Source organism: Bilophila sp. 4_1_30 (assembly GCF_000224655.1).
In the GTDB taxonomy this organism is placed as follows: domain Bacteria; phylum Desulfobacterota; class Desulfovibrionia; order Desulfovibrionales; family Desulfovibrionaceae; genus Bilophila; species Bilophila wadsworthia.
The window spans coordinates 616,197-673,867 of the sequence record NZ_JH114233.1 but is presented as its reverse complement, the minus strand read 5'-3'; the positions used below and the strand labels follow the sequence as shown (position 1 = coordinate 673,867).

50 protein-coding genes and 2 pseudogenes (1 of these 52 only partly in view) are annotated in these 57,671 nt (G+C 59.1%); 29 read left to right on the top strand and 23 right to left on the bottom strand.

Annotation, left to right across the window (positions count from 1 at the left end; genetic code table 11):
* A protein-coding gene (locus HMPREF0178_RS14885) for an aldose epimerase family protein (RefSeq protein WP_009368855.1) crosses the window boundary here: on the bottom strand, positions 1-804 show its 5' portion. It extends 237 nt beyond the left edge of the window; the window shows 804 of its 1,041 coding nt (coding positions 1-804); the start codon lies at positions 802-804; the stop codon falls past the left edge of the window.
* Between the two features lie 970 nt (positions 805-1,774).
* On the opposite strand from HMPREF0178_RS14885, the gene HMPREF0178_RS14880 reads away from it, so the two are divergent.
* The 11 genes from HMPREF0178_RS14880 to HMPREF0178_RS14830 all read left to right on the top strand — a co-directional run bounded on the left by HMPREF0178_RS14880 (position 1,775) and on the right by HMPREF0178_RS14830 (position 11,868).
* The gene (locus tag HMPREF0178_RS14880) at positions 1,775-2,050 is read left to right on the top strand and encodes a UxaA family hydrolase (protein WP_009368853.1); all 276 of its coding nucleotides are present in this window, start codon (positions 1,775-1,777) and stop codon (positions 2,048-2,050) included.
* 11 nt (positions 2,051-2,061) lie between these two features.
* Complete coding sequence (locus HMPREF0178_RS14875) at positions 2,062-3,219, top strand: UxaA family hydrolase (RefSeq protein WP_009368852.1); 1,158 nt, start codon at positions 2,062-2,064, stop codon at positions 3,217-3,219.
* Between the two features lie 13 nt (positions 3,220-3,232).
* Positions 3,233-4,102: an NAD(P)-dependent oxidoreductase gene (locus HMPREF0178_RS14870; RefSeq protein ID WP_009368851.1), complete on the top strand. Its 870-nt coding sequence runs from the start codon at positions 3,233-3,235 to the stop codon at positions 4,100-4,102.
* 44 nt (positions 4,103-4,146) lie between these two features.
* The gene (locus tag HMPREF0178_RS14865; RefSeq protein WP_009368850.1) at positions 4,147-5,001 is read left to right on the top strand and encodes an NAD(P)-dependent oxidoreductase; all 855 of its coding nucleotides are present in this window, start codon (positions 4,147-4,149) and stop codon (positions 4,999-5,001) included.
* A gap of 108 nt (positions 5,002-5,109) precedes the next feature.
* Positions 5,110-5,865: an SDR family NAD(P)-dependent oxidoreductase gene (locus tag HMPREF0178_RS14860; RefSeq protein ID WP_009368849.1), complete on the top strand. Its 756-nt coding sequence runs from the start codon at positions 5,110-5,112 to the stop codon at positions 5,863-5,865.
* 95 nt (positions 5,866-5,960) lie between these two features.
* Positions 5,961-7,421, top strand: a complete 1,461-nt coding sequence (locus tag HMPREF0178_RS14855; protein ID WP_009368848.1) for a 4-hydroxyphenylacetate 3-hydroxylase family protein — start codon at positions 5,961-5,963, stop codon at positions 7,419-7,421.
* Positions 7,422-7,488: 67 nt separating this feature from the next.
* Entirely contained in the window at positions 7,489-8,250 is a 762-nt protein-coding gene (locus tag HMPREF0178_RS14850) for an enoyl-CoA hydratase-related protein (RefSeq protein ID WP_009368847.1), read from the top strand.
* 37 nt (positions 8,251-8,287) lie between these two features.
* Complete coding sequence (locus HMPREF0178_RS14845) at positions 8,288-9,403, top strand: acyl-CoA dehydrogenase family protein (RefSeq protein WP_009368846.1); 1,116 nt, start codon at positions 8,288-8,290, stop codon at positions 9,401-9,403.
* A gap of 43 nt (positions 9,404-9,446) precedes the next feature.
* The gene (locus tag HMPREF0178_RS14840; protein ID WP_369737457.1) at positions 9,447-10,295 is read left to right on the top strand and encodes a 3-hydroxybutyryl-CoA dehydrogenase; all 849 of its coding nucleotides are present in this window, start codon (positions 9,447-9,449) and stop codon (positions 10,293-10,295) included.
* Positions 10,296-10,383: 88 nt separating this feature from the next.
* Positions 10,384-11,562 (top strand): acetyl-CoA C-acetyltransferase, encoded by a 1,179-nt coding sequence (locus HMPREF0178_RS14835; protein ID WP_009368844.1) that lies wholly within the window; start codon positions 10,384-10,386, stop codon positions 11,560-11,562.
* A 6-nt stretch (positions 11,563-11,568) separates the two neighbouring features.
* A complete protein-coding gene (locus tag HMPREF0178_RS14830; protein WP_009368843.1) occupies positions 11,569-11,868 on the top strand; it encodes a hypothetical protein in 300 nt (99 codons plus the stop codon).
* Between the two features lie 208 nt (positions 11,869-12,076).
* Here the strand turns inward: HMPREF0178_RS14830 and HMPREF0178_RS14825 are convergent, their stop codons facing one another.
* The 3 genes and pseudogenes from HMPREF0178_RS14825 to HMPREF0178_RS23075 all read right to left on the bottom strand — a co-directional run.
* Positions 12,077-13,480, bottom strand: coding sequence for a sensor domain-containing diguanylate cyclase (locus HMPREF0178_RS14825; RefSeq protein ID WP_009368842.1), 1,404 nt, complete (start codon positions 13,478-13,480; stop codon positions 12,077-12,079).
* A 201-nt stretch (positions 13,481-13,681) separates the two neighbouring features.
* Positions 13,682-15,379 (bottom strand): annotated as a pseudogene (locus HMPREF0178_RS23080) (putative bifunctional diguanylate cyclase/phosphodiesterase); the annotation flags it as partial.
* A gap of 4,143 nt (positions 15,380-19,522) precedes the next feature.
* A pseudogene (locus HMPREF0178_RS23075) lies at positions 19,523-20,398 on the bottom strand (GGDEF domain-containing protein); the annotation flags it as partial.
* A gap of 1,199 nt (positions 20,399-21,597) precedes the next feature.
* On the opposite strand from HMPREF0178_RS23075, the gene HMPREF0178_RS14815 reads away from it, so the two are divergent.
* The 5 genes from HMPREF0178_RS14815 to HMPREF0178_RS14795 all read left to right on the top strand — a co-directional run bounded on the left by HMPREF0178_RS14815 (position 21,598) and on the right by HMPREF0178_RS14795 (position 27,171).
* Positions 21,598-23,115: a sulfatase gene (locus HMPREF0178_RS14815; RefSeq protein ID WP_005024049.1), complete on the top strand. Its 1,518-nt coding sequence runs from the start codon at positions 21,598-21,600 to the stop codon at positions 23,113-23,115.
* Positions 23,116-23,309: 194 nt separating this feature from the next.
* Positions 23,310-24,713 carry an SLC13 family permease gene (locus HMPREF0178_RS14810; RefSeq protein WP_005024051.1) on the top strand — a complete coding sequence of 468 codons (1,404 nt, stop codon included), beginning with the start codon at positions 23,310-23,312 and terminating at the stop codon, positions 24,711-24,713.
* Between the two features lie 22 nt (positions 24,714-24,735).
* Positions 24,736-25,434 carry a Crp/Fnr family transcriptional regulator gene (locus HMPREF0178_RS14805; RefSeq protein WP_009368840.1) on the top strand — a complete coding sequence of 233 codons (699 nt, stop codon included), beginning with the start codon at positions 24,736-24,738 and terminating at the stop codon, positions 25,432-25,434.
* A 157-nt stretch (positions 25,435-25,591) separates the two neighbouring features.
* Positions 25,592-25,900: a co-chaperone YbbN gene (locus HMPREF0178_RS14800; RefSeq protein ID WP_039959218.1), complete on the top strand. Its 309-nt coding sequence runs from the start codon at positions 25,592-25,594 to the stop codon at positions 25,898-25,900.
* Between the two features lie 347 nt (positions 25,901-26,247).
* On the top strand, positions 26,248-27,171 hold the full coding sequence (locus tag HMPREF0178_RS14795; protein ID WP_009368838.1) for an NAD(P)/FAD-dependent oxidoreductase: 924 nt from the start codon (positions 26,248-26,250) through the stop codon (positions 27,169-27,171).
* 299 nt (positions 27,172-27,470) lie between these two features.
* Here the strand turns inward: HMPREF0178_RS14795 and yedF are convergent, their stop codons facing one another.
* From yedF to HMPREF0178_RS14780, 3 genes are all read right to left on the bottom strand, one after another.
* Positions 27,471-28,070: a sulfurtransferase-like selenium metabolism protein YedF gene (yedF, locus tag HMPREF0178_RS14790; RefSeq protein ID WP_009368837.1), complete on the bottom strand. Its 600-nt coding sequence runs from the start codon at positions 28,068-28,070 to the stop codon at positions 27,471-27,473.
* A gap of 81 nt (positions 28,071-28,151) precedes the next feature.
* Positions 28,152-29,285 (bottom strand): double-cubane-cluster-containing anaerobic reductase, encoded by a 1,134-nt coding sequence (locus HMPREF0178_RS14785; RefSeq protein WP_009368836.1) that lies wholly within the window; start codon positions 29,283-29,285, stop codon positions 28,152-28,154.
* Between the two features lie 35 nt (positions 29,286-29,320).
* Positions 29,321-30,085 (bottom strand): acyl-CoA dehydratase activase, encoded by a 765-nt coding sequence (locus HMPREF0178_RS14780; protein WP_009368835.1) that lies wholly within the window; start codon positions 30,083-30,085, stop codon positions 29,321-29,323.
* A 956-nt stretch (positions 30,086-31,041) separates the two neighbouring features.
* Here HMPREF0178_RS14780 and HMPREF0178_RS14770 point away from each other — a divergent pair.
* Entirely contained in the window at positions 31,042-31,737 is a 696-nt protein-coding gene (locus HMPREF0178_RS14770) for a DUF421 domain-containing protein (protein ID WP_009368834.1), read from the top strand.
* A 190-nt stretch (positions 31,738-31,927) separates the two neighbouring features.
* Here HMPREF0178_RS14770 and HMPREF0178_RS14765 read toward each other — a convergent pair whose 3' ends face one another.
* From HMPREF0178_RS14765 to HMPREF0178_RS14740, 6 genes are all read right to left on the bottom strand, one after another.
* Positions 31,928-32,824, bottom strand: a complete 897-nt coding sequence (locus HMPREF0178_RS14765) for an ATP-binding cassette domain-containing protein (RefSeq protein ID WP_009368833.1) — start codon at positions 32,822-32,824, stop codon at positions 31,928-31,930.
* Complete coding sequence (locus HMPREF0178_RS14760) at positions 32,821-33,837, bottom strand: ABC transporter ATP-binding protein (protein ID WP_009368832.1); 1,017 nt, start codon at positions 33,835-33,837, stop codon at positions 32,821-32,823. Before HMPREF0178_RS14760 ends, HMPREF0178_RS14765 begins: the two co-directional genes overlap by 4 nt.
* A gap of 69 nt (positions 33,838-33,906) precedes the next feature.
* Complete coding sequence (locus HMPREF0178_RS14755) at positions 33,907-35,478, bottom strand: ABC transporter substrate-binding protein (protein WP_009368831.1); 1,572 nt, start codon at positions 35,476-35,478, stop codon at positions 33,907-33,909.
* Positions 35,479-35,535: 57 nt separating this feature from the next.
* Entirely contained in the window at positions 35,536-36,441 is a 906-nt protein-coding gene (locus HMPREF0178_RS14750; RefSeq protein WP_009368830.1) for an ABC transporter permease, read from the bottom strand.
* A complete protein-coding gene (locus HMPREF0178_RS14745; protein ID WP_009368829.1) occupies positions 36,441-37,430 on the bottom strand; it encodes an ABC transporter permease in 990 nt (329 codons plus the stop codon). The genes HMPREF0178_RS14750 and HMPREF0178_RS14745 overlap by 1 nt, the downstream gene beginning before the upstream one ends.
* 568 nt (positions 37,431-37,998) lie before the next feature.
* Positions 37,999-38,697, bottom strand: a complete 699-nt coding sequence (locus HMPREF0178_RS14740; protein WP_009368828.1) for a DUF554 domain-containing protein — start codon at positions 38,695-38,697, stop codon at positions 37,999-38,001.
* Between the two features lie 316 nt (positions 38,698-39,013).
* On the opposite strand from HMPREF0178_RS14740, the gene HMPREF0178_RS14735 reads away from it, so the two are divergent.
* The 12 genes from HMPREF0178_RS14735 to deoC all read left to right on the top strand — a co-directional run bounded on the left by HMPREF0178_RS14735 (position 39,014) and on the right by deoC (position 51,425).
* Positions 39,014-39,772 (top strand): GntR family transcriptional regulator, encoded by a 759-nt coding sequence (locus HMPREF0178_RS14735; RefSeq protein WP_009368827.1) that lies wholly within the window; start codon positions 39,014-39,016, stop codon positions 39,770-39,772.
* Positions 39,773-39,837: 65 nt separating this feature from the next.
* Positions 39,838-40,815, top strand: a complete 978-nt coding sequence (locus HMPREF0178_RS14730) for a tripartite tricarboxylate transporter substrate binding protein (RefSeq protein ID WP_009368826.1) — start codon at positions 39,838-39,840, stop codon at positions 40,813-40,815.
* 254 nt (positions 40,816-41,069) lie between these two features.
* Complete coding sequence (locus HMPREF0178_RS14725; RefSeq protein ID WP_009368825.1) at positions 41,070-41,771, top strand: HAD family hydrolase; 702 nt, start codon at positions 41,070-41,072, stop codon at positions 41,769-41,771.
* Positions 41,768-42,529, top strand: a complete 762-nt coding sequence (locus tag HMPREF0178_RS14720) for a DeoR/GlpR family DNA-binding transcription regulator (RefSeq protein ID WP_005024096.1) — start codon at positions 41,768-41,770, stop codon at positions 42,527-42,529. Before HMPREF0178_RS14725 ends, HMPREF0178_RS14720 begins: the two co-directional genes overlap by 4 nt.
* Before the next feature lie 293 nt (positions 42,530-42,822).
* A complete protein-coding gene (locus HMPREF0178_RS14715; RefSeq protein WP_009368824.1) occupies positions 42,823-43,845 on the top strand; it encodes a TRAP transporter substrate-binding protein in 1,023 nt (340 codons plus the stop codon).
* Between the two features lie 53 nt (positions 43,846-43,898).
* Positions 43,899-44,402: a TRAP transporter small permease gene (locus HMPREF0178_RS14710; RefSeq protein ID WP_009368823.1), complete on the top strand. Its 504-nt coding sequence runs from the start codon at positions 43,899-43,901 to the stop codon at positions 44,400-44,402.
* Between the two features lies 1 nt (position 44,403).
* Positions 44,404-45,690, top strand: coding sequence for a TRAP transporter large permease (locus tag HMPREF0178_RS14705; protein ID WP_009368822.1), 1,287 nt, complete (start codon positions 44,404-44,406; stop codon positions 45,688-45,690).
* A 20-nt stretch (positions 45,691-45,710) separates the two neighbouring features.
* Entirely contained in the window at positions 45,711-47,633 is a 1,923-nt protein-coding gene (gene iolC / locus HMPREF0178_RS14700; RefSeq protein ID WP_009368821.1) for a 5-dehydro-2-deoxygluconokinase, read from the top strand.
* A gap of 244 nt (positions 47,634-47,877) precedes the next feature.
* A complete protein-coding gene (locus tag HMPREF0178_RS14695; RefSeq protein ID WP_009368820.1) occupies positions 47,878-48,912 on the top strand; it encodes an L-idonate 5-dehydrogenase in 1,035 nt (344 codons plus the stop codon).
* 7 nt (positions 48,913-48,919) lie between these two features.
* Positions 48,920-49,717 carry a sugar phosphate isomerase/epimerase family protein gene (locus HMPREF0178_RS14690; RefSeq protein WP_009368819.1) on the top strand — a complete coding sequence of 266 codons (798 nt, stop codon included), beginning with the start codon at positions 48,920-48,922 and terminating at the stop codon, positions 49,715-49,717.
* Positions 49,718-49,820: 103 nt separating this feature from the next.
* Entirely contained in the window at positions 49,821-50,579 is a 759-nt protein-coding gene (locus tag HMPREF0178_RS14685; RefSeq protein ID WP_009368818.1) for an SDR family oxidoreductase, read from the top strand.
* Between the two features lie 114 nt (positions 50,580-50,693).
* Positions 50,694-51,425: a deoxyribose-phosphate aldolase gene (gene deoC / locus HMPREF0178_RS14680; protein ID WP_009368817.1), complete on the top strand. Its 732-nt coding sequence runs from the start codon at positions 50,694-50,696 to the stop codon at positions 51,423-51,425.
* A gap of 497 nt (positions 51,426-51,922) precedes the next feature.
* On the opposite strand, the gene HMPREF0178_RS20585 is transcribed toward deoC, so the two are convergent.
* From HMPREF0178_RS20585 to HMPREF0178_RS22635, 10 genes are all read right to left on the bottom strand, one after another.
* Positions 51,923-53,020 (bottom strand): site-specific integrase, encoded by a 1,098-nt coding sequence (locus tag HMPREF0178_RS20585; RefSeq protein WP_009368815.1) that lies wholly within the window; start codon positions 53,018-53,020, stop codon positions 51,923-51,925.
* Positions 53,021-53,058: 38 nt separating this feature from the next.
* Positions 53,059-53,361, bottom strand: a complete 303-nt coding sequence (locus HMPREF0178_RS14670; protein WP_005024116.1) for a hypothetical protein — start codon at positions 53,359-53,361, stop codon at positions 53,059-53,061.
* Between the two features lie 9 nt (positions 53,362-53,370).
* Positions 53,371-53,607: a hypothetical protein gene (locus HMPREF0178_RS14665; protein ID WP_009368814.1), complete on the bottom strand. Its 237-nt coding sequence runs from the start codon at positions 53,605-53,607 to the stop codon at positions 53,371-53,373.
* A gap of 213 nt (positions 53,608-53,820) precedes the next feature.
* A complete protein-coding gene (locus HMPREF0178_RS14660) occupies positions 53,821-54,003 on the bottom strand; it encodes a hypothetical protein (protein WP_009368812.1) in 183 nt (60 codons plus the stop codon).
* The gene (locus tag HMPREF0178_RS14655; protein ID WP_009368811.1) at positions 54,003-54,962 is read right to left on the bottom strand and encodes a hypothetical protein; all 960 of its coding nucleotides are present in this window, start codon (positions 54,960-54,962) and stop codon (positions 54,003-54,005) included. Before HMPREF0178_RS14655 ends, HMPREF0178_RS14660 begins: the two co-directional genes overlap by 1 nt.
* Positions 54,963-55,047: 85 nt before the next feature.
* On the bottom strand, positions 55,048-55,866 hold the full coding sequence (locus HMPREF0178_RS14650; protein ID WP_232281287.1) for a hypothetical protein: 819 nt from the start codon (positions 55,864-55,866) through the stop codon (positions 55,048-55,050).
* Positions 55,867-56,103: 237 nt separating this feature from the next.
* Positions 56,104-56,907 carry a PD-(D/E)XK nuclease family protein gene (locus HMPREF0178_RS14645; protein WP_009368809.1) on the bottom strand — a complete coding sequence of 268 codons (804 nt, stop codon included), beginning with the start codon at positions 56,905-56,907 and terminating at the stop codon, positions 56,104-56,106.
* Positions 56,904-57,044: a hypothetical protein gene (locus HMPREF0178_RS22080; protein ID WP_009368808.1), complete on the bottom strand. Its 141-nt coding sequence runs from the start codon at positions 57,042-57,044 to the stop codon at positions 56,904-56,906. The genes HMPREF0178_RS14645 and HMPREF0178_RS22080 overlap by 4 nt, the downstream gene beginning before the upstream one ends.
* Positions 57,041-57,334, bottom strand: coding sequence for a hypothetical protein (locus HMPREF0178_RS14640; protein ID WP_009368807.1), 294 nt, complete (start codon positions 57,332-57,334; stop codon positions 57,041-57,043). Before HMPREF0178_RS14640 ends, HMPREF0178_RS22080 begins: the two co-directional genes overlap by 4 nt.
* A 103-nt stretch (positions 57,335-57,437) precedes the next feature.
* The coding region (locus HMPREF0178_RS22635; protein ID WP_232281286.1) for a hypothetical protein at positions 57,438-57,671 on the bottom strand (234 nt) is incomplete at its 5' end.

The window sequence follows — 57,671 nt, the reverse complement described above, 5'->3', positions numbered from 1 at the left end:
TTCCGGGATGCTCACTTCGGCCACTTCGCGCAGGGTGCCGCCTTCGCCGTCCAGAGCCATGATGGGATTGTACACAGCGCCCTGAGAGAGTTCTTCCATCAGCTTGGGGGTACGCAGGTCGAACACGGAGCCTTCCACGGGGATGAAGTTGCCGGTGGGGGTGCCTGTGGCATCTTTTTCCAGATAATACGATGCGTTGACCTTTAGGTACTCGTTCATGATGTCACGGTTCTTGAAGCCGTTGAGGTTCAGATACACGTGAGAGGACATGTCGATGATGGTGGTGGCGTCGGTGGTGGCTTCCCAGTTCATGTGGAAGCGGTTGTCGTCGTCGAGGCGGTAGGTGACGGTCACGGAAGCGTTACCGGGATAGCCTTCTTCACCATCGGGCGAGAGATACGTGAGCTTCAGCGTGGCACCGTTGGCGTCGCTGTCGGCTTCGCCGGCCCACACACGGCTGTCGAAGCCCACGAAGCCGCCGTGCATGTTGCTGCCGGCGGGGCCGTTGGCGGACAGATTATAGGTCTTGCCGTCGATCTGGAATTGCGCGCCGGTGACGCGGCTGGCGGTGCGGCCGAGGAGGGCGCCGAGCCAGGGATTGAAGCGGGCATGGTAGGGCTCGAAGGTGTCGTACCCCACGCTCATGTTGTCCAGGCCGCCCTGGCCGTCGGGGATGCACAGGGCCTTGATGCGGCCGCCGAATTCGAGGAGCTCGGCCATCATGCCGTTGGCGTTGGCCAGACGGAACAGGTGGATCGGTTTACCGTTGAGTTCACCAAAAACGCTTCTTTCAACTCGCTGCATGACAACCTCCAGAGTTCGTATGTTCGGGACGAGGAAAGGTCTGGTTCGACAGTCGGAACGCCGCTTGTGTTTTTCTTCTTGCAAATTCTGTGTCAACGGGCGCAGGCCCGGAGTATGGCCGCAGAGGAAGGGCCTTGCACGTGGTATCGTGAGAAGGCAGGGCTTTTGAAGTGGTTCGGATATGCGATCGGGAAGGATTTCAGGCGGAGGAATGGTTTGTGATTTCAAAATAAAATATTCAAAATTGAAAATATCAAAAATAATAGGGGTGGAAAGCGGTTTGCCTGCTACACGTTTCAAGGTTACACGATATGTTTTTTTTGCATATAAAAGGAAATTTTTTATCAAGAAGCAATATGATTTTAGAACACGATAATAAATAAGGTGTTCATATCGATGTTGAATCATCGATTCATAGTGCCAAAAGATGCAATGAACCATAAAGAATAAAGGCTCTGCCATAGAATGAGACTGATACGGTTTTACAGAATGGCAAATATATAATGTTTTTTAATTCTTTTTGTTGGTCGACCACCTCAGCAAAGGGATGGACTTTGTACTATACATATGAAATTTCATAAAATGAAATTCCAATCGCTTACTGTGACAGATTCGGAATAAAAAAACAATGGAACTATCTGGTGTTATATATACAGAAAGCTTTTTTTAAAAAAGGAAAGATATGGATAGCGTTTTTTGGGGTGCCGGGAGAAGCCTTTTGGAAGGCTGGTTCTTTCATTATCTCAAAATGAAATGGTTCAAAATGAAATGCATCGAACTGAAATGAAAGATGCCTACGCAGGGCTTTCGGCGGGGCGAACAGTGATGCTTGCGACTTTTCCAGAGGATTGGCGAGGCCTGACTGAAGGTTTTTCGGCAGAAAGGGGATTTTGGCAAACCTTTTGCACAAAGTGCTGGAAAAGAGAAATCGAAAAACCGATCCGCATACACTTAACGAAAAGGTTGCCTAATGGAACACGTTATTATGATGCACGCCAAAGATAACATCGCCATTGTCATGGCCCCTTCCTTGGCTGTGGGAAGCGAATTTACGGTGGGAGGCAAGACGGTCTGTGCCAAAAACGAACTCCCCTTTGCCCATAAGGTCGCCATCAAGGCTATCCCCAAGGGTGGTCAGATCGTTAAATATGGAGAGCCTGTGGGGATAGCGACCGCCGATATCGCCCCCGGTGAACACGTTCACGTGCATAACGTCATCAGCGGTCGCCACACTGTAAAAGAATAAGGAACGCTGTCATGCTGCCAGAAATCATGGGTTACAGGCGTCCCGATGGCCGTTTCGGCATCCGCAACCATATCGCTGTCATCGCTACGATGGACAACGCCAATCCTACGGTGCGGCGCATATGCTCTCTGGTGAAGGGGTGCGTGCCTTTCTGCCCCGGGTTCGGCCGCGGCGAAATGAACGAAGACCTTGCCCTGCACAACCTCCTCTCCATCAATACCGCTCTGCATCCCAACGTGTACGGCGTCATCGTCGTGGCTTTGGAAGATCAGACCGCCGAATACATCACCGGCGAGATCGCGAAGGGCGGCAAGCCTGTGGTGGGCTTTTCCATCGAAGATCAGGGCGGCACCGTGGAAGTGGCGTACCGCGCCGCTCAGGCCGCCATCCAGATGCTTCACGATGCGGGCCGCCTGCGCCCCGAACCCATGCCTTGGAGCGAATTCGTCCTCGGCGTGGAATGCGGCGGTTCCGATGGTTCTTCCGGCATCGTCTCCAATCCGGTGACCGGACGTCTGGCCGACCGCGTCATCGACGCCGGAGGCACCGTCATCATGTCGGAAACGCTGGAACTGCTGGGCGGCGAGGAGATGCTCGGCCGCCGTGCCGTCACCCCCGAAGTGGCCGCCAAGGTGAAGGGCATCATCCAGCGCACCCTCGACTATGCCGCTGAGCACAATCTCGACATCATGGGTGCCAACCCCGCTCCCGACAACATTGCCGGCGGCCTGACCACCATTGAGGAAAAGGCTCTCGGTGCTATCAAGAAGGGTGGAACCAAGCCTCTGGTCGAAGTCCTCGAAGAGGGCGAACGTCCCACGAAGAAAGGCTTCGTCATCATGGACGCTCCCGCCCCCGGCGTGGAGAACCTCACCGCCATCGTGTCGGGCGGCTGCCACGCCGTCATCTTCTCCACCGGCAAGGGCAACTGCATCGGCCATCCCGTGGCCCCCGTCATCAAGATTTCCGGCAATCCCATGACCGTGAAGTCCATGCGCGACAATATTGACGTCGACGTGTCCGGTGTCATCAATCAGGGGCTCACCCTCGATCAGGCCACCGATATCGTGCAGGACAAGCTGGTGGACGTGTGCTGGGGCGCCATGACCAGCTCCGACATGCTGGGCGAGATCGAAACGGCCGCCAGCCGCCTTTTGAGAACCCTGTAAGCCAGAGGATGCCATGAAGGTCTGTTTTCTGGGGCTTGGAAGCATGGGGAGCGGCGTGTGCCGCAACCTGCTGAACAAGGGATATGCCCTGCAGGTATGGAACCGCAGCCCTGAAAAGGCGGCCAAGGTCGCCGGATGGGGCGCGGAAGCCTTTGCCACGCCTCAGGAGGCTGCCCGCGGCGCCGGCGTGGTGATGAGCTGCCTGTCTTCCGTGGCTGCACTCAAGGCCGTGGCGGGCGGCGCAAACGGCGTGCTCTCCTGCATGGGGAAGGGCATGGCCTTTTACGATATGGGCACGTGGGACATCAAGTCCGTCCTCGCTCTGGAGGCGGAAGCCGAGAGGCGCGGCGTCCGCTACGTGTACATGCCTATGGGCAAGGGGCCCGAAGCGGCCGAGGCCGGCGAGTCCCCCTTGTTCTTCGGCGGCTCAAAGGATGTGTATGAGCGGGATAAGGCGTTCCTCTCCGAGATGGGCGAAGTGTTCTACCTCGGCGACGTGAAGGCGGCCTGCGCCTTCAAGCTCATCACCAACCTCATCGGGCTTTCCAACAACGTCATCCTTACCGAAGGCGTGTTCCTCGCGAAGAGGATGGGCCTCTCCGAAGAGGCCTTCCTCAATGGGGCAAAGTCCACTGGTGCGTGGTCCTACCAGATGCGGAACTCGGGGCATAAGCTGTTCAATGAAGCCTTCCTGCCCATGCGCGGCACGCTCGACAACGCCTGGAAAGATATGAAGTTCGGCGTGGAGATGGCGGAAGAGGCGGGAGTTTCCTGCCCCGCCTTCGCCATGCTGAGGGATCGTTATAAGGCCGCATCGGAAGCCGGTTACGGAGAGGAAGACTACATCTCTGTGTACCGCCTTCTTATGGATGCTGAAAAATGACGACGCGACTGCTGCGGAACCATGTAATTGACTAGGAGTTTGTCATGAAAGTTGGTTTTATCGGTCTCGGCAAGATGGGTGCCGGCATCTGTTCCAACATCGTCAAGAACGGCATCGATGTGGTGGTGTACGACATCAACCCCGCCAACGTTCAGAAGTTCGTGGATATGGGTGCCTCTTCCGCCGCTACCGTGAAGGAACTGGCTGCCCAGGTTGAAGTGTGCATCACCTGTGTGCCTATGCCCAAAGACGCCAAGGGCGTTCTGCTCGGGCCCGACGGCGTGTTTGAAAACCTCCCCGAAGGCGGCGTGCATTTCGACCTGTCCACCTTGGACATCGAAACGGTGGTGATGCTCGAAGCCGAAGCCGCCAAGCGGGGCAAGAAGTACCTCGTCATCCCCATGGGCAAGGGCCCCGCCTTTGCCGCGGACGGCACCTGCCCCCTGTTCGGCGGCGGCGACAAGGCCACCTACGACAAGTATGAGGAATGCCTGCTCAAGAAGATGGGCAAGCCCGCCTACATCGGCGATGTGAAGGCCGGCTGCGCTCTGAAGCTCATCCAGAACCTCATGGGCATGAGCATCAACGCCGTCTGTTCCGAAAGCATCAAGCTTGCCAAGCTTACCAACATCCCCAAGGAACAGTTCATCGAACAGATCTCCAACTCCGGCGCCTTCTCCTTCCAGTTCAAGAACACCGCTTCCGGCACCTTCGACGAAGACTTCGAGCATCCGGTGTTTACTGTGAATCTTGCCTTCAAGGACGTGCGCCTGGGCATCGAGATGTGCGAATCCCTCGGACAGCGTGTGCCCATGATGTCCCGCGCCCGCGAAGTGTTTGCGGCCACCGCTGAAAAGTACGGCGAAGAAAATTTCACCGCGACCTTCAAGATGCTGTAAGCAATGCCCTTCCCCCATCCCCGGAAGCCGCTGCCGCCCGGAGCGGTTTTCGGGCCCCCTCCTCAATGTTGCAGCATACTCACTTCTAATCTTTCTGAGGAGTCAGACATGTCCAAGAAAATCATCTTTATCACTGGTGTTACCTCCGGTGTTGGCCGCGAAACCGCCCGCCGCTTCATCAAGGAAGGCTGGAAGGTCATCGGTACCGGTCGCCGTCAGTCCCGCCTCGACGAACTCGCCGCTGAACTGGGCGGAGATTTCCTCCCCCTCTGTTTCGACGTCGCCAAGCGTGATGTCGTGGTGGAAATGTTCGCCAACCTTCCCGAAGGGTTCAAGGACATCGACGTGCTGCTGAACAACGCCGGCAGTTCCATCGGCCAGAATCCCGCCCAGTCGGGCAACATGGACGACTGGGACGAAATGATCGCCACCAACATCAACGGCCTGCTGTACTGCACCCGCTGCGTTCTGCCCGGTATGATCGAACGCGGTACCGGTCACATCGTCAACATCGGCTCCGTCGCCGGCAACCGCGCCTTCAAGTGCGGCAACGTGTACGGTGCTACCAAGGCTTTCGTGAACCATTTTAGCAGGATGCTCCGCTGCGACCTTCTGGGTACTCCCGTCCGCGTGACCAACATCAAGCCCGGTCATCTGCACACTGAATTTCTGGCCGTGCGTTTCAAGGGTGACCTGAAGACTTCGGAAGCCGCTTACGAAAACCTGGATCCCCTGACCCCTGAAAACATCGCCGAATCCGTGTGGTGGTCTGTGAATCTGCCCGCCCACATGGACGTGTGCGACATGGAGCTCATGCCCATGTGCCAGTCCGACGGTGGCTGGGGCTTCTGCCATAAGAGCTGACTGAGCGTATGCGGGCTCCTTTCGCGGGAGCCCGTTTTTATAGACCTGCCGCCGCTGTTCCGAAAGCGGTCGCGAAGACCATCAGGATATGCGTTATGATGACCGCCGAGGAGTACATCCAGTCCCTCCGTGATCTGCGCCCCCGCAGAGTTTATGCCTTTGGCGAGAAGATCGAGGATTGCGTCGGCCACCCCTTGATCCGTCCTTCCATCAACTGCTGCGCCATGACCTACAAGCTGGCCGAGATGCCTGAATACCGCGAGTTGATGGTGACCGCCTCCAGCTTCACCGGCAAGCCCGTGAACCGCTTCTGCCATCTGCACCAGTCCACGGCCGATCTGGTGAACAAGGTGAAGATGCAGCGGCTTTGCGGGAGCATGACCGGTGCCTGCTTCCAGCGCTGCGTGGGCATGGACGCCCTCAACGCCGTGTTCAGCACTACCTACGAGATCGATGCCTGCCACGGCACCGAATACCACCGGCGTTTCGTGGAATTCGTCAAAGAATGGCAGGAAAAGGACTGGACTGTGGACGGTGCCATGACCGACCCCAAGGGCAACCGTGGCCTCGCGCCCCACGCCCAGAAGAATCCCGACATGTTCCTGCGCGTGGTGGAACGCCGCGAGGACGGCATCGTGGTGCGCGGCGCCAAGATGCACCAGACCGGCGCCCTCAACTCCCATCAGATCCTCGTCATGCCCACGCAGACCATGCGCGCGGAAGACCGGGACTATGCCGTGGCCTTCTCCGTCCCCGCCGATGACCCCAGCATCCTTTACATCTATGGTCGTCAGGCCAGTGACACCCGCAAGCTGGAAGCCAGCAAGGTGGACGTAGGCAACGCGAATTACGGCGGGCAGGAAGTCATCATCATTTTTGAAGACACCTTCATTCCCTATAAGAACGTGTACATGCTGGGCGAGATCGACTTTACCGGCATGTTGGTGGAACGCTTCGCCGGTTATCACCGCCAGTCCTACGGCGGCTGCAAGGTCGGAAACGGCGACGTGCTCATCGGCGCTTCCCAGACGGCGGCCGAATGCAACGGCTGTGCCAAGGCGTCCCACATCAAGGACAAGATCATCGAGATGATCCATCTGAACGAGACGCTGTTCTCCTGCGGCATCGCCTGTTCCTGCGAAGGCGCCCCCACGCGGGCCGGAAACTATCAGATCGACATGCTCCTTGCCAACGTGTGCAAGCAGAACGTCACCCGTCTGCCTTACGAGATCGCCCGCCTCGCGCAGGACATCGCCGGAGGGCTCATGGTGACCATGCCTTCCGATGCCGATTTCACGTCCGACGAAGTGGGCGAATGGTGCCGCAAGCTCATGGTGGGCGATGCCCGGTATTCCGTGGAAGACCGCCAGCGCATCCTCCGCCTCATCGAGGCCATGACCATCGGTTCCGTGGCGGTGGGCTACCTCACCGAATCCATGCACGGCGCAGGTTCGCCGCAGGCCCAGCGCATCATGATCGGCCGTCAGGCCAACATGGAAGCGAAGAAGGCCCTTGCACGCCGCCTGTGCGGCATCGATCCCGACGGCCTGTTCTGATTTGAAAACGCCTGCCGTGGCTTTTGGGGCCTTGGCAGGCCACTGCTTGAAGCGAGGGAAGGGGGTTATGTACGAGAACATCCTTTTTGAGAAAAAGGACGGTGTGGCTTACCTCACGCTGAACCGTCCCGATCGGCTGAACGCGCTGAACAGTGCCGTGCTGAAGGAACTTGACGAGGCCCTTGCCGAGATCGACGGCGATGCCGAGATCCGCGTCCTCGTCGTCAAGGGGGCCGGAGAGAAGGCTCTTGCCGCCGGAGCGGACATCACGGAGATGCAGTCCATGGAAGCGGAAGCAGGTATGGCCTTCGGTGCCTTTGGACAAAAGGTATTCGCCAAGATAGAGGCCCTGCGCCAGCCCGTCATCGCCATGATCCCGGGCTTTGCCCTTGGCGGCGGCTGTGAACTGGCCCTTGCCTGCGACATCCGCATCGCATCCGAAAAGGCCCGCTTCGGCCAGCCCGAAGTCGGCCTCGGCATCACGGCCGGATTCGGCGGTACCCAGCGCCTGCCCCGTCTGGTGGGCAGGGGCGCGGCTTCCCTGCTGCTCTTCTCGGGCAAGATGATCGATGCCGCAGAGGCCCTGCGCATCGGCCTCGTCGACAAGATCGTCCCCCACGATGCCCTTGCCGCGGAAGTTTCCGCGCTGGCGGAAGGCATCGCCCGTCAGGCTCGCTGTGCCGTCCAGCAGACCAAACGCTGCATACGGCATGGCCTCGAATCCGGCCTCGAATCCGGCCTTTCGTACGAAGCGCAGGCGTTCGGCCTCTGTTTCTCCACGAAGGATCAGAAGGACAGGATGGACGCCTTCGTCAATCGCCGCCGCTGATCGGGCTCTGCTCCGCAACCCTCGAAGGATGGACAGAATGGAAGCAACGCTCTGGCAACGCCTTGATGAGATCATTACGAAGACCGTGGGGCCTATGGCCGCGCGCTGTGATGAAGAAAGCCTTTTCTGCGGGGAGTCTGTCCGAGCCTTGGCCGATGCCGGATTCATGGGGCTTCCTTATCCTCCCGAGCTGGGAGGGCGCGGTTCCAGCCATGAATCGTATGTCCGCTGTGTGGAGCGCCTTTCCAAGGCCTGCCCTTCCGTGGGCGTCACCTATGCCACGCATGTGGGCCTTGCCTGCCATCCGCTCCATGCCTTCGGCTCGCCCATGCAGAAGGAAACGTTCCTTCGTCCCATGCTTCGCGGCGACAAGCTGGGGGCCTTTGCGCTCACGGAACCCGAGGCCGGGTCGGACGTGGGGGGCATCGCCACCACGGCGGAGCTGGACGGCGGCTTCTACATCATCAATGGCCACAAGATATTCATCACCAATGCTGGCAGAGCCGATATCTACATCCTCTTCGCCCGTACCGGCGGGCAGGGCACGGAAGGTCTGAGTGCCTTCGTGGTGTGCAGTGACGACGCCGGGCTGCTCATCTCCGCCCCTCAGCGCAAGATGGGTATCCGTGGTGCCCAGACCTGTGAACTCTTTTTTCGTAACCTCTGCATCCCTGCCGACCGTCTCATCGGCAGGCCCGGCGACGGTTTCCGCATCGCCATGGAAACGCTGGACGGCGGACGGCTGGGCATCGCCGCACAGGCGGTGGGCATAGCGGATGCCGCGTTTGACGAGGTGCGTGCGCGGCTCAAGGAACGTCGGCAGTTTGGCCGCACCCTGGAGCACTTCCAAGGGCTGCGCTGGAAGGCTGCGGACATGTGGGCGAAGGTGGAAGCCGCCCGCCAGCTCACTCTGTATGCGGCCCGCCTGTGTGACGGAGGGAAAATGTTTCGCGCGGAAGCTTCGGCGGCCAAGCTTATGGCATCGGAAGCGGCCGTGTGGTGCGCTTCGGAAGCCGTGCAGATATGCGGCGGCAGCGGCTATCTGCATGGAGCTGTTGCGGAGCGTTTGTACCGTGATGCCAAGATCACCCAGATCTATGAAGGCACGAGCGAAGTCCAGCGTATGATCATCGCGTCCGGCATCCTCGGGTGATGGAAACGGGATAGGTCAAGAACGGCTTCATGCCGAAAAGGAGATGGTTATGAAGGCCCTTTTTGTGATAGGTGCAAGGACCATGGGCGGCGGTATCGCTCAGGTGGCCGCCCTGCACGGTTTAACAGTATATCTATATGATATAAAAAAAGAACTTGTCGACAAAGGACTGGAGGGCATCGCCGACGCGTGGGACAAGCTCGTGGCCCGGGGCAAAATGGCCGCCGGAGACCGTGATGCGGCCCTCCTCCGCATCATCGGCACGCTGGACATGCAGGATGCCGCCAAGGCCGACGTGGTCATCGAGGCCGCCGTGGAGAAATTGGACGTCAAGCGTTCCCTTTTCTCGAAGTTGAGCGGCATTATTTCCCCCGACTGCATCCTTGCCACCAATACGTCCAGCCTGAGCATCACCGCCGTGGCCTCCGCCGTGAGCCGTCCCGACAAGGTGGTGGGCCTGCATTTCTTCAATCCCGTGCCCCGCATGGCCCTCATCGAGATCATCCGCGGTGCCGCCACTTCAGACGAAACCTACGAAGCCGCCAAGGCGCTTTCCGAAAGGCTGGGCAAAACGGCGGTCACCGTGAATGAATACCCCGGATTCGTGGTCAACCGCATCCTCATCCCCATGATCAACGAAGCGGTCTTCATGCTGCAGGAAGGCGTGGCCTCCGCTGAAGACATCGACACCGCCATGAAGCTCGGAGCCAATCATCCCATGGGCCCGCTGGCTCTGGCCGACCTCATCGGCCTCGACGTGTGCCTCGCCATCATGGAACTGCTCCGCGACGAGATGGGCGAGGGCAAGTATCGTCCCGCCCCCTTGCTTCGCAAGCTGGTCCGTGCGGGCAGGCTGGGCCGCAAGAGCGGAGAAGGGTTCTTCCGCTACTAAGACGTCGGGACCATGTCGTTCGCAAAGAGCGCAGCATCATCGGGCGAAAGCCCTTGGAGAGCCGGCACTGTGCCGGACAGGAGTCATTATGTGTGAAGTGGTCATCGTAAGCGCAGCCCGTACAGCACTTGGAAGCTTCGGCGGTTCTCTTGCCTCTGTCCCTGCCGTTGAACTGGGGGCCGAGGTCATCCGCGCAGCCCTTTCCCGGGGTGGCGTGGATGCCGGCATGGTGGAAGAAGTCATCATGGGCAACGTCCTTCAAGCGGGGCTGGGCCAGAACCCCGCACGTCAGGCCGCCGTCAAGGCCGGTATCCCTGTGGAGATCCCGGCGTGGACGGTGAACAAGGTCTGCGGTTCCGGCCTCAAGGCCGTAGCGGAAGCTGCGCTGGCCATCCGTGCCGGAGAGGCCCGCTGTGTGGTGGCCGGCGGCATGGAGAACATGTCTCTGGCTTCCTATGTCATGCCCTCCGCCCGCTGGGGAAGCCGCATGGGCGATGTCAAGCTCGTGGACGAGATGATCAGGGACGGCCTCTGGGACGCCTTCAACGACTATCACATGGGCATCACCGCCGAGAACGTGGCGGCCCGCTACCATCTTTCCCGTGAGGAGCTGGACGCCCATGCCGTGCTTTCCCAGCAGAGGGCCGTAGCCGCGCTGGAAGCGGGCGTGTTCGACGAAGAGATCGTGCCCGTACACGTGGAGCAGAAGAAAAAATCCTTCGACTTCGTTCGCGACGAGTTCCCTCGTCCCTGCACCACCATGGAAGTGCTCGGCAAGTTGCGCCCCGCCTTCAAGAAGGACGGCGTGGTGACGGCAGGCAACGCTTCCGGCGTGAACGACGGCGCGGCGGCTCTGGTGCTCATGGATGCCGAACTGGCCGCTGAACGGGGCCTTTCGCCTCTCGCCCGCATCGTGGGCTGGGCCAGTGCCGGTGTGGAGCCCGACGTGATGGGCCTTGGCCCCATCCCCGCCACCCGCAAGGCTTTGGAAAAGGCTGGTTGGACAGTGGCCGATCTCGATCAGATCGAAGCCAACGAAGCCTTTGCCGCCCAGTTCCTCGCCGTGGGCCGCGAACTGGGGTTCAGCCTTGATAACGTGAATATCAACGGTGGTGCCATTGCCCTTGGGCATCCTATTGGTGCCTCCGGTGCGCGTATCCTCGTTACGCTTTTGCATACGCTGAAGCGGAAGGGGCAGAGCAGGGGACTGGCAACGCTGTGCATCGGCGGCGGCCAGGGGATCGCCATGCTGGTGGAAAGGGGCTGACGGGCTATGCCTTCCCTCCATGTGAAGTATTGCGGGGGGTGCCGCTCCGGATACGATCGTGTGGCGTGGTTCAGGGGGGTGCTGTCCGCCATGCGCGCTCTTGATGGGAGCATTGTGCTCGCGGACAACGAGGCAGGGGCCGATATACGGGTGGCTGTATGCGGCTGCCCCGCACAGTGCGTTTCCGTTCTGCCGGGGACGCACATGCTCCATGCCCCGTACATGGATGGGGAGCGCATGGAACCCTGCGATATGGCCGCATATTTGCTGGACATGGCCTCCCAGCGGAACAGGAGGGCCGAATAGCATTGTTTATCAGCTTGTTACAAAGGAACATCCGGCTCCCGCATCTGCCGTGTTGAATAAGCATTTCCGCCATCCTGCGTGAAGGAACCATACATCATGGCGGCGTCCGCCTCGGCTTTTCCCTGACGGCGCGGATCTGCTTTTCCTGCTCCAGCATAGGCTTCCTTCCGTGAAGCCTATGGGATCGAGGTTCCCATCAGCTTGGGCTTCAAACGTAGGTGATGCGGTCGCGGCCTTCGGCTTTGGAGCGGTACATGCCGTCGTCCACGCGCATGAGTATGGCGTCCATGTCGTCTTCGGGGTTGATGCGGGTCGCGCCGATGCTGATGGTGACGTGGTTATCGAGATCGCGCACGCTTTCCAGAAGGCATCTCAAGGTTTCCTCGGCATCGCCCGGCGCATCGATGAAGCCGATGAATTCGTCCCCGCCCCAGCGGGCCACGCAACCGGCCTTACCGACGATTTCCTCAGCCTTATGCCCCACACGGGCAAGGACTTCATTGCCCCAAAGGTGGCCGCGGGTATCGTTGATGTGTTTGAAGTGGTCCACGTCGAACATGAATACGAGAGGCCGTTCCCAGAGTTTCCGGCTCAGGATGGCATTGAAGCGTTCCCGGTTCATGAGCCCGGTGAGTTTGTCCGTGGTGGCAAACAGGGTCATGAATTTGTCGTAGCGCGATACGGTCCCCGAAACCAGCAGCAGGATCAGGATGATGATGCACGCCACGACGAGGATGTCCTTCCAAAGCTGCGAGAGGAGTGATTCCTTAATGATGGCGGTATCTTTTTCCACGATGAGATACCAGTCGAGATCGTCGATGTAACGGGTGACGAGGCAGGTTTCCTGCCCGTTGTACTTATACCACGAGCTTTCCACACGGCTCTTGGTGAAGATCTTTTTGCGGTATTCGGATACGGGCAGCAGGTCGTCGATGGTGGCGTTGGTAATCATGGCGTCGGAGGTGTGGACCTGTACCACTCCCTCGCGGTTGACGAGGAACGCCGTCAGATCGAAATCGAGCTCGAACGAGGCGAGGATCTGCTGCAATTCACGCATCTTGACCCCGACGCCCACCACGCCCATGAGTTCGCCGTGATCGTCTTCGATACGGCAATCCACGAACACGGTCAGCTCATTGCGGGCCATTTCGTCGGTGTCGACCTCAAGCCGGTGGGGGATCCCGGAAGCGACGAAGTTGTAGTACCAGACGTCGTGGGAGTCATCCCTGCTGACGATCTTATTTATCCCATTATAATGATAGTAAATATTTGTCTTTGCCGAGACAAGGAACACCGAACTGTAGTTGTATTTCCTCTTCAGGCCGTTGAGGTAGTCTTGCAGCTCCGCGATTTGTTCCGGTGAATCATTCTCTCCCCGGAGCCAGCTCTTGAGGAAGCTGTCATTGGCCATTGTCAGGGAGACGAAAATCGGCTTGGTCAGTTCGTTACTGATGGAAGAAAAGATGTTCAGGGAGGTAAGGCGGGAGATATTCCTGATGTCATCCCTGATGACCACGCCGTATGTGCAGTAGTTAATGATTGTTATACAAATGAACCCAATGAGCACGATACCCGTGATGAAGACGTGGGTCCTGAAGAGTTTCTTTTTCATAGAAGGCCTGATTACGGGTAGCCGGCGCGGAATGGCGGAGACAGACGTTCTGTCGGTGGGATATTATGACACTGTTCGTCCAACCAATAGACTCTAATGGGATCCTATGGCTCTGGCAACAGAAAAATGGCGGCACTCTGATAGTGTTGCGCTATGGGCTTAGGCCTCCTCCAGAGGTATGTTTCCGCAGGAGGCCTTCCATCATGTGCTGTCTTTTTCCAGTTTTTCGGCAAGGGCTTTGATGCTCGGGGCGACGGGGAAAGGATGTTCTGTCCCAAAGGCCAACGCCTCAAACTGCGGGATGGGCAGGGGGCGCGAATAGAAATAGCCCTGCGCGTAGGCGCATCCGGCCTGAAGCAGGAAAGCGGCCTGTTCCTCGGTTTCCACGCCTTCGGCAATGACCTTGATGCTCATTTCTCGGGCGAGGGAAATGCTGAACCGGATGACCGTTTTGCCGCGTTCGGTCGTGACGACCTCGTTGAGGAATCCCCGGTCGATCTTGATGAAGTCCACGGGCATACTCTTGAGCATGTTCAGAGACGAGTAGCCTGATCCGAAATCGTCCATGGAGAACTGGAACCCGAAAGCCTGCAAAACCTTCATGGATTCGAAGAGCCCGCTTTCGTTCTCGAGGAAGGCGCTTTCGGTGAGTTCCAGTTCGAGGAGGTGCGGCGGCAGTTCGTAGCGGCGCATCAGGTCGAGCAGCTTTTCACGCAGGCGCGGATCGTGGATATGCATACGCGACATGTTCACGGAGATGGGCGTGGGCGTGAGGCCGTGGTCAATCCAGTTGCGCAAGGTGATGCAGGCCTGCTCCCAGATGTACTCATCCAGCCGGATGATGAAGCCGTTCTTCTCGAACAGGGGGATGAAACGGTCCGGCGGCATCAGCCCCTCGGTGGGGTGTATCCAGCGCACCAGCCCTTCCGAGCCGATGATGCGCGAGGTCGGGATGTGCACCTTTGGCTGAAGATACAGAACGAATTGGCCCTGCAGAAGGGCGTCGTGCATCTGGTTTTCGATCTTCTTTTCCTCAAGGATCCTCTCGCGCAGCTTGCCGTCGTAGAAGGCGTAGCTGTTCAGGTAATTCCCCTTGATCGTCTTGAGGGCGAGGTTGGCCCAGTCGCAGAGCACGTTGATGGGCGTGTCGATGTTGTCGACCTCGCAGATGCCGAACGAAGGCACGACCTTGTACGGCAAGGGGTAGTCGGCGAGCCTGTCCGTCAATTCCTTGATGAGGGCGAGGATACGCTCACGGGAGTAGTCCACGCACAGGCAGAACACATCCCCGCCGAGGCGTCCGTAGACGCTGTGGGTCCCGGCCATCTTTTCCCGCAGCAGATCCGCAATGGCAATAAGGAGCTTGTCGCCTTCCTCAAGGCCGTACAGGTCGTTGATGACCTTGAAGCGGTCTATGTCCATGCGGACGATGCTGTAGCGGCGCTCGGGGTAGGCGTGCACGGCCTGTGCCGCCTGAGAGTAGAAGGTGTGCATGTTGTACAGATCGGTCAGGAGATCGAACTCGGCCCGGTACTTGAGCGCGAGCACGGAACGGGTCGCGCTGTCGACGTCGTTGAGCGTGCCGATATAGCGCTTGGGATTGCCCTTGTCGTCGCGCAGGCAGGTGAGGGCCGCCTTGCACCAGATGTACACGCCGTCGCGCTTGCGGAAGCGGGCGGTCATCTCGGTATAGCGCTGGGTGCGCGAATCCTTGAGAAAAGCGGTGAGCAGGGGCAGATCGTCAGGATGGATCACAATGTCTTCCCGCCAGACGTGCATCAGATCACGGTGGTCGTAGTTCCCGGCGAAACGGGCGCCGATCTCCGGCGAGATGTAACGGGTATCGGTTTCGAGGTTCCACTCGAAGACGAGGGTGTCCGTCTGCTCCACGATGGTCCGGTAGCGCTCGTCGTCGAGGCGCTGGCGCTCGAGGAGGATGTTCTGCTGAGCGACTTCCTCCGCCTGCTTCTTGTCCCCGATATCCATGATGAAGGCGAGATAGATCTCGTCGCCGCCGTCGGGCTGGGCCACGGGGAACATGGTGATCGACGCCCAGTGGTACTTCCGGTCGTGCCAGAGCTTGCGGAATTCGCCGATAAGGTATTCCCGGCCCGCCGCGAAGTTCTGCCGCAGCGCATCGAGATTAAAGAATTCGAGGAAGCGGGCGCGGTCTTCAGGGAAGATCATGTTGCGCGATACAAGATCGATGCACTGGCTGAGGCGGCCCTGCTCGGGCGGGGTCACATACTTGCCCTTCACGTGGTACACGATACGGTAGCTGTCCTGCGTGATGTTCAGTTCGTACAGCTCGTCGTAGATGTTGCGCAGGGCATGATCGTACTGCTCACTGATGCGGCGGCGCTGTTCTTCTTCACGCTGTTCGGAGATGTCGCGGACGAGGAGTATCCCCTTGTCGGTACGGCAGGATTCGTGCCCGCACAGGGGAACGATGAAGGCGGAAACCCAGTACCACTTGCCGTCGCTGCCAAGGCGGCGGTATTCGGCGGGGACTTCCATGCGGCCTTCGCTGAACTCCTTGCTGATGTTGCTCCCGATGAAAGCGGTGAGGAAGCGTTCCCGGTCCTCAGGGTGGATGAGGGTGGCGGCTATGGTGTGGATATTGCCGTTCTTGTCGTGATCTACGGGGATCATGGGCGTGTCGGCGGCGTAGACAAGGTGGGGCGTATCGGTGCTGAGGTCGATTTCGTAGATTTCGGTATACGTGTTGCGCAGGGCGATGTTGTAGCGCTCTTCCTCAAGGGCGCGTTCCTCTTCGACGCGCTTCTGCTCCGTGATGTCCCGGATGATGAAAAAGGCGGTCATATCGTCGCCTTCTTCAAGGAAAAACACGCGGTTTTCGAGCCACAACTGTTCGTTTTCGCCAAAGAGCACCCGATACTGATCGACGAGGGTGCGGGAATGTGCGCGGCAGGCCTCAAGCAGGGCTTTGGGCATGGTGGTGCGGTTGATGCGTTCGCGGTCGGCGGGATGGATCATCGCTATTGTTTCGGCGTGGAATGTGCGGTAGTCGCCGGAACGGGGTTCGCTGGGCAGGCTCGGTGCGGAGGCGTTGCGGTGGAACTGCCACGTGCGCAGGTTGATTTCGATGATGCAGTCCCCGGACTGGCGGAACACGGCGCTTTGACGGCGTTCGAGACGGGCGGCGGTTTCCTCCATCCTTTTGCGTTCGTTGATGTCCTGCCAGAGGACGAGCAGACGCCCCGACGATCCGGGCATGGGCAGCACCAGTATCGAGATCCAATGATAGGTCCCGTCGACGGCAAGGACGCGGTATTCTGTGGACAGCCGGGGATCGTCGGCCACCTTCCTGCTGACGTTTTCCGGGGAGAACAGGTCAAGGAAGGACTCCCGGTCATCGGGGTGGATGTACCGGTTGGCGATGGTGCGGGTGTCCCGCGAATACGAATGGGTCAGCTCGGGTTTCGCCAACGTGGAATCCCCGTCCCGGTGCACGATGCGCATGGAATCCGTATCGAGCATGACCTCGTAGATTTCGGAATAGCTGTGCTGGAGAGCCTTGTAGAAATCGGCCTCCTCGTTGAGCTGTTCGGTGATGTCGCTCAGCAGGAGCAGGGCATGGTGGTACGCTCCGGGGATGGCCCGGATGGTGGCGTTGACCCACCGGTAGGGTTTTCCAGCGTCCTGCCGTTTGCGGTATTCGAGTTGTGGGGCCTCGCCCAGGTCGAGCCGGGCCGTGATGTTCGGCACGTCGTAAAAGGTGCGGACGCTTTTGAGGCTTTCTGGGTGCACGCGGTTTTTGCCACGATCGAGGACGAATTCCTCGATGGGCATCAGGGTCGGAGAAATGGTGACTTGTTCGCTGTTGTAATAGAGGGGGGCGATAAGCCCGGCCTCAAGATCGAGGCGGAAAATTTCCGTATAGTTGCTTTGCAGGGCGAGGAGGTAGTTGTTTTCCTCTTCCTTTTTCTTGGTGACGTCGCGCAGCAGGATGAGGGCGTGCCCCTCGTTGCCGGGGACAGGCTGCGCCGAGGCCGCGATCCAGCGGTAGGGGCCGTTTTCCGACGAACGCTTGCGGTATTCACATTCGGGGTGGCCGCCGCGTTCCAGTTCCTCGAAAAGGCGGCGCTCGTAGAAATCGAGCACGCTTTCGAGTGATCCGGGAGCTACGCGGTCGACGACGCGCTGGTGGACAAACGAGGAATAGTCGGCCCCTCCCTTGATAATGGCTACCTGTTCGCTGTTGTAGAACAGCGGGGTGACCGAGCGGTTCTTGATGTCAAGAGAGAAGATTTCGGAATAATTGTTTTGCAGGGCGAGGAGATAGTTGTCCTGCTTCTCCTTGCTCTCGGTGACGTCGCGCACGAGGAGGACGGCCTCTCCCCGTTTGCCGGTCGGCAGGGGCACGATGAGGGCCAGCATCCAGTGATAGGTCCCGTCAAGGCCGAGCTTGCGGTATTCGGCGGAAAGCTCTTCCCCGGCGTCGAGTTTTCTGAGAATGCTTTCGGCGGTGAAGAAATTCAGGAAGATCACCCGATCCCGCGGATGGACGCGGGTTTTCATGACCGTGATGATGTCCTTGTCGAATTCGCCGCTGACATCAATGGGCGCGAGCAGCTTGGTGTTGCAGAACAGGCAGGTCAGCTGGTTGGCGGCGAGGTCCATCCTGTAGATCTTGGCGTAGCTGTTCTGAAGGGCGACTTGAAGGTTTTCCTCTTCCTGCCTGCGGGTGGATTCGGCGGATTTCTGATCGTCGATGTCCCGGATGCACTGGAGGACGTGGCGCGATCCGTCGTCCTGCGTATAGGCGAAGGCGATGCGGGTGCGCCAGCGGGGTCCGGCCTCCTCGGCGAACTGGTATTCGAGATGGATATTCCTGTCGTTTACGCCTGCCGCGAAGGCTGCCCGCAGCCCTTCGAGGGAGAAGCGTTCACGGAAGGCGTCACGGTACTGTGGGAGGATATGACCGAAGAACAGCTCGAAATGGGCGGCGTAATCGCCCGAAGTGTCGGTGGCGAGGCCATTGCGGTTGGCCAGAAGCTCAAAATGGCCGGTGCCGAGATCCACGTCCACGACATAATGATAGCTCTCGCAGAGGGCGCGGGCGAAGGAATCGCGCTTGGCCTTGGCCTCGCGCTCCTCGGGCGTCAGAAGGCGCTCTGAAATGAGCACGACGTGTGCGGGCTCCTTGTTTTCCCAAAGGATACAGGAAACCGAAATTTCACAGATGCCCTTGAAGGGCGGGTGTTCATGCAGAGTGGTGAACGCCTCCCCGCCGCCGTGTTTTGTCACGGGACAGAAGGAGCAGATATCGGATTTGCCCCAAAATACCTCGAAGCAGGTCACCCCGAGCCTGACATTGGGATATGCGCGGGCGACCGTATCGTTGAAGTAGACGATGCGGTGGTTGGCGTCGATGACATAGACCGCCGTATTGGGCAGGCTGTTGAGGATGTTGCGGGTGGATTCGTAACTTTCGCGCAAAAGGCTGGCGGAGCGGCGCTGCCGGATGTACTCCCCGATGATTTTGGACATGAGGATGAGGGCGTCCACTTCCTGCTGCGTCCATATGCGGCGGTTGCCGCGCTCCTCAAAGCCGATATGGCCGACCACGTGCCCGTCGCGCACGATGTCGCACTGGAGGAGCGAGGAGATGGTGTCGTCGAGGATGAACGTTTTTTCTTCCGGGGGGACTTCCGAAAAATCGCTGCAATAATAGATGCCGCTGGAGTCCCGTGTTTTGGGCAGCTCGATTTTGTCGATGGGGACGTTTTGGAGCTGCTCCTTGGTGCTCCATTTCGGATCGGAGCACCATTCATGCGCGATGCTGACGGCCTTCCCGTCGAGCGAGTATTCAAATATGAGAATCTTGTCCACGCGCAAGGCGTTTCCGATGAAATGCAACGCCTTGTCGATCCCTTCGTGCATGTCGTACATGCTGAAGAGGATATCGATGATGTCCACCATGATGCTGTTGCGGACGGTGTTGACGGCGAGGGGCGCGGATGTCTGGACGCCGTCGGCGTCTCCGCCGGAGGACTGGCCGAAGAATTCGTAACGGTTTTTGCCGTTCCCTTTGGCGTGGTACAGGGCGACGTCGGCCTGCCGGAACAGATCCTCATAGGCGATGGGGCGCTCGGTAACGGCGATGCCCACGCTGACGGAGACGGCGTTGTCGATATTGCTGTTTTTGAACAGGTTGCGGATGGAGGAGCAGAGGGACTGCGCGCGTGTGCGGATACCCGCGATTTCAGAAACGTCGCGCATGTAGACGTGGAATTCGTCGCCGCCCACGCGCCCGATGATGTCGTCCTGCCGGAAGGTGCGCCGAAGCTGGCGGGCGATTTCCATGATGATGGAGTCCCCGGCGAGGTGCCCCATGCTGTCGTTGACGTCCTTGAAATTGTCGATGTCGATCATGAACAGCACGCCGGAACTGCCGGGCCTTGCGTCGCGCAGGGCGATGCGGATTTCCTCTTCGGTCGTGACCTTGTTGTAAAGCCCGGTCATGGAGTCGGTGCGGCTCTTATCAAGGAGCCTGAGCTGTTCGCGCTTCTGCCGGTCGATGTCGCGCAGCGCGCCCACGGATTTGACGGGCTTGCCGAGTGTGTCCAGGATGTTGGTGCTGTAGAGGGCGAACCAGCGCTTGCGGCCTGAGTGGGTGGGCAGGAACCGTTCGGGTGCGGCCTCGGTGGAGGCTTTTTCGGCGTCGAGGGCGAGAAAAGGTTCACGGAACCCCTCGCTTACGGGATCGATGGCCTCGCCTCTGCCCAGCCGTTCGCGGAAACGGGGAATAACGGGTTCGTGCCCGAAGACCTTATGGTACTTTTGGGTGTAGGCGATGGTATCCGTCTCAAAGTCGTATTCAAAGGGCAGATCTTCGGAAATGTCGGCGATGAGGGCGTATTTACGGCGCTCGTATTCGGCGCTGCGCAGCATCTCCTCCACGCAGGCGAGATCGGTAAAGGCGGAAAGGTAAACGGGGTACTGGCCTTCGTGGAGGACGCCTTCCATGCGCGTGCCGGAGAGGCGGATGCGGACGGAGGTGGCGTCTTTGCGGACGAGCACCCCTTCCCAGTCGAAAAGGGGAGGGTGCCCGGCGAGGAGCCCGATGAGGCGCACGGCGGAAGATTGTTCGATCCAATGAAGGAGGGAGTTGCCCTGTTGGCGGCACGACTCGGCGGTTTCCCCGACAAGCGTATAGAGGGCCTTGTTCGCCGCGATCAAGGTAAGTTGCGGATCCGCGGCAACGGTGGCAGTTCCGGTGATTATGTGCGGGTTGTCGAGGAATTCCTGGAGCCTGTTCATTCCACTGTTCTCTTGGATAGGGTGTGGAGACACTCCGGGGGATGCCCCCCCCGCATGTCGGAAAAAGTCCGGCACGCATCGTATCAAAGAATATAAAAGCCGGCAAAACATCCGATAGCATAGAGTATAGGCTTACGGGTGCCATTCATCAAGCGGAAATGCCGCTTGATGCCGGAAGTTATTCCACAACCGTTCCCGTTGCGGAGGGATACGGTTCTTGGGCGGAGGCAGCAGGGCGGTATCCTCAAGATGCCGCCCGCTTGTTGTGGTCAAGAGACGCTTGGCTTGCTGATGTGCCCGCTCTGCGCGGTAGAGCCGGGTGCTCTGGGGGTATGATCGGCCCGATTGAAAAGGTTTCTCCGCCGGGCGAAACAGGGTGGCGGGTTTCCGCGTATGGGGTGGCGTCGGGAGCTGCACAATGCATCCAGCCGAAAGAGGTGTCCCCTTCGGGGGGGGGGCGGGCCGCCCTTTCCGCTTCCCGATTCTGAATAACATACCATCATCTCCGCAAGTTGTTTCGTTCTTTTGTCATGTGAAGAAAAGATCCTTGCTGAATGACTCCATTCCACTCAAAACCTTTGTGGCTCAAGGGTTTTCGGCCAATCGGAGCGTTCATTTTTTTATCATAAAAAAGCTAATGAACATATAGTATTATACTTTATAAACGGCCCTGTTCCGGCTTCTCGATTCCTCCGGAGCTTTCGTGAAAAAAATCGGAAAAGGTGAAAAGTGTCTCTTGGGAGACAGAAAATGTCCCTGAAATCCGTATTGTGAATGCAAGAACAAGGTCGCACAGCGACCCTCCAACCCTCTCTACGGAAGGAACCGCCATGAAAGAAGACCGCAAGATCAAGAACGTCGTGCTGATCATGCTCGACACGCTCCAGTTCAACTATCTTGGCTGCTACGGCAACAAGGTTGTGAAGACCCCCAATATCGATCGCCTCGCCCGTCAGGGCTTCCTCTTCGAAAACGCCTACAGTGAAGGCCTGCCCACGGTGCCCGTGCGCCGCGCCCTCATGACCGGCCGCTTCACCCTGCCTTACGGCGGCTGGCAGCCTCTCGCTCCTGACGACACCACCGTCGCCGACATCATGTGGGGCAAGAACATGCAGACGGCCCTCGTCTACGACACCCCGCCCATGCGCCTGCCCAAGTACGGCTATTCCCGCGGTTTCGATTTCGTGAGCTTCAACCCCGGCCAGGAGCTCGACCACACCAGCTTTGCCGATGTGCCGCTGGATCCCGCGCTGAAGCCGGAAGACTACACCTCCCCCACGATGGTTTTCAATGAAAAAGGCGAAGTCATCGACGACGACAGCACGCAGCTCCTCGACGAAATCGGCTGCTTCCTGCGCCAGCAGCAGTTCCGCAAGCCCGAAGACAGCTATATTTCCCGCGTCATGACGGATGCCCAAAACTGGCTGTCCAACCGCCGCGACAAGACCCGCCCCTTCCTGCTCTGGGTGGACTCCTTTGATCCGCACGAACCTTGGGACCCGGAATCCGTGTGGAAGGGCGAACCCTGCCCCTACGATCCCGAATACGTAGGCAACCCGCTGGTGCTCGCGCCGTGGACGCCCATCGAGGGCCGCATCACGGAACGCGAATGCGAGCACATCCGCGCCCTGTACATGGAAAAGATCACGCAGGTGGACAAGTGGGTGGGCGAACTGCTCGACTCCATCCGTGCTCAGGGGCTCTGGGATGAAACCCTTATCGTGCTGATGTCCGACCACGGCCAGCCGATGGGCGAAGGCGAGCACGGCCACGGCATCATGCGCAAGTGCCGTCCCTGGCCGTATGAGGAACTCGTGCACGTACCTCTGATCATGCACGTCCCCGGCATCGAAGGCGGCAAGCGCATCAAGAGTTTCGTGCAGAACGTGGACGTGACCGCGACCATCATGGACGCGCTCGGGGAGCTCGGCACGCCGCAGAAGGCGAGCGATTTCGGCTTCCCGACCTACGACACCTCGGAAATGCAGGGCATCAGCCTCCTGCCCGTGATGCGCGGCGAGACCGACACCGTGCGCGACTGCGCCATCGCCGGGTACTACGGCATGTCGTGGTCCCTCATCACCGAGGATTACTCCTACGTGCACTGGCTGGTGAGCGAGGACGTGAAGGACAGCGTGGACTGCATCGCCGGTTCCGGCACCGAAATGAAGGAAGAAATGTGGACCTGCACGGCTGGCGCGAAGGTGCAGGTGCCCGATCATGATGAATTGTACGACCGCAAGGCCGACCCCTTCCAGCTCAACAACATCGCGGATCAGAATCCCGACAAGGCCCGCGAGATGCTCCAGCAGCTCAAGCTCGTCATCGGCGAAATCCGCACGAGCTGAGGATAGGAAGAAAGGGAGAACTGGGGGAAGGGGTTCCCCTCCCTTCCCCCACCCCCCAATCCCTCCCCTTCCTAAGGTTTTTGTTTTTAGCGAACCCTTGTTCACTGTGTTGGGGAGGTGCCGGATCCTTGCCGGGCTGCGGGGCTTCCTTTTCCATATATCTCACTCTATTCCATGCACTGCGCGGAGCGCATATGACAACTGCCGTTGCGACCAACAAGCTGTCCGGAAAGTGGATAGGCTGGCTGACGAGCCTGCTCGGTGGCCTCTTTGTGGCTTGGTGCTTTTATGACCCGAGCACGCCGAAAGTGAACCTCTACTGGTTCGGGACGATCATGGCGATCGGCATGTTCGCCTTTGACCTGCTGCCGAACTTCGTCACCGCCGTCCTGCTCCTGATGTACTACATCCTGACGGGCATCGCGGCCCCGGATGTGGCTTTCGTCGGCTGGACCACCCCCATCCCGTGGCTGTGCATGTGCGGTATGCTCATCGGCGTGCTCATGGAAAAGACGCGCCTCGCCAACCGTATTGCCCTGTTCACCATCAGCCGCGTGGGGACCACCCCCATTCGCATGTACATCGCGTTCCTGCTCGCCGGATTCATCGTCAGCGCGATCATCCCCGACGTCATCACGGTCGACATCCTGTTCATGGCCATCGCCACCGGCATGTGCCAGAGCCTCAACCTGTCCGTGACTTCCCGTTCCGCGACCACCATCGTCCTTGCCGCCTTCTTCGGCGCGACCATCTCTTCGGCTGCCTACCTGCCCAACAACACGGGCATCATCGGCCTGCTCATGGTCAAGGACATGGGCGTCCCGTTCACATGGCTGGGCTTCTACAGCGAAAATCTGCCTTACCAGATCGGGCACGCGCTGCTGGCCTATACCATCCTGCACCTTTTCGGCGGGCGTGAGCTTGGCGAGCACATTTCCCGCTGCCGCGCTTGTGCCGAAGCGGAACTCGCCACTCTCGGCAAGATGAGCCGCGACGAAAAGAAGACCCTCGTCCTGGCCTTGCTCGCGCTGGTGGCTTTTATCAGCGAACCGTGGCACGGTATCCCCGGCTACTTCGCCTTCTGCAGCATGGTCCTGCTTGGATTCACCCCTATCTTCAACTTGATGGAAGCCAGCGATCTCAAGAAGGTGCAGTTCCCCATCCTGTTCTTTATCGCGGGCTGCATGGCCATCGGCATTGTGGCGGGAACCCTCGGCATCCCCGCATGGCTGGCCGGGAAGCTGGTGCCCTACCTCCAGCAGATCGACAGCAATGCCGGTTCGTCCATGTTCGCCTATTGGGTGGGCGTCGTCGCCAACCTCGTGCTGACGCCTGTCGCGGCGGCAACGTCCCTGAGCGTGCCCATGGCCGAAATCGCCACCTCGCTGAACCTTGGGATCAAGCCCATCCTGTACAGCTTCCTGTACGGGCTTGACCAGTTCTTCCTGCCGTATGAGCTGGCCCCGGCCTTGATCATGTTCGCGACCGGATACGTCCGCGTCCGTTACCTTATCGGTATCATGCTGACGCGTATGGTTTTGGCCAGCCTGATCGTGGCGTTCGTTGCCACCTTTATCTGGCCTATGATGAACCTGTAGGGAGGGGTGAAAAGGAGGAAACATGAACCGTTTCGGATTCTGCAAGCAGGAAGGCCCGGTTTTCCGCATCCGGGATCTCAACAGCCCGTGGCGTTCGGTCCTGCATCTAGGCCAGCGTCAGATGGTAGGCAAGTCCTACCAGTGGGAAGACGATCCCGAAACCTCCACCTTCTCGTTTTTGGAGAAGGGCAGGGTACGGCTCCTGAATCTTTCCGAAACGGGCAAGGAGCGCATCGTGCTCTATATCGAGCCGGGGTGCCTCTTCCGCGAAATCGTGTTGCTGCATGTTTCCCCTTCGCATCCCGCGTCGCTGGTGGCGCTGGAATCCTGTGAAGTCTATAATTTTCCCCGGACCCTGCTGGACGATGCCGAATTCGTGCGGCACCATCCGGCGCTGATGAGCAATCTGGTCCACTCGCTCGGAGCCAAGGCCGGGGCCTTTTACAGCCAGATAACCGAAAGCGTCGAGCTGGACCCGCAGACGCAGGTATGCCGGTATCTGCACCGGCTGGCCGATGAGCGCCGGACCCGCGTGGTCAACCCCGGCGTGTCGCAGTCCGAGCTGGCCCTTGTGCTCGGCTTGCATCGGAGCACGGTATGCCGCATTATCCGGACGCTGCGCGATCGGGGCGTTCTGGGGCACTTTACCCGGTGTTCCCTTGAGATCCTCGACCGCGAAGCCCTCGCGGAGTTGTGCAACCCGAGCGAGGGAGGAAAATAAGATGAGCCGGGGAGAGGGAACTTTCGGAGGTACCCGCACGGTTTCTCCCTCCCTGGATACACCGCCTTCCCACACCTTTTTGAGGAAGGGAGGCGGCACGGAGGGGAATCCCCCTTTCGTGACGAGAGAACCGCATGAAACCCATTGGAGTGACATTATGATCGAGATCATCACCGAAGCCGACTACAAGGATCGCCTTGCCGCGACGGAAAAGGGCGTGCTGCTGTTCTTCAAGAAGCTGTGCCCGCATTGCAAGAACATGGAGAAGGTGCTTGAGAAGTTCGGAGCTGCCAAACCCGGCATCGCGCTGTACGGCATCGATATTGAAGAGAACGCCGCCGCTGCCGCCGCGCTCGGCGCGGAACGCCCGCCGACGATTTTCGTCATCAAGGGCGGTGAGGTCAAAGCTTCCAAGGTCGGCCTCATGAACCCCCGCGAAATGGCCGCGTTCTTCGAGAAGGCCTAAGTTGCCGAATGGGGGAAGGGGGATTCGAGAACGGTGCGCTGATTCGTGTTCCTCCTTCCCTTCGCATTGTCTTTTTCTCTTGTACATCCGTTACGATGAAGGTTTCGATGGCTTCTTGTTTTTGCCAATGATTGCGTGAGCCGAATTCCCTTCGGCGGCAAGGCATGGGCAAAGGCGGGGCCGGTCGTCGCGTCGTCTGTCTCGGAAAAGGCGGCGGTTCCCATGCGGGAAAGCCGTGGCGTCATCTCCTCACCAGCCGAAACGTGTTGAGGTGGGGGCCGGGAAAGGAGGCTTTTTGTAAGGGGCCTTTTTCTCGGCAAATCAGGAGTTTCCATCAGGAGCTTGCAATGGAAGAACGTACTTGTGACATCATCGTACTGGGCGGCGGGCCTGCCGGGATGACGGCGGCGATCTACGCGAAACGCGCGAACCTCGATGTGGTGCTCCTCGAGACGAATGTGACGGGCGGGCTGGTGAATTCGACGTATACGGTGGAGAATTTTCCCTCCTACCCTGAGATCCACGGTATGGAACTCATGGAAAAGATGCGCGAACACGTGGATCACATGGGCGTGGAAGTGGAGGAAGTGTTCGAAGTCACCGGCCTTGAGCTTGGCGAAGACGAGAAAGCCGTGCATGGGGACGGTATCGTTTACAAGGCCCCGGCGATCATTCTGGCGACGGGCCGCAAGCCCATTGCGCTGGACGTGCCCACCGAATGCGATCAGATGCACTTCTGCGCGATCTGCGACGGCGCTCCGTACAAAGGCAAGCGCGTGCTCGTGGTCGGCGGCGGGAACAGCGCCTTCGACGAAGGCTTGTATCTCCTGAATCTCGGCGTCGCCGAGCTGACCGTGGTGGAAATCATGGATCGCTTCTTCGCGGCGGAGGCCACGCAGGACGCCCTGCTCGGCGATCCCCGCGTGAAGGGCTTCAAGACGACCAGGGTCGTGGACGTGGAAGTCACGGACGGCAAGCTGTCCGCCGCCATCCTCGAAAACGCGCAGACCGGCGAACGCACCGCGCTGCCCGTGGACGGGATTTTCGTCTTCCTCGGCCAGTCTCCGAACAACGAATGGTTCAAGGATGCGATCGCCCTTGATGACAAGGGCTACATCCTTGCGGGCGAAGACATGTCTACCAATATTCCCGGCGTGTTCGGCGCGGGCGACATCAACCACAAGCTGTACCGCCAGATCACCACGGCGGTCAGCGACGGCACCGTAGCCGCTCTCGCCGCCGAGCGTTGGTTGCGCAGCCGCAAGAAATAAGGTTATGTATGACTCCGGGGGAGGATGTTTGGGGAAAGGCGTCCTCCCCCGCCATGCCGCCCGCATGAACGGGCGGCGGGGAGAGACGTTCCCTCGGGGGGACGCACGCATATTCTATCCACTTGAATACACTTCTTTATCCTCAATAACATGCGGTTAAAGAGCGTGTAGCTGTGTGTCGGAATATGTGTCCAAACTCCCCCTCCTGGTTTGCGCCGGGAGGGGGAGTTTTTTGTCTGCCGAACCGTTTTCTCCAGAAGCGGGGCCTGAACCCGTGCCTCGGCAAACGGAAAGGGATTTTACGGGCGGATGACCTTGTCGGCCAGTGCGAGGCTGGTCACGACATCCAGCATGTTGGTGGTCTGTCCGGCCTGCTTCGCCTCAATGAGGCCGTAGAAATCAAGGCAGGTTCCGCAGACGAGGACGTCCGTCCCCGCGTTTTCCAGAGCCTTCAGACTGTCCAGTGCTTTTCCGGGGGTGGCGGCGAGCTTCACGCCGCCGTTCAGCAGAATGACGCGCCACAGGCTCTCCCCCAGCTCGGGCAGGGTGGCCAGGAAATTCCCCATCAGTTTTTCGCCCAGCTCATCATCGCCGCGCCCGAAGGTTTCGGTGGTGATGAGCACCAACGTTTTGCCGGGCGTGAGGGTTGCGGCGGCGGGTTCCGGCTCGGTGACGCGGCATCCGCACGCCGTGGCGGAAACGGACCACAAGGCGGCTCCTTCCTGCCGTACTTCCACGGAATAGCCGTTGCGGCCGAGAAAGCGGCTCACATTTTCCGAAGCCGCCGTATTGTCCACAAACACGCGCAGCGAGGCGGGTTTTTCTTCTTCCAGCATCCTGCGGCAGCGGATGACTGGTTCGGGGCAGGCCAACCCGCAGCAATTCAATTCCTTGGTCATATGACTATCCTTTTCTGTTTTTTCATGAAACGGCCGCCGTCCGCACAAACGCTGGACGGCGCTTCCATACCGCCGAAAGGCTTAGTTGAGCATTTCGAGGAAGGCTTCGATACGAACCTTGAGCTGTTCGGTATCCGCCTCCGAGTAGTCCGTCACGATCTGGAGGAACGGCAGATCCAGTTCCTCACGCACGAACTTTTTGACGGACCACGATTCCACATCGTAGGTCTGGCATCCCTGCCAGGTGAGATCGACCACGGCGTCCGCCTGGAACGCTTCCGTCAGCTCTCGCAGCGCCGTGTAGCGGTTGGGGTTGGGCGACATGACAGAGCATGGCGTGTCGAGATACCGTCCGGCGAGTTCGGTCAGAGGATCGGCGGTTTCATCCATCATCAGGCGCACTTTTTTATAACAGGTGCAGTTGTCGATGCAGACGATGCTCGCCCCGCACTCTTCGAGGAGCTGGATGACCTTGTGGGAGCCCAGCCCCGTGGGGACGCCCGTGAGCAGGACGCGGGGCGCGTCCGGGGAAACGGCCCCGTCACTTGCCCCGCCGCTCTCGGCGGCGATGTCCTGAAGGAGCGCGATGGCCTGCTCGTAATCGGGCATGAAGGAAGCCCGGAAACAGATATCCAGCAGATCCATGCCCGTCAGGGGCGACGGTTTGCGCTTGGCAAGGTCAAGGACATCCTTGAGGGCGCGGCGGAGCCGGTTGGTCAGCCGGATGGCATCCCGCAGATCGTCCGTGGTGATGGTGACGCCGAAATCCTTTTCCAGCTTCGCGGCGAGCTTGGCGTACTGGGCGCGCCAGTAGTCCTTGGCGTCCCCATCCTGAATCTGCGGAAGCTGGAGCAGTACGACCGGCTTGTAGGCGGCCAGCAGTTCGTACATCTTTTTCTTGCCGTCGCAGGTGGTATCCGCCACCACGATGTCCGAGGCGGCGAGATAGGGACAGCTGTCTTGGAGCGCGAAACCGAAACTGCTCTTGATCAGCGGGCAAAGGGAGCGGGGGAGCATGGTTTCCGCCACCGGGATGGAATCGTTTTTCGTGCCGCACAGCGAAACCGGAATGGCTCCTGCGGCAAGGGCGATTTCCAGCGGCGAATAGATGCAGTACTGGCCCACGACTTTTTTCCCCGCTTCTTTGGCTTGTTGCAGCGCCAGCACATTGCGCCCGGTGATGTCGCGGAACCGTTCGAGACTTGCGTATGCCATGAAAGTTCTCCTTCAAGGTATGGTGGTGAAGCCGTTCAGATGCGGGCGGCAATCAAGGCCGCTCCGATGGCTCCGACGAATTGCGGATACTGCGGCACGTTGACCGGGACGCCGAGTTCTTCGGAAAGCAGCCTGCTGAACGAAGGGCTTGTCGCCAGCCCCCCCGTGAACGTGCATTCGCCGCGTAAGGGTATGCGGGCGGCAAGACCCCGCATACGCCGGGCGATGGAGCGGAAGACGCCGGCGGCGATATCGGCGGTTGGCGTACCCTGCGCAAGCAGGCCGATGATTTCCGTCTCCGCGAATACGGCGCACATGCTGGAAATGGCGGCGGGCTTTCCCCGTCCGGCGGCTTCGCCGAGTTCCGCCAGCTCCATGCCGAGGATGCCGGAAAGGACCTGTAGAAAACGGCCCGTGCCCGCCGCGCACTTGTCGTTCATCAGAAAATCCTGCACCGAGCCGTCCGGGGCCGTACTGATGACCTTGCTGTCCTGCCCTCCGATGTCGAGCACAACACCCGTTCCGGGGAAGAGGTGGACGGCACCGCGCGCGTGGCAGGTGATCTCCGTGACCACTTTGTCCGCAAAGGGCAGGGAAATGCGCCCGTACCCCGTTCCGACAATACGGGATGCCGCGATCCCGCCCGCGTCGGCACAGGCGGCGGCCAGAGCCTTTTCCCCGGCCTCGCGCGCGTTCCATCCTGTGGGCAGGACGGCCTTGCCCAACAGCGAACGCGATTGGGGATCGAAGATAACGGCTTTGGCGGCTACGGAGCCGACATCGACACCGGCTACAGGCATACGGTTCTCCTTATGGGGGCGGCGTCGGATGCGGAACCCTTGGGGACGGCGGGAGCCTGCCCTTCCGTCCGGAACGGGCAGAGGCTCTTCACGGGCGTGCCCATGTCCGTATGCTTCTGGGCACGCAAGAAAGCGGATCCGGAAGAACTCTTCGAGGCAGGGGTATCAGGAAACGCCGAGGGGCTTACCGTTTTCGACAAGCGCGTAGTTTTCCCGATCGGCGAAAGGCTCAGGGCAGACGCATTGAGCTTTGAAGGCACTGTCCTTGGACACGGCCGCGAGGGGCGGGGAGTGGCGCGCCGTGAAAACGAGGCAGCCTCAAAGGAAGGAAGCTCGGCCGAGGGTTTCCCGAACAGGCCGTGTGCGGCAAGCCCGGCAAGGGGTGCCCGACGGAAGGGTGCGAACATGGACATTTCCCCAATACTTGTTGTGTATGAACGCTCCGAAAGGATTCCGGAGCCTCCGACGCGGCAGTGAAACGTGTATCGCGCACAAGACACAAAAAAGCCCGTATGCAACCATACGGGAAAAGCGATGGGGGAATGTCCGTCAGGAAAGAAAGGCGGGAAAGATGCCGCTATCAGCACACCGCCAACTGTGACGGGGACATACAGCCCCACCGCAGACGGCGTCAGGTCATGCCTGAAATCTGATGGCGGAAACGAGACATGGGGTACCTTTGCTCAGTATTTTCATAAAGCAATAATCGCTGGCCATTGGAATGTAAAGGGCGTTTAGCGTTTGATTTTCATAGATGACGGATAGGATTGCCTTTTCCCGTTTGGATTGCGTCATTTCGCTCCCTTGTCCTGACCGTTTATCGCCTCCTCTGGAATAAGATAACGGACAGCAAGATTTTCTGGGCGTATCCTTGGACCACGAACAGGCAAGGGAGAGCAAAGGGAATACGCCTAGGCCGTTAGAGGGTTTGAGAGAGAACGTTTCTGGAGAGTTCAATGGATAGTGCCATGACAGCTTCGCTTCTTTCATACGGGAACATTGCGATCAAATTGGCTGTAGGGCTGATCGGTTTTCTTTGGGTGCTGCGGACGACCAATCGCTGCCAATTGGCACAGATGACCCCGGTCGACCTTATAGGCAATTTTGTGATGGGCGGCATCATTGGCGGTGTTATTTATAATCAGGACATAACTACCGTACAATTCATAATCGTATTGGCGATATGGCAGCTTCTGGTATTAGGGGTAAATGCCCTGCGCATACACACGGAGTCCGGTCAGAAGATGATAGTGGGAAGGCCTACTCCTGTTGTGATAAAAGGCAAGTATTTACAGGATAAATTTGAACTCTTGGGTCTTGATATCGCTGATTTTGCGACATTATCCAGAATCCAGGGCGTTCACTCCCTCTATGATATATGGAATGCGCAGATTGAGCCGAATGGGCAGGCCACCATTCAGAAAAAAGATGCCCGCAAAACATCAAATATACTCATAACGAACGGGACAATGGATACAGGCGCTCTGGAAATGATGGAAAAGGATGAAGGATGGTTGAAAAATGAATTACATAAAAGGGGATACGAATCGTATAAAGAAATCTTTTTTGCCGAATGGAACGAACTTATTGATGATGAAAGGGGAAAAGCCGGGGGACTGTATATCGTTGAGCGCACGGAAAAAAGAGATTGAAAAGGATACCGCCGGAGAGGAATGCCCTTCAAGGTGACGCCATGCGAGACATCCCGAGGAGTTTTTCCTATCCGGAAGAGGAGATCACGCCATGTCCGTGCCTTGTACGGATGAAGCCTCCCCGCGCTACCGGCGGGATGGTTCAGGGAAAGGCATAGCGGGAATGTAAAATCCGGCCCGCGATATGGCCTTACTCACTCCGGGCGAGCAGAAAATGTTCCGGCAGGATTTCCCGCCATTCCCCGCTCAGATCCGCCGTTTCATGCGTGTAGGGGATGATCTTTTTTGAGCGTTCGTAAACAGGATCCGGTACGGGAATGGCGGAGAGCAGCGCACGGGTATAGGGATGCAGGGGGGTCCCAAAAAGCTCTTTCGCCGGGGCGAGCTCCACCAGCCTGCCCTCGTACATGACGCCCACGCGGTCGCAGAGGTAGCGGACCATCGACAGGTCGTGCGCGATGAACAGGAACGTGAAGCCATGCTGCCGCTGCAAGTGCTGAAAGAGGGACACGATTTGCGCCTGTATGGAAACGTCGAGTGATGCAACGGGCTCGTCGGCGACGATCAGTTCGGGGTTGACGGCTATGCTGCGGGCGATGGCGACGCGCTGGCGTTGTCCGCCGGAGATCTCGGCCGGAAACTTGTTGCCGTAGCTGGTGTCCAACCCGACAAGCGTGAGCAGTTTGTCCACTTCGGCCCGCAACCGGACCTTATCGGGATAAACACGATTGATAACCAGGGGTTCCGCAATGATGTCGGCAACCTTCATGCGTGGATTCAGGGCCGCCGCGGAGTCCTGGAAGATAACCTGCATATTGCGCTGGATATCTTTCTTGTGCTCCCGGTAGGAGCGCTTTTCCGAGATCAGAAAGTCTTTGAAGTAAATCTCGCCTTCCGTCGGGGTATAAATGCCCATAATGGCGCGCGCCACCGTCGACTTGCCGCAGCCGGATTCCCCGACCAGCCCGAAGATTTCCCCCTTTCGCAAGTCGAAAGAGATCCCGTTGACGGCGTACACCGTCAGGGACTTGTTGATGGGGAAATGCTGCTTGTAGTTTCTGACGGATAAAAGAACCGGATTCTTCAATGGACCATACCGCGGCGTTTGATGGTGACGGGAGGCGTGACCGCGGGCGCCCTTTCATCCAGAAGCCATGTTGCGGCGCTGTGGGTTTCGGAAACGGGGAACATCGGAGGCATCCGCTCGTAATCGATTTTCATGGCATACTGATTGCGTTCGGCGAAGGCGTCACCCGGAGGCGGATCAAGGAGCGTCGGCGGCATACCTGGAATCCCCCTGAGCTCCCCGTTTTCCACGGCCTGAGAGGGAAGGGCGCCTAGCAGCCCCCATGTGTACGGGTGGCGCGGGTCGTAAAAGATTTCCTCGGCGGTCCCGATCTCGACGATTTTCCCGGCATACATCACGGCGACCCGGTCCGCGATGCGGGCGACCACGCCCAGATCGTGCGAAACCAGCACGATGCCGATGCCAGTCTTGCGTTGGATATCACGCAGCAGGTCGAGCATCTGCGCTTGTACGGTCACATCCAGCGCCGTAGTGGGTTCGTCGGCGAAGAGGATGTGCGGGTTCAGGGCCAGCGCGATGGCAAGCACGCACCGCTGGCGCATCCCTCCGGAAAAATAGTGCGGCTGCAAGAGCATCCGCTGGGCTGGATCGTCGATGCCTACGCGGTGGAGCATCTCCACGGCCAGTTTTTGCGCATCTTCCCGGCTCATTTTGCGGTGTTTCAGCACTGCTTCCGTGATCTGCTTCCCGATGGGGATCGTGGGGTTCAGCGTGGTCATGGGGTCCTGAAACAGCATGGAAAACAGGGAACCGCGCAGCTTGCGCATCTGTTTTTCGGTATACGGGGCAATGTCCTTGCCGTCGATGAGCATTTTGCCGCTGATCCGGGCATTGCCGGGAAGGAGTTTCATGACCGATTTGCACAAAACGGACTTGCCGCATCCGGATTCGCCCACGATGGCAAGCGTTTCGCCGCTCTTGAGGGACAGCGAAACGTCCCGGACGGCCTGAACGGTTCCGTCGGGCGTGTCGAAATGAACGGAAACGTTTTCCAGTTCCAATACGGTGTCCATGTCTTCCTCGGTGCTCCGAAAAGGCAGCCGGGGCCGCCCGGATGTCCCGGACGGCCCTGCTGCGTGCGGTTAACGGTTCAGCGTCCAGTCTTCGATGTTCCACATGACGCCCACGGCATGGTGGCCGAGAACGCGCGCGGTATCAAGCCCTTGCAGCCCGGCGATGCTGACGTAGTTGCCGTTCAGGTACGCGACCAGCAGGTGGCCGGGGCGTTCGGCATAGGCTTCCTCAAACTGGCCGTAGATGGCCTTGCGCTGGGCCGGATCTTCGGTGGCGCGGCCCTTTTTCAGCAGTTCGTCGACCTTGGGGTTGGAATAGGCCATGGTGTTGTCGCTGGCTCCGGTGACGAAATCCTTGTAGACGCCGTCCGGGTCGAATTCGGCGGCGAACCCGGCGAGGAACCCGTTGTACCCGGCCTTCCAGTCAAACTTGGTGACGAGGACGATCTGCATGTCGACCCCGGCTTTCTTCAATTCGTTGGCGATGACCTTGGCGATGTCCACGCGTTCTTCCTCATAGTCCCGGACCTGAATCGTGAACGAGAACTTCTGCCCGTTGCGCTCGTAGATGCCGTCCTTGCCCTTCTTCCAGCCGAGCTTTTCCATTTCGGCGGCGAATTTCTTGAGATCGTAGGGATAGATGTCCGCAGCCTTGTTGCCGCCGTAGGCGTTCATCTGGATGGGGCTGAACGCAGGGAAACCTTGGCCGTTCAGTACGCTTTTGGCGATGGCGTCCTTGTTCAGGGCGTAGTTCAGAACGCCGATGGAGTCGCCGTTTCGCTTCCAGAAGTCGGTATGGAAATCCATAGCAGCGGAACGGTAGTCGGCGGTGGCGAAGTCGATGTTCTTGTAGCCGTCCTTGCCCCGGAACGTGTCCGCATACTTGGCGTTCAGCCACGCCAGATCCGCTTCGCCGGACTGGAGCATGAGGGCCTTGGTGCTTTCGACGGCGACGGTCTTGTAGACGATCCGGTCGATGTTCGGCACCTTGCCGTAGTAGTCCTTGTTCTTTTCCAGAATGATCATGCCGCCGGCGGTGTCCCATTCCACGAACTTGTAACGTCCGGTGCCCACGGGGTGCTGGTTGGCGGGGGCTGTGTTGATGTCTTTGCCCGCGAACAGGTGCTTGGGCAGGATGCCGATGGTGAAGTTGTCCAGCATGGCGGCGTTGGGCTTGGACAAGGTGAAGACCACGGTCTGGGCGTCCGGCGCCGTGATCGACTTGATGTCCTCGTAGTTGCTGGTGATGGATGAGGCCAGCGTCTTGTCTTTGGTCAGCGCGTCGTAGGTGAACAGGATGTCTTCCACGGTCAGCGGCTTGCCGTCGTGCCATTTCACGCCGTCGCGCAGCTTGAAGGCATAGGTGTGCGTCCCTTTATCATAAGTGAAGCTCTCGGCGAGCTCGGGAACCGGCTGGCCCTTGGCGTCGTACTTCATCAGGCCGGAAAAAATGATTGTGGGCAGTTCCTGATGGTTGTTGAGCAGGGGATTGATGGTGTCCTCGTTTTCTCCGGCGTAGACAAGGGTGTTCGCCATTTCGTCGTCGGCGTTGGCGGGCATTGAGGCGAGACAGAGCGCAAGGCACATGAGGCCCCAGCGAACCATTTTCAAGACCGGAGCGGTCAATACGTTCCTCTTCACGAAGTTCTCCTTTTCGGATTGTCGTACGTTGCCTGTATTTATAAAGGCGACCTGTGGTTACAGGTTGCTTGGCCCTTGGTTGCTTCTTTTTCGGAAGTAATGGCCGATGCTGGTGATGCTCAGCAGCGTAACCACAAGGAAAACCCCGGGGATGAGGATGACCCACCACGAGTTGAGGAGGAGCGCCCGGTCGGCCAATGCCAACATGCTCCCCCATGAGAGCACATCCACAGGCAGGCCCAGTCCGAGGAAACTCAAGGTCGCTTCCATCGCCATGCTGGTGCTGATGCTGGAAATGACCACGAACATGATCGCCGACACGAAATTCGGGATGAGGTGCTTGCGCATGATGAAGGGAAACCGCGCGCCCATGCAGCGCGAGGCGAGGATGTACTCGCTGTTGCGGATCTGCCGGACTTCGCTCCGGACGATGCGGGACAGGGCGAACCAGCCGGTGACGCCGATGACGAGCGCGATGGTGAGCTCGTTCTGCTTGCCCATGAGGGAAAGGATCAGCAGCAGGGACAGAAGGACCGGGACACTTTGCAGGAGTTCCACCGCCCGCATCATGGCGCTGTCCACCACGCCGGAGGCGACCCCGGACAGGCAGCCGTAGGAAACCCCGATAAGGGTAATGACCGCGGCGCTCATCAGCCCGATAAAGATGGAAGCCCTGCCTCCGTACCAGATGATCGAGTAAATGTCCCGCCCCAGAGAGTCCGTGCCGAACCAGAATTCGGCATTGGGAGCCTCATTGACGTTCATGAGAAAGAGTTCGGCGGGATCATGGTTGATGATCAGGTTGGAAAAAAGGCAGCCGAGGGCGATCACGGAAAACACGGCGACGGAGAGGGTGGGCTTGCCTTTCAGCCGCGCCCAGAAGCCTTTTTTCCGTATGGCGGGCTGGTGCGCCCTGTACCCGGCCCCGACGATCGTGAAGGCATCGTTGGAAGAGGCGTCCATCAGCACACGACCCCGTCAGAAGGCTTCATGCGCGGATCGATGACTTCGTTGACGGCCTGCGCGACAAGGCTGCTCAGCATGACCATCGCCCCGGTGATCAGCACCATGAGCATCAGCAGGTTGTAGTCATGGTATTTGGCGCTGGATACGGCGAGCAGGCCGATGCCCGGATAATTGAATACGGATTCCGCTACATAGGTGCCGCTCAGGACGTGGGGGATGGATATGGCCATGATGCTGACGATGGTGGGGAGCACGTTCCGCAGGCAGTGGCTTAGCAGGACCCGTGTCCTTCCGAGCCCCTTGGCCCGCGCCAGCAGCACGTAATCACGGCGGATTTCATCCAGCAGCTTGTTACGGATCATATAGGCGTAATACCACAGGTGGCTCGCCACCATGACGATGAGCGGCAGGACGAGGTGGCGCAGGCGGTCGGCTACGTCGCCGGATTTCCCGATCCCGTAGGCTCCGCTGCTCGGCAGCAGTTTGAGGTTGACGCTGAAAACGAGCACCAGCACCACGCCCATCCAGAAGGCGGGCACATAAAAGGCCACCGTGCCGATGCGGCAGACGAACCGATCCATGAAGGTGTCCTCGAACCGGGCGCAGAAGAGGGCAAGCGCGATGGCGAGCAGAAAGACCAGCGCGTAGGCGATGCCGCCGAGCATGAGCGTATTGCCGATAAGCGGAGAAACGACATCAAGGACGGGGCGTTTGTATTTCAAGGAGATGCCGAAATCCCCCTGCATGACGTTCCCGATCCATTTGGCGTACTGCATCCAGATGGGGCCGTTCAGCCCCAGCCGTTCCCGTGCGGCGTCCAGTTCCGTGGTCGTCATGGACTGCATGGCGTCGCCGTAGAAGGATTGGAGAGGATCGCCGGGGGTCAGCCGGGATACATAGAAAACGATCAGCGACAACAGAAACATCATAGCGATGAACACCAGCGTTTTCCGTGCGAGAGAAGCCAACAGTTGTCTGCTGTTCATAGTCTGCCTTCCTTGGAGCGCGATCCTTCGGACTGTTCCGATACTGTTTCGTAACACGTTGTTTTCTTAGATGTAGATTATAGTGTTACGTGTATAAAAAATGTAATACGAGGTATACCGGCCACCGCCGACGGTGTCAATGAGAGGTCTTTTGCATCAAGCGGGCACTGGCCTCGGGCGGATTCCCTCCATAGCCATAAACGGATTACATCCTGATATAAAAAGAGAAAACAGAGTGAGAAAAACACTCCATTACCCTGTCTGGCGGTTCTTGGTGGGCGACTTGAGAGGGTTTTGTATAGGGCAAAGTGTTACTTTCGTCAAATTAATGCTATCATATTGTTTGAAAGTATCCCCCCGCGCATGTCGGCACACTCAATTACGGTAATTGTTACGGCATGGAACAGACAAGACGAAGCCCTCCCGAAGAAGGGAATCTTCGGGAGAGGCGTAGGCGTTTCGTCAATAGGGAATACCGCTTTCGTGAAAAGGAGCGGATAGCAGATGTTTCCCGCCGGGGTGCCGCCGCAAGCGTCAGGGGCAGATACGGCGGATTCCTTGTTGGTGTTCACCCGACATAGCGTGCCCACAGCGCCGAGAGCGGCATGATGATGAGCATGGACGGCAGCATGTTGATCACGGGAAAGATTTTGATGCCGCACATGCGCAGCCCCGTAGCGACGAAGATGACGCCGCCGCAGGCGGTAAAGTCGCTGAGCATTCCCGGCGTCATGTACGGGGCGAGGAAGGCGGCGGAAACATAGAGCAGGGAGAGGATGGCGAATTGGGGTATGGCGATGAGGCTGACCGACAGGCCGAAAAGCGTCCCGAACACGATGCCGCTGAACAGATCGAGAACGGCCTTGGTGAGGAGGATGTCCGTGGACCCGGTGATGCCTTCGTTTATCGCGCCGAAGATGCCCATGCTACCGAAGCAGAAGGCGGAAACAAGGGTGATGATGTTCACGATGTACGTCTCATTGCCGCAGTGCTTGCTTTTCGCGAGGCGGAACAGCGCCCTGATGCACTTGGCAAGAAAAGATTCGGCAAAGACGAGTTCGCCGATGACGGAACCCACGATGAGGGCCATGACCACGACGGGAAGTGCTGAAGCCTTGTTCACGAGGGTGGAGCCCATACACAGCGTGATCACGCCGAAGATGAGGGGAAGCGTTTCCTTGACGCGATTCGGGATAAGCCCGGAGAAGAGGGTCCCGGCGAGCCCGCCGATGAAAAGAGCGCTACTGTCTGTAATTGGTCCGATCATAATACTTAACCTATTAAAATAATGTAAAAAATTGTTTCATCCAATTGTACCATGAAACATGGTGCTGAAAAATTGTCAAGCTTCAAAAAAGAGGAACACGGTCTTTGCTGAGAAGGCGGATGAATCGGCATATGCTGGCACGATGGGGGGAAAGCCGCTTGCCATTTCTTTGGTGGCTTTGCTAACCTAACGGGCACAACTGGAGCCGCGTGGGATGGCATGGCATCCTTTTCCGCAAAAACGGGAAGAGGATATGTCCGCTTTCCGCCGTATTTTTGGTAGAGGGAAAACATTGACAGGCCACATAGGGTGAGCTATGGAAAAGTCGTCAGACGTCAGACGAGTTAGGGAACAACGGGAACCCCTGTATGTGGAAGTAAAAGAGGCCATTCTCGAATTGGCCCGTACGCAGTGCGGCCCGGATCGCAGGCTTCCTTCCGAGGAAGAGTTGTGCCGCCTGTTGGGCGTAAGCCGGGCTACGGTGCGGGAAGCGTTGAGCATCCTTTGCCGCGAAGGGTTCGTCTCCAAAAGGCACGGCATAGGGAACCTCGTCAACCGCAGCGTGCTTGATACGCCGATGCGTTTCGATTTGGAGCGCGGGCTCCGTCGGATGCTTGAAGACGCGGGATATCAGGCAACCACGATCCGGGAAATGCCCGTGAGCCCCGGGGGGAAGGACATCCTTTTGGATGATCCGACGCTGCCGGTCAGGCTGACGATCCCCCGGCCGTGGAAGATCCAGCGGACGGCGCATCTTGTGGAAGGCGCGCAGGCCATTGTGACCTGCAACGTGTTCACGTCGAACGGCTCATGGAATGGAAAGGGGTTCGCGCAGGAACTGGCCTATACGGATGTGATCAACCTGCTGTCGGGCGGCACGTTGTCGCACACGGTGATGGCGTTCCTCCCGTGGTGCGCGGGGAAGGGGATCGCTTTCGCTTTCGGGCTTGCTCCGGGTACGCCGATCATTCTGTGGCATGAGCTGAACTACGGCATACAGGATACCTTGTTGTGCGAGAGCGTGGTGGCTTTCAATCCGGATTTTGTGACCCTGCGCGCGCTCCACAGATGGTAATGTCCCCTGACATGGCAAAGGCCTTTTTCTGAATCCTTTGGAACGGATCACGACAAGGAAGTGCTATGTTTTCCAGAAAGATCCAATCACTTTGCATTGCCCTGTTCTGCCTCTGCGCCGCCGTGCCCCAGATGGCCTTCGCGGAGTATCCGGAACACCCCGTAACCGTGTATCATCCCTTCGAGCCCACGCCGTATGACGCGTTGAGCAAGGTCTACAATGCGGAAATGTCGAAGATTTTGGGTGTGCCCTTTGTCTTTGAATATGGTATGATGGGCAAGGCGGCGAAAGCGACGCTCACCGGCAAGCCCGACGGCTACACCGTGTATTTCGCGGCGATGGGCCCGATGGTCCTGAAGCCCAGCATGGTCGGCCCGTCCGCCTCGCCCAAGGATTTCCGGGCCGTGGGGCGTGCGACACTGCTGCCGATCCTGTTCGTGGCGAACAAGAATGCGCCCTTTAAGACCTTTGAAGAGTTCAGGGACTACGCGAAGGCCCATCCCGGCAAGGCCCGGATCGGGATCACCAACGCCCCCAGTTCCCTCCAGATCGGCATGACGCACCTTATCAAGGATCTTGCCAAGCTGGATGTGGAGCTTGTGGAGCAGCCGGACGGCCCCGTGCGCGGGACCATCGACTGCCTGATAGGCGATACCGACGCGCTGATCAGCCATCCGCCGGATATCATGCGCTACATCAAGCGCGGGGATTTCGTTCCGCTGGCGACGTTCGCGCCGGAACGCCTCGCCATGCTGCCCGATGTGCCGACCCTGCGTGAGCTCGGCTATGATTTCTCCCAGACGAGCTGGCGTGTCCTCGTGGTGAACAAGGATACTCCGGACGCCATTGTGGAAAAGCTCGCCAAGGCTTCCGAGCAGGCGCTCAACAGCCCGGCCATGAAGAAGTCCGCCGAGGAGAATTACGAAATTCTCGCTTGGCTGCCCCCGAGCGAGGCCGATGCGTTCCTCCAGTCCGAGTTTGATTTTTACCGGGATCTGTCCATGTCCATGGGGTTGCACTATACCCAGCGGCCCGAGAAGTAACCGCTTGCGCAGCATCCTCAAGAGCCTCTTCGTTTACGGCGGAGAGGCTTTTTTGTGGGCAACGTCTTTTTCACGTATGGGGACTGCATCTAGGGCCTTTCGGCTTTGTGCGGCGATTGACAACCGCCAACGGGGTACATAAGAAGCAAGACCATATGCTGGCTGGTGTCTGCGCTTGCCTCGCCGTTTCCGAACGTGCTGCGTCTATTCTGCCGAGGCGGCTTTGCCGCTCACCGCAACACACAGGAGGCCCCATGACGGGATGTGGAACGGAACGCTACGCCGACTGGTTTTTTGATTTGGATGGGACGCTGGTGGACAGCGCCCCCGATATCCTGCGGCTGCTCGGCGGCGTGCTGCGGGAGGAAGGGCTCGCCGTGCCCAAACTGGACAAGGGGCGCATCGGGCCGCTTCTGGAAGACATCATCCGCGGGATCTGCCCGGATCTGGCCCCTGCTGATCTGGAGCGCATCGTCCGCATCTACCGGGCGCGCTACCGCGCCTGCCCCTTTGACGAAAGCCCGGCGTTCCCCGGCATACCGTTGCTGTTCGAGCGGCTGTCGGGGCGGGGCTGCCGGTTGTTTGTGGCTACCAACAAGCCGGAGGACGTAACCCGCCGTCTGCTCGACGCCCGGGGTCTTCTGCCGTATCTGACCGGGTTCGCGTGCAGCGATTCAGTGCCGGGGCGACGGCTCTCCAAGGCCGGGATGTTGGCCCTGCTCATGGAGCGCCACGGCGTGGAGCCGGGGACGGCGATTATGGTCGGGGACTCGGCGCTTGACATGCGGGGAGGGCAGGAGGCGGGGATGGCCACGGCTGCGGCCTTGTACGGGTATGGGCGGCGCGGGGCGCTGCTCGAAACCGGGCCGGATTTCGTCATTGAGGATGAGGCGTGGACGCGCGTGGTCCGGCTGTCCGGCGGAGCCGCCGGTTTGCATGAAGGAAGGATTGCATGAAGCAGGAAAATCGGCATCAGGCCATTCTCTATGCCGTGATGCGGCAAGGGTACGTTTCCATCGAATCGCTGGCTGAGGAGCTCGGGGTGTCGTCGCAGACCATCCGGCGGGACATTTCCGAGCTGGACAGGACGGGGATGCTGGAACGCAGGCCGGGCGGGGCGAGCTGCCGCACGACCATTCTGAACAGCACCTACGATGCCCGGCAGGTCGAGGATTTTAAGGACAAGGAACGCATCGCCCGGACCATTGCGGAGTATATCCCCGACAACAGTTCCATTTTCCTGACCCTCGGGACGACCGTGGAGGTCATCGCGTACGCGCTGCTTGAGCGCTCCGGGCTCATGGTCATCACCAACAATGTGGTGGCGGCACTTACCCTGAACAAGAAGACCGACTTCGAGGTGGTTCTCGCTTCGGGCTATATGCGCAAGAGCAGCAACGGCCTTGTGGGGGAAAGCACAATCGAATTCGTCAACGGTTTTCAGTGCGATTACGTGATCACGAGCACCGGGGGCATCAGCGAGGCGGACGGTCATCTGCTTGATTACCATACGGCGGACGTGAGCGTGGCGCAATGCATGATGCGCAATGCAAACAAGGTGTTGCTGGCGGCAAGCCGTTCGAAGATCGGGCGGCAGGCCGTGGTCAGGGTGGCCCCGCTCAAGACCGTGGACGTATTGTTCACCAACAGCCCTGTCCCTTCCCGGTTGGAGGAGGTCGCGCAAGCCGCGGGCGTGGAATTGATCGCTTGTTGATGGAATAAATTTTACAACTATATGGCGATCAATATTTTTGGAAAGGATTCTATATTTTTTTAATATATTGAAATTAAATGAATATAAAATACAGCATCCGTTCATGCCGAATGGGTGCTGTATTTTTTTGTACATTTTTTGAAAATGTGTTGACACAAAACGACGTTTCGGAGATGGAATGAAACAGAATAGACGCAGTATTGGTTCTCGGACTGGTGACGGCAATCCCGTTAGTCCGCCGGATTGTTCCTTTCGGAACATGACGGCGCCACCCTCAAACCGGAGAGTTTCATATGCGCAAAGGTCTTTTCACCCTTCTGTCCCTTGTCTGCGCCGGCCTGATCTGGGCCGCGCCGGCCCCCGCGAACGCGGCGGACAAGATCGTCATCCGTTTCGCGCACAGCAACACGCCTTCGGACATGGACCCCTATCATGCGCTCGTCACGAAGATGAGCGACAAGCTGGTCAAGAAGCTCGGCGCTGACCGTATCGAGATCCAGGAATTCCCCGCCGGGCAGATCGGCAGTGAGGAGCGCAGCTTCCAGGACGTGCAGCAGGGCATCCTCCAGATGACCGTGCTCGCGGTGAACAACGCCTCGATCTTCTCCCCCTCCCTCGGCGCGTTCGACCTTCCCTACATCTTCAAGAGCGTCAAGGAATTCGACGACTGCGTCGATCAGAACTGGGATCTCATCAACAAGCGCATGGAAGCCGAAAGCGGCACCGTCGCCATCGCGTGGCATTCGCAGGGCTTCCGCTTCATCACCAACAGCAAGCAGCCCATCAGCACGCTGGCCGAACTCGCCCCGGTCAAGATCCGTACCCCCAACAACCCGATCATGATCGGCGTGTACCGTGCCTGGGGCACGGACCCGGTTCCCATGGCTATGGACGAAACCTTCAACGCCCTCCAGCAGAAGGTCGTGGACGGTCAGGACAACCCGCTGGTGTCCATCGCCACCAACCGCTTCTATGAAGTGCAGAAGTACATCACCGAACCCCACTACAAGCTGTGGACGGGCCCCGTGGTCGTGAATGTGGATTGGCTGCGTTCCCTGCCCGCCGACGTGCAGCAGGCCATCATCGAGGCGGGGCGCGAAACCACCGTCGAAATGCGCGCCCTGCTCGACAAGCAGGAAAGCGCCTCCCGCGAGTTCCTGAAGGAAAAGGGCATGGTCTTCTGCGGCGTGCCCACGGATGAGGACGAGTGGATGAAGCGGGCCGTCAGCATCTGGCCCCAGTTCTACCCCCAGATCAAGAACCTTGAAATCGTTGAGGCGTTCATGAAGACGCTGGGACGCCAGCTCCCCAGATAAGCCAGGTTTGACGGGGCGGCCTTCGGGCCGCTCCTCCCCTCAGGAGTTCCGCTATGAAGAATCTGCTTGCATGGCTCGACGTTCACTTTGAAGACGCGCTCTGCGGCGTCCTGCTCGTCGGCATCATGATCATGCTCATGGCGCAGGTGGTCGTCCGGTTCGCGTTCGGGCACGGGCTCACGTTTTCGGAAGAACTGTGCCGTTTCTCCTTCCTCTATCTCGTGTATTTCGCGGCGAGCCTCGTAGCCTGCAAGGGCGCGCACATCCGGGTGACCGCGCACACCCAGAAGCTCCCCGCGCCCGTGCGCGTCGGCCTGCTCATGCTGGCGGATCTGCTTTGGCTCGGGTTCAACGCCACCGTGATCTATCAGGGCGCGCTGCTCATCGACAGCATGTCCACCCGCCCTATGGTGTCGGGCAGTATGCTGCTTGATCTGCGTTACGTCTATTTCGCCGTCCCCGCCGCCTTCACGCTCCAGAGCTTCCGCATCCTCCAGCGGTGGTACCGGCATTTCCGGGGCGGCGTTTCCGTCCTCGGCCAGCAGGAGGAGGTGTAGCATGTCCGCCGATGCCGTTCTTTGGATTGTTATGGCCTTCTGCCTCATTGTGGGCTGCCCCATTTTCGTGTCGCTCGGCGTGGCTTCCACCCTTGCCCTGATCCTCACCAATATCCCCATGCGCATCGTCGCGCTCGACATGCTCAAGGTGATGGACATGTTCCCGCTGCTCGCCGTGGTGGGCTTCATCTTCGCGGGCGCGCTCATGGAAAAGGGCGGCATGGCCCGCCAGATCGTCGACGTGGCCTCGCTGTTCGTGGGCCGGATACGCGGCGGCCTCGGCATCACCACCATTCTGGGCTGCCTGTTCTTCGCCGCCATGATCGGCTCGGGCCCGGGCACAGTCGCCGCCATGGGCAGCATCATGATCCCCACGATGGTCCGGCGCGGCTATTCGCCGGAATACGCGGCGGGCGTGTGCGCCACGGGCGGCACCCTCGGCATCCTGATCCCGCCGAGCAACCCGATGATCATCTATGGCATCATCGCCAACACCTCCATCGCGGCGCTGTTCACCGCCGGGTTCGTGCCGGGCTTCCTGCTCGGGTTCATGATGATGCTCATGGCCTATTTCCTCGCCCGCCGCGCCGGGTTCACCGGAACCGTGGACGAGGACAAGGATGCCCGTTTCTGGCCCATGTTCCGCAAGAATTTCTTCTCCCTGATGGCCCCGGTCATCATCCTCGGCAGCATCTACGCCGGGATCTGCACGCCGGTGGAAGCCTCGGTGGTGGCGGTGTTCTACGCCCTGTTCGTCGGGACGTGCATCACCCGCGAGCTGAAGATCGCCCAGCTCTGGGACGCGATCAAGCTGACCAACGTCTCGGCAGGCAGCATCATCATCGTGCTCGGCGTGTCCACACTGTTCGGGCGCATCCTGACCATGCAGCGCATCCCGCACCAGCTCGCCAACGCCATGATCACCCTGACGGACAATCCGTACGTCATTCTGGTGCTCATCGGGCTTCTGCTGCTGTTCCTCGGGATGTTCATGGAAACCCTCGCCACCATCGTCATCCTCGCGCCTATTTTCCTGCCTCTGATCACCAAGGTCGGCATCGATCCCGTGTTCTTCGGCATCTTCTGGGTCATCACCAACGAGGTGGCGCTGCTTTCGCCGCCACTGGGGGTGAACCTGTTCATTGCCCAAAACCTGTCGGGCATCAGCTTCGAGCGGGTGGCCAAGGGCGCTTTCCCCTACATGATGCTGATCATCTGTTTCATCATAATGCTGATCCTGTGGCAGGATCTGCCCTTGTGGCTTCCGCGCCTGACGGGGCAATACTAGTTTGATAGGGAGTTTCGGATATGTCTGAAAAGGACTTTGACCTGATTTGTATCGGCCGGTCGTGCGTGGATCTCTACAGCGGCGAATTCGGCGTCCCGCTGGAGCGGGCCATGACCTTCACCAAATCCGTGGGCGGAAGCCCCATGAACATCGCCATCGGCACGTCCCGGCTCGGCCTGCGGGTGGGCGCGATCACCGGCGTGGGGCAGGAGGACAACGGCCGTTACCTCAAGTGGCAGCTCTCCTGCGAAGGCGTGGACGTCAGCGCCGTGAAGACCGATCCCAAGCGGCTCACCGCGATGGTGCTCCTGAGCATCCGGGGCGACAACGACTTCCCGCTCATCCAGTACCGGGAAAACTGCGCCGACATGGGCCTGACCGCCGAGGATATCGAGCCTGACTATCTGGCCCGGGCCGGGGCCGTGCTGGTGACGGGCACGCACCTCTCCCGCGAGGGAGTGCGCTCCGCGACCATGAAGGTGCTTGAAACCGCAAAACGCCTTGGCCTCAAGTGTATCCTCGACATCGACTTCCGCCCCAACCTCTGGGGATTGCAGGGGCACGACGCCGGGTCCAGCCGCTGGGCCGAGGCGTCCGAGCAGGTGACCGCCGAATACAAGAAAGTCCTTCCGTACTTCGACCTCATCGTGGGGACGGAGGAGGAATTCTTCATCGCGGGCGGCAAGACCGAAGCGATGGAAGCCCTGCGCGAAGTCCGCAGGCTCTCGAAGGCGCTCCTCGTCTTTAAGCTCGGGGATAAGGGCTGCGCCGCGCTGCCCGGCGATATTCCGGACAGCTTCGTGGATGAGGTGGTCTATCCGGGCTTCCCGGTGAAGGTGTTCAACTCCATCGGCGCGGGCGACGGGTTCATGTCCGGCTTCCTGCGCGGCTGGCTGCGCAATGAGGATTTGGCCTCCTGCTGCCGCTACGCCAACGCCGCCGGGGCGTTCGCCGTGTCCCGCCTCGGCTGCTCCTCCGCCTATCCGAGCTGGACCGAGCTGCAATATTTCATCAATCACGGCAGCAAGCACAAGTGGCTGCGTGAAGACGCCATGCTGGAACAGATCCACTGGGCCACCAACCGCCGCAACAAGTGGAAGAACCTCGCCGTGTTCGCTTTTGATCACCGTGAGCCCTTCTCCGCGCTGGCCGCTGAAACGGGCCGTGACGCCAAGGTTATTACCGCCTTCAAGGAATTGGCTTTCCGAGCCGTGGCGGAAGCCTCCTCGGAGCTTGAAGGCCAGAATGATGTGGGCATTCTCGTGGACGACACGTACGGCCAGTCCGTCCTGTTCGAGAGCAACCGCTATCCGTTCTGGGTGGGCCGTTCCATTGAAAAGACCGGCGTCAATCCGCTCATGTTTGAGGGCAAGGCCGACGTGGGTTCGACGCTTCAGGCGTGGCCTGAGAACCATGTGGTGAAATGCCTGTTCCGCCCCGGTGCGAAGGATACGCCCGAGGTCGTGGAAGAGAACGAGCGCCAGCTGTGCCGCCTCTTCTCGGGGGCGCGGAGCACCGGGCATGATCTCCTGTTGGAAATCATCGTCGACCAGCCGCAGACGCGGGAAGAGCAGGACGCCTGCCTGCTACGCTGGATGCGCCGCTGCTACGAGCTTGGCGTGTACCCCGACTATTGGAAGATACTGCCCGTGGCCGATGCGGGTACATGGCAAGCCATCGAAGCACTGATTGATGAATACGATCCGTACTGCCGGGGCATTCTGTTCCTCGGGCTCAACGTGGCGGAAGCCGAGCTGGTGAAGCGGTTCGCCGCGCTGCCCGAATCGCCGCGCGCGCTTGGGTTCGCCATCGGGCGGAGCATCTTCCTCGAACCGGCCCGCAAGTGGTTTGCCGGGCAGATGTCCGATGAGGACGCCGTGGCGACCATGCGGGATTGCTTCCTGCGGCTGGCCCGCGCGTGGAACGGGCGCAGGCACGGGTAGTTTTTCGGGGGTTGCTCGCCCCCGTACCCCTCGGCAGAGGCGCTGCCTCTGCACTCCGCAAGGGGCAAGCGCCCCCTTGACCCGGTGTGAAGTTTCCTGCTGCAAGGCTGCGGGAAGCGCTGGGAGGGAATTGCCTCTTTATACGCAATACAAACAAAACAAAATTTCCTCCACCCCAACCCCGGGCGTTCCGCATTCCCCCTGCGGGACGCCCGAACCAAGGCACTTTGAAAGGAACGGCGCCATGAAAACATGCGTATTGTATGGTCCTAAAGACCTCCGCATTGAGGAGCGCCCCGTCTCCGAGCCGCAGCCGGGTTTCGTCCGTCTGCGCATGGGCGGCGTGGGCATTTGTGGGAGCGATCTTCATTATTACCATATCGGGCGCGTCGGAAACGCCGTGGTCCGTGAGCCCATGATCCTCGGGCACGAGCTGAGCGGCGTGGTCGATGCAATCGGCCCCGGCGTATCCGGCCTTGTGCCGGGCCAGAAGGTCATCATCAACCCTACCGATGAATGCGGAACGTGCGGCTATTGCCGGTCCGGGCACCAGAACCTCTGCCCGGATCTGCGTTATTACGGATCGGCGGCCCGGACTCCGCATGTACAGGGGATCATGGTCGAATACCCGATGGTGCAGGCCCGGCAGTGCGTGGCGGTCAGCGACGCCATGCCGCTTGATCAGGCCGCCTGCGTGGAACCCCTCGCCATCGCCCTGCACGCTGTGGCCCGCGCCGGGAATCTGCTCGGCAAGCGGGTGTTCGTCAGCGGGGCGGGGCCGGTGGGCTGCCTCATCGCCGCCGTTGCCCGTCTGAGCGGTGCGGCGTCCGTGGCTGTCAGCGATATGGAGGAGTTCCCGCTGTCCGTGGCGGTGAAGCTCGGTGCGGACGCTGTGTTCAAGGCCACCGATCCCACGCTGGCCGATCTCGCCAATGGCTGTGAGGCCTGCTTTGAGGCGTCCGGTTCCGTGGGTGGCATGAACACTTGCCTGAGGAGCGCCGCGCCCGGCGGGACGGTCGTGCATGTCGGGTTCCTCGGTGAAGAGAAGGTTGCCTATCCGATCAATACGATGGTCATTCGCAAGGAAGTCACGGTCTGCGGCTCGCTGCGCGCCTATCAGGAATTCCCGCTTGCCGCCCGCCTCGTGGAATCGGGGCGGCTTGATCTGTCGCCCCTGATTACCGCTTCCTATCCGCTGGAAAAGGCGGAAGAGGCCATTCTTGCCGCCAGCGACAAGACCCGATCCATGAAAGTCGTCCTGACCGGACCGGCACTGTGAGGTTGTTATGAATATCAGTATTTCCGTCGCCGCCACGCCGTGCGCCATGCCGCAGATCATGTTCGCGGGCGATCTGGAGGCGCGCTGTGCGCTCCTCGCCGGGCTCGGCTATGACGGCATCGATATGTTTTTCCCCGATCCGCAGTGCACGGATGCCCGCGCCGCCAAAGCAGCGCTGGATCGCAACGGACTGCGGGCTACCATGCTTGCCGCGCAGGGCGATCTCATGGCCGACGGCTTGTATTTGAATGATGCCGGAAGGCTGCCCGAACTGCTCGAGCGCTCGAAGTACCATCTGGAACAGTGCGCCGTGCTTGGGGCCATGCCGAACATCGGTTTCATCCGGGGCTGGCACCGCAACGATCAGAACAGCCTGCCCCGCATGGCGGACGGCCTCGCCGCGTATTGTCAACTGGCGGCGTCCTTCGGTGTGGACGTGCTCTTGGAACCGATCTGCCGTTACGAAATCGACTCCATCCATACAACGGATCAGGCCATCGACCTGTGCGAGCGTGCCGGAAAACCCGCCAATCTCGGGCTCCTTCTTGATCTCTTCCATATGAATATTGAGGAAGCGTCCGTGTGCGGAGCCATCTGCCGCGCCGGATCGCTCGTGCGGCACGTTCATTTCGTGGACAACACCCGCGCCGTGCCCGGCATGGGCTGCATGGCGCTGCCGGATGTCGTGGCCTGCCTCAAGGCCGTGGGCTACGAAGGGTTCCTCGGCATCGAAGCCATCCCCGGCTCTGATCCGGAAGGAGAGGCCCGCAGCGGTCTGGCCTTCACCCGCGCGCTGGGCGTGTGAGGCAATATCCGTTAGCAAACAGGCGGCATTTTTCTTTTGCTGGAATGTTTCGGTGCGGCATATCCCGAGGAATTCCTTCAACCATTACTGTAAGGATGCAATCATGTTTTCTCTGAACGGCAAGACGGCTCTCATTACTGGTTCCGGGCGCGGCATCGGCCTCGCCATCGCGGAGGCGATGGCCCATCAGGGCGCGAACATCTTCCTGTCCGACATCAACAGCTCGGTTGTGGAGCGGGCAGCCGGGGAACTGGCGGAGCAATATCCCAACGTGGCCGTGCGCGGCCTGACCTTCGACGTGACCGACAAGGCGCAGATCGAAAGCGCCATGCAGACCATCAGGGATGCCGGGAACGGCCTGCAAATCCTCGTCAACAATGCGGGTATCAACCTGCGGGAACCCGTGGCGGACATGGACGACGCCCTGTGGCAGAAGATGCTCGACACGAACCTGACCAGCGTGTTCCGGGTATCGCGGGCGGCGTTCCCCATGCTCAAGGAAAAGGGCGGCAAGGTGATCAACCTGTGCTCGCTGATGTCCGAAATCGCGCGTCCCACGGTATCGCCCTACGCGAGCACCAAGGGTGCGGTGCGTCAGTTCACGCGGGCGCTGGCAACGGAATGGGCGGAACACAACATTCAGGTCAACGGTATTGCGCCGGGCTTTATCGCCACGGACATGAACATCCCGCTCATGGAAGACAAGGAGCTCAACGACTACATCATGCGCCATACCCCGGCGAAACGCTGGGGCAAGCCGTCCGAAGTGGCTTCGGTGGCGGCCTTCCTCGCCTCGCCCGCAGCGGATTTCGTGAACGGGCAGGTGATCTTTATCGACGGCGGGTTCATCATTTCTTTGTAATGGTTGGGGTTCCGGCGGCAAGAACCTTTGCCAAGAAGATTCTTGCCGCTCCCGATTGGAAGTACGGCGGAAGTCTGTGTATGGAAGGAACGCCCAATAGTGTAAGGAGGTTCCATGCGAATCAACGGCACCGTCTGGAACGCGCGGGACATTGCGGCGCGCATTGATCATACCGTGCTGGCACCCGATGCCACGCGCAAGGATATGGAAAACGCCTGTGTCCTCGCACGGGCGTATGGTTTTAAGGCCGTGTTCACGAACCCGTACTGGACGCCGTTGGTAGCCGAACTGCTGGACGGCAGCGGCATTGCGGCGGGGATTTCGGCGGCGTTTCCGCTCGGTTCGTTGTCTACCGACGCTAAGGTCGCGGAAGTCATGGATGCCGTGGCCCGCGTCGACGGCAAACCCTGCGCCGTGGACATGGTGACCAACATCGCCTTGTTGAAGGAAGGGGATTTCGACGACTACACTCGGGATATCGCCGCAGTGGTCAAGGCGGTGGAAGGGCGGGGCATCATCGTCAAGGCGATCCTCGAGACGTCGCTCCTCAACGCGGAGGAAATCCGCACGGCTTGCCGCTGTGCCGCCGAAGCGGGTGTGGACTTTGTGAAGACCTCGACCGGCAGGGCGGGTGCCCCGGCGCTCTCACATATCCGGATCATGCGTGAGGCGCTCCCCGCCCACGTTGGCATCAAGTTCTCCGGCTTCGGAACGCTCAATGCTCCGGAACTCGCGCTGTGGGCCTTGTTCCTTGGCGCGGATGTGCTCGGTTCCCCTTGCGGGGATGTCGTTGTTGATGTGTTGTCCTCCGGCTATGCCGAGGTCGGGATGCTTGCCGGATCTTGATGTGTCCTCAGCGGAGTTTGGCGGCAACGCTTTACTTCATGCGTAAGCTGAAATGGCAAGGGAGGTTCGCCTCCCTTTTTTCGTGCGGGATGCGGTGCCTTTTGATCGCTTTTCTACAAAGGTGGGCTCATTGCATCTTTCAGAAAAGGATCTATAATAAAGGAAGAAGGGGAATAGGATGAAAAGGTTGAGTGCAGGCCTTGACCTGTACTTTAGGAAAGGAGGTCTAATCCAATGTATAAAGTTGCGGAATATGATGAGGCGGAGGCGGAGGCGGAGGCCCCCAAAACCTGAGCAACAATAAACAGGAGACGATTCCGATGGGCAAAACAGTGATGGTTCTGGTTATCCCGGAACCTAAGGTGCGGAAGGCGACGGCAAAGCCGGTTCGAAAGGATAAGGACAAAACAGCCTATAGCCGCAAGGCGAAGCACAAGACCCCCGAATGGGGGTCTTTTTTTACCCCAAAGGTAAAAATATAGACCAATTATTTCAGGTTATTGCTTGATGTTTTCGGGAGTGCTCTCGGACTGCCACATATTTTTTGCCACATATTGCGGTTCGGGGATTGCCTCCACAGCGGCTCTTTTCTGTGAGCTGAGGACGTGTTGATAGTGCTTCAGGATCATCGTCAGATTGGCGTGTCCCACGAGTTTCCCGACAGTCCCGATATCGACGCCTGCGGCAATGGCCTCTGTAACAAAAGCATGGCGCAGGTCATAAGGGCGAATCCGTCTTTGTATACCCGCACGGAGGAGGGTTCTATGCCAGGCTCCGTGAATGCATTTTACGGGTTTCCCTCCATAATGTATGACAGATGCAACCCTCTTTGCTCTATCGACCTCTTGCCATGCCTTCAATTCCTCCACGAGGGATTGCCTGATTGGAATATCCCTGACAGGCTCTGCCTTGTTCTTTTGGGCGGCACGGAGATGTATTACCTTGTTTTCCAAGTCCACATCGGACCACATCAAGCCAAACAGCTCTGACGGCCCTACACGCATCCCCATTTGCGAGCCAAGGATGACAACCCTCCGGACATGCTCCGGTGCATGGACAAACACCAGAGCAAGCTCTTGCTGTGTGGGAGGGATGAAGTGCTCGTATTCGATATGGGGAAGCTTGGGAATCCTTGGAAGCTCACGCAGCAATTCGTTTTGATACGCCCAACGGATGACTGAAAAGACCTGTCCGATACATCTTTTTAGGGTCGACGCCCTGATCCCGAAAGAAAGGAAATGGCTCATCAGCTGCTTTAATTTCGTATTATCAATATCGGAAAGAGGCGTATCTTTCAGAAAAGCGAGCGAGCGCTTCATGTTCTTCAAATGTCTTTTCAGTGATCTTTCGGAGAACCGCTTGTCTTTCAGGAACAGGTAGTACGCGGATTCAAAGGTATGCTCCACCTGCGGCGCTTCCGCTTCCTCCCGCCGGAAGAAATCCCGTTCATACTTGAGCTGAAACTTCTTGAGAGCATCCTGTTTTTTTGCTTCTTCCTCCGTTTCGACGTAAAGTGACTCACGCTTGAGCGTAAAGGGGTTGTTCCAGTACACTTCCCACGGCTTTTTACGGCCTACCCTTTGTCTGATGGCCATACTGAATAGCTCCTGAGCAAAGGGGGCCGTGCCAGCCACTACTGGACGGCCCCCATATTGAATTCTGCGAAAAGTTCCTCTGCGGATTTTCCGATGACGCACCCTGCTGTTTTGAGTGATCGTCGGCGCTTGGGAACTCCTGCCTTTGCCTGAGCCTCAGCATGTAATGTGTCGATCACCGTCATAACGGCGCGCCGTGACCAGCGCAAGGTTTTGCGTTCCTTGCCCCACGGAAGGCTCACAGGCTGGACGCCACGGGACAGTAGGATTGCCCGCGCTCTCTCTTCTCCAATGTTCATGACGGAAGCGGCCTGTTTGGTCGTCAGGAGTTCCGGTTCCATGCTGTTCTCCTATACGGTCTTGCGGGTGGCCTTCCCTCTTTGGGCTATGGCTTCCAATCTACCGATGATGAAACGGATTAACACGCTGTTTTCGTTGCACTCTTTGCGGAGTTTCTTGATCTCCACGCACAATCTGAAAACGACGGCGGACGGCCCCATCCCATCAAAGGCGCGGGAGTCTCCGAGCATGTCGCCGATGGCGGCGGTTCGGATGTAGTCGAGTTCTTCGGGGGTGATTCTGGCCATTTCATTTTTCCCTGCGCGTTGTTGTCCGGCCGCGCCCCCGGATAGCGGTTCTATTTCTTCCCCCGCCGATGGCGGCAGAACGGGCATACCCTGAGCTTGCTGACGGTGCCGCAGACGGGGCAAGCCTTGGGAGACAGTCCGTCGCTGAGGTGGGCCATTTTGCAAGCACCGTTTATCTGGGCGAAGTTCTTTTGCTTGCGTGATTTCGGGGCTTCATCCGACATGGCGTTCCGCTTCCTTGTTGATGGCTTCAAGCGCGGTGCAAACGAGATGTGCCAGACCTGAGAAGGCATCGTCCTGAAGGTTCAGTTCGGGGAAGAACTCCACATCGATGCTGAGGGTATTTTCCTTTGGTGTTTCGGAAATGGTGATGGTTGCGCGGCGGGGTTCGCTCATCACTGCACCTCCAGACATTCTGCGGGTTCCTGTTCAAGGGCTTTGGCAGCATCGGCAGCCTTGGCGACTTCGGCACTTTCCGGCTTATGGTCATAGTCGAGCAGGGAAGGCTGCTTTTCTTCCGGAGTCATGGGGCGGCGCTGCACTTCGGCGTAAGGCGGTTCGGCCTCGACCCAGACCATTTCGAAGGTGTTCCAGTCCTTCAGGCAGTCGCAGAAGATTTCCCGTTCTTCCTTGCCTTCGCGGTAGAGCTTGGCGGCATCCTTGGCGATCTTCTCCTGCTGCTCAATGAGACGCTTGTATAGCTTGCGCTGCCCGTCGAGTTCGGCCTCGTACTTTTCGATCTGATCCAGAGCGTCGGCCATTTCCTGACCGTATTCGATTTTTTCTTGTTCGGTGAGCGGCTGGGCGATCAGGATGTGTTCTTCCCGATGCCATGTGACCTTGTCGCCGAAGGTGCGCCTGCGGCGTTCCCAACGGTCGGAAAGGCCGAGGCTCAGGTCTTCGGACAGGTCGGGGTTGCGGGTGCACTCGAGACACGGGGCTGGCGTCGCCGGAAGCGTGGTTGCGCAGAGGGCACAATCAAAACCGTGGGGTGTCCGCTCGCCGCATACCGGGCAGAGAAGCGTCAGCTTGCCTTTATCCATCTTGGCCTCCCATTCGAGAGGAAGATTTCCACAGGTGGAGCAGTCACGCACGGGGGGCGATTCGAGAGGAGTACCATCACCTTCGGACAGTCCCTTTTCTTCCGCCAGCCATTCGGGAATGGTGATCTCGACGTTGGTATCCCCGCGCTCCGCATTGAAGTCCGGTATCTGCGAGAGGGGAAGCCAGAGTTCGCTTTCCCCGCACCGGATCAATACGGCGCTGTCGGTGGTCTGTAAGATTTCGGCATAGATGGTCACGGTACGCGATTCCTGAGAATCGGCGGGCTGTGCGGCTTTTTTCTTTCTGGGCATGGTGGTGTTCCTTTGCGGGTATGAAGCCCCCGGCAGGGCTTTTATGGTGACGCACTGGAAGGAAGGTGCGGGGCGGTTTGGGGGCTTACTCGGCCCACGCCGGGCATCCGGCGCGCTGTTCGCAGTCGGAGCACGTCCAGTCGCTGACCTGCGTTTCGGTTTTCGGACAGGTGATCATGTTGGCGGCGGGGGCGGGTTGCGCTTCCGGCTGCGCGGGTACTTCCGGGGCGTCCTGTTGCGCTCCGTTCCGCATGGCTTCGGCGGCAAGTTGCTTGGCCTTTTCACACTGCGCAGTGGTCCAGTTGCGGGTATAGGCGTTCACCAGTTTTTCGACGTCCTCAAGAGGGTTGCCCGTGGCCAGCCATGCGTCCGCGGCTTCTTTGCGTCGGGCTTCCATTTCGGCGTTGGTGGGGCGGCTACGCTTGGACGGGGTATCCCTGTCCTGCGCTTCTTCCTTCATTTCCTGTACGGATACGCGATATGTCCCGTCTTCGGCGGGTTCGAGATCATACGTGTCCTGCACTTCTTCGGCGGTCTTCAAGCCCATGGCGATTTCCGGGGCATAGGCCCGGACGAACCACGACGCAGCCCGATAACGGAGCATCAGTTCCGGCATGGACTGCCACTTGCTCCCGTTCTTGCCGTACCAGCCTTCCTTTTTGGCCAGCCCGATAGTGATGAGCGGGCCGGTCAGCTTTTCCCCTGTGGCGAGTTCGGTAGCCACGGCGCGGCATCCCCATTCATCCTTGCCTTCTCCGCCCTGAAATTCGTAGCGGATGGACGTAAACCGCCCGCATTGATTGAGGGTGGCGATCAGGAATTGTGCGGACCATGCGGGGCGTCCGTGGACTACGTAGATGTTTTGCATGACCATAAGCGGATTGGCTCTCATACGAATGGCCATATCCATAGCTATGGTGCAATTCCCGACAGCTTCGTCTTCAGTTCCACATCCCTTTGCTTGACCTTTTTCGTTTACGTATGGTTTTCTGAATTGATCGGGGGTAATCGGGGACTTCGCAAACATTTTTGCCATCCGCTGCAAGGCTTCAAAGCCTGCAACCGTGTCGAAACCAACAGCAATGGCAGGAGAGGTTTCAGGTTGGCGAAGGGTGGCTAGGGTAGTTGTCTGGCTCATGGGTTATCGTCTCCATTTGCAGATGTTGAAGATAGGGCAGTATTTTTCCCCGCATCCGTTGGAACGGGGGTTGCCGTAAAAGTTGCCGCTATGGATGAGGGTCGAGGCCATTTCAAGAAGACCGGGAAATTCCTCGTCGCCGATGAGGAGATCCCGCCCGCCGGAGATTGTCCCTGTGGCCACGCGCTGGCCTCTTTCCGTTTTGGCGACTTGCAGCCCGATGATCTGGGCCGGGGCTTCGATGCAAATGTCCGTGCTGTGCTCTGCCAGCAGTTCGTAGACGGCGAGTTGGGCGGCATGTCCCTGTGTCTTGCAGGTTCCGTCCGCGCCGACGGCGGATTTCCCGGTTTTGATGTCGGCAATCCCATAGCCGTCCTCCGTCCGCCTCACGCGGTCCACGGTTCCCGTCAGAGCGATGCCGAGATCCGCGATGTCCAGCCGTTCGCAGGTGGCCTCGACCGCCGCATAGGTTTGTCGGGGCGCGATGGTGGAGCAGTACAGGCGGTGCAGGGAGAGGGCGATACGCTCGGCTTCCGTGGGCTGGAGGTCGTCCCAAAGGACTTCTTCATCCGGCTTGTGGATGGCGTCTACAGCCGCGCCCGCCGCTTCGTCCGGGGTGATGCCCGCTCCGTTCATGCGCGAAGTGTCAAACAGCGCCGTGCTGGTGTGGACGGCAGTTCCAAGCCGTGCGGAACCGCTGGAAGGCGTCCGCAGTCCGCGGATGCTTTGAGCTTCCCATCGGGCCGGGCATTCGAACAGTCCGGCGAGGCTGGAAGCGCGAATCAGAATCGGTTCCTTGATATTCATTGTTCCGCCTCTACGCTCAGGGGTGCCATGTTGTTGAAGAGTTCTTGGTCTTCCCATTCGAAATAGCCCACGAGCAGGAAGCAGAGGACGATCAGGGCGACGCGCCACGCGACGGGGTATTGCTCTATCCACTTCATGCCGCGTCCCTCTTGCGTTCGGCTTCGGCAACCGCGTCGAGTCTGGCGGATACGGCATCGATGGCGACGTCGAGAAGTCCGCGGACTGTGGCGGGGTCGAACGTGACGATGTAGTCGCGGACGTCCTCGTAGGTGCAGTGGGCGAGTTCGTTGCCGTCGATGTCGTTCACGAATCCGAGGCCCTGCGGTTCAAAGATTGGAGTGATGTGGCAGGTTGCGGTGCGGAGATGCACCAGCCGGGAAAGCTCAGAGCCCAGTTCTTGAGCGGTCATCTTGTTCAAATCCTTCATGGTTCCTCTCTCCTGCGTTGAATTTTGGCTTGGGGTCCCAAACCCGATCAAAAACCCCCGATTTCTCGGGGTTCCTTCGGGGCTAGGCTGGAGATTGGCATTGTCAGAGTTCAAACCTATTTTGAAGACGCGACTTCACAAAAGTCACGGCCCATTTCTTATGATGGTTCCCAGCGATACTAATATGTTGTTTCAGACTATCTATAAATGACAGGATACATTTTTTGTCTTCTTTCAATACGTTATTCTCAGCACGTAGGCGGGCTATAAGAGCTTGTGCCCGCGCTAAATCCTCTTCTTTTCTTGCAGCTCTATGTATTCTTCCTAAAGACATCTG

Coding starts and splice junctions, on each gene's coding strand:
- HMPREF0178_RS14720 (WP_005024096.1), top strand. CDS start 41,768: ATGAAGCAGGAAAATCGGCATCAGGCCATTCTCTATGCCGTGATGCGG.
- HMPREF0178_RS14875 (WP_009368852.1), top strand. CDS start 2,062: ATGCTGCCAGAAATCATGGGTTACAGGCGTCCCGATGGCCGTTTCGGC.
- HMPREF0178_RS22080 (WP_009368808.1), bottom strand. CDS start 57,044: ATGAAGTGGATAGAGCAATACCCCGTCGCGTGGCGCGTCGCCCTGATC.
- HMPREF0178_RS14725 (WP_009368825.1), top strand. CDS start 41,070: ATGACGGGATGTGGAACGGAACGCTACGCCGACTGGTTTTTTGATTTG.
- HMPREF0178_RS14805 (WP_009368840.1), top strand. CDS start 24,736: ATGAACCGTTTCGGATTCTGCAAGCAGGAAGGCCCGGTTTTCCGCATC.
- HMPREF0178_RS14645 (WP_009368809.1), bottom strand. CDS start 56,907: ATGAATATCAAGGAACCGATTCTGATTCGCGCTTCCAGCCTCGCCGGA.
- HMPREF0178_RS14850 (WP_009368847.1), top strand. CDS start 7,489: ATGTACGAGAACATCCTTTTTGAGAAAAAGGACGGTGTGGCTTACCTC.
- HMPREF0178_RS14655 (WP_009368811.1), bottom strand. CDS start 54,962: ATGCCCAGAAAGAAAAAAGCCGCACAGCCCGCCGATTCTCAGGAATCG.
- HMPREF0178_RS14785 (WP_009368836.1), bottom strand. CDS start 29,285: ATGGCATACGCAAGTCTCGAACGGTTCCGCGACATCACCGGGCGCAAT.
- HMPREF0178_RS14715 (WP_009368824.1), top strand. CDS start 42,823: ATGCGCAAAGGTCTTTTCACCCTTCTGTCCCTTGTCTGCGCCGGCCTG.
- HMPREF0178_RS14730 (WP_009368826.1), top strand. CDS start 39,838: ATGTTTTCCAGAAAGATCCAATCACTTTGCATTGCCCTGTTCTGCCTC.
- HMPREF0178_RS14670 (WP_005024116.1), bottom strand. CDS start 53,361: ATGGAACCGGAACTCCTGACGACCAAACAGGCCGCTTCCGTCATGAAC.
- HMPREF0178_RS14880 (WP_009368853.1), top strand. CDS start 1,775: ATGGAACACGTTATTATGATGCACGCCAAAGATAACATCGCCATTGTC.
- HMPREF0178_RS14650 (WP_232281287.1), bottom strand. CDS start 55,866: ATGGCCATTCGTATGAGAGCCAATCCGCTTATGGTCATGCAAAACATC.
- iolC (WP_009368821.1), top strand. CDS start 45,711: ATGTCTGAAAAGGACTTTGACCTGATTTGTATCGGCCGGTCGTGCGTG.
- HMPREF0178_RS14665 (WP_009368814.1), bottom strand. CDS start 53,607: ATGGCCAGAATCACCCCCGAAGAACTCGACTACATCCGAACCGCCGCC.
- HMPREF0178_RS14840 (WP_369737457.1), top strand. CDS start 9,447: ATGGTTATGAAGGCCCTTTTTGTGATAGGTGCAAGGACCATGGGCGGC.
- deoC (WP_009368817.1), top strand. CDS start 50,694: ATGCGAATCAACGGCACCGTCTGGAACGCGCGGGACATTGCGGCGCGC.
- HMPREF0178_RS14660 (WP_009368812.1), bottom strand. CDS start 54,003: ATGAGCGAACCCCGCCGCGCAACCATCACCATTTCCGAAACACCAAAG.
- HMPREF0178_RS14830 (WP_009368843.1), top strand. CDS start 11,569: ATGCCTTCCCTCCATGTGAAGTATTGCGGGGGGTGCCGCTCCGGATAC.
- HMPREF0178_RS14750 (WP_009368830.1), bottom strand. CDS start 36,441: ATGGACGCCTCTTCCAACGATGCCTTCACGATCGTCGGGGCCGGGTAC.
- HMPREF0178_RS14740 (WP_009368828.1), bottom strand. CDS start 38,697: ATGATCGGACCAATTACAGACAGTAGCGCTCTTTTCATCGGCGGGCTC.
- HMPREF0178_RS20585 (WP_009368815.1), bottom strand. CDS start 53,020: ATGGCCATCAGACAAAGGGTAGGCCGTAAAAAGCCGTGGGAAGTGTAC.
- HMPREF0178_RS14860 (WP_009368849.1), top strand. CDS start 5,110: ATGTCCAAGAAAATCATCTTTATCACTGGTGTTACCTCCGGTGTTGGC.
- HMPREF0178_RS14835 (WP_009368844.1), top strand. CDS start 10,384: ATGTGTGAAGTGGTCATCGTAAGCGCAGCCCGTACAGCACTTGGAAGC.
- HMPREF0178_RS14810 (WP_005024051.1), top strand. CDS start 23,310: ATGACAACTGCCGTTGCGACCAACAAGCTGTCCGGAAAGTGGATAGGC.
- HMPREF0178_RS14825 (WP_009368842.1), bottom strand. CDS start 13,480: ATGAAAAAGAAACTCTTCAGGACCCACGTCTTCATCACGGGTATCGTG.
- HMPREF0178_RS14695 (WP_009368820.1), top strand. CDS start 47,878: ATGAAAACATGCGTATTGTATGGTCCTAAAGACCTCCGCATTGAGGAG.
- HMPREF0178_RS14865 (WP_009368850.1), top strand. CDS start 4,147: ATGAAAGTTGGTTTTATCGGTCTCGGCAAGATGGGTGCCGGCATCTGT.
- HMPREF0178_RS14795 (WP_009368838.1), top strand. CDS start 26,248: ATGGAAGAACGTACTTGTGACATCATCGTACTGGGCGGCGGGCCTGCC.
- HMPREF0178_RS14685 (WP_009368818.1), top strand. CDS start 49,821: ATGTTTTCTCTGAACGGCAAGACGGCTCTCATTACTGGTTCCGGGCGC.
- HMPREF0178_RS14845 (WP_009368846.1), top strand. CDS start 8,288: ATGGAAGCAACGCTCTGGCAACGCCTTGATGAGATCATTACGAAGACC.
- HMPREF0178_RS14690 (WP_009368819.1), top strand. CDS start 48,920: ATGAATATCAGTATTTCCGTCGCCGCCACGCCGTGCGCCATGCCGCAG.
- HMPREF0178_RS14855 (WP_009368848.1), top strand. CDS start 5,961: ATGATGACCGCCGAGGAGTACATCCAGTCCCTCCGTGATCTGCGCCCC.
- yedF (WP_009368837.1), bottom strand. CDS start 28,070: ATGACCAAGGAATTGAATTGCTGCGGGTTGGCCTGCCCCGAACCAGTC.
- HMPREF0178_RS14780 (WP_009368835.1), bottom strand. CDS start 30,085: ATGCCTGTAGCCGGTGTCGATGTCGGCTCCGTAGCCGCCAAAGCCGTT.
- HMPREF0178_RS14710 (WP_009368823.1), top strand. CDS start 43,899: ATGAAGAATCTGCTTGCATGGCTCGACGTTCACTTTGAAGACGCGCTC.
- HMPREF0178_RS14815 (WP_005024049.1), top strand. CDS start 21,598: ATGAAAGAAGACCGCAAGATCAAGAACGTCGTGCTGATCATGCTCGAC.
- HMPREF0178_RS14870 (WP_009368851.1), top strand. CDS start 3,233: ATGAAGGTCTGTTTTCTGGGGCTTGGAAGCATGGGGAGCGGCGTGTGC.
- HMPREF0178_RS14770 (WP_009368834.1), top strand. CDS start 31,042: ATGGATAGTGCCATGACAGCTTCGCTTCTTTCATACGGGAACATTGCG.
- HMPREF0178_RS14745 (WP_009368829.1), bottom strand. CDS start 37,430: ATGAACAGCAGACAACTGTTGGCTTCTCTCGCACGGAAAACGCTGGTG.
- HMPREF0178_RS14705 (WP_009368822.1), top strand. CDS start 44,404: ATGTCCGCCGATGCCGTTCTTTGGATTGTTATGGCCTTCTGCCTCATT.
- HMPREF0178_RS14640 (WP_009368807.1), bottom strand. CDS start 57,334: ATGAAGGATTTGAACAAGATGACCGCTCAAGAACTGGGCTCTGAGCTT.
- HMPREF0178_RS14800 (WP_039959218.1), top strand. CDS start 25,592: ATGATCGAGATCATCACCGAAGCCGACTACAAGGATCGCCTTGCCGCG.
- HMPREF0178_RS14760 (WP_009368832.1), bottom strand. CDS start 33,837: ATGGACACCGTATTGGAACTGGAAAACGTTTCCGTTCATTTCGACACG.
- HMPREF0178_RS14735 (WP_009368827.1), top strand. CDS start 39,014: ATGGAAAAGTCGTCAGACGTCAGACGAGTTAGGGAACAACGGGAACCC.